General features: G+C 38.7%; 45 protein-coding genes, 1 other RNA gene and 1 pseudogene (2 of these 47 cut by a window edge). 22 read left to right on the forward strand and 25 right to left on the reverse strand.

All coding sequences use genetic code 11. From position 1 onward, the window contains the following. Positions 1-134: the beginning of a type II toxin-antitoxin system RatA family toxin gene (locus PR709_RS02895; RefSeq protein WP_014656346.1), read on the reverse strand. 301 nt of this gene lie to the left of the window's left edge; the window shows 134 of its 435 coding nt (coding positions 1-134); its start codon is at positions 132-134; the stop codon falls past the left edge of the window. A 154-nt stretch (positions 135-288) separates the two neighbouring features. On the opposite strand from PR709_RS02895, the gene smpB reads away from it, so the two are divergent. From smpB to PR709_RS02930, 7 genes and pseudogenes are all read left to right on the forward strand, one after another. Further along, positions 289-771 (forward strand): SsrA-binding protein SmpB, encoded by a 483-nt coding sequence (smpB, locus tag PR709_RS02900; protein ID WP_272570705.1) that lies wholly within the window; start codon positions 289-291, stop codon positions 769-771. Positions 772-819: 48 nt separating this feature from the next. Then, positions 820-1183, forward strand: a transfer-messenger RNA (tmRNA) gene (gene ssrA / locus PR709_RS02905). A 122-nt stretch (positions 1184-1305) separates the two neighbouring features. After that, positions 1306-2340 (forward strand): hypothetical protein, encoded by a 1035-nt coding sequence (locus PR709_RS02910; protein WP_272570706.1) that lies wholly within the window; start codon positions 1306-1308, stop codon positions 2338-2340. A gap of 334 nt (positions 2341-2674) precedes the next feature. Then, positions 2675-3777: pseudogene (locus tag PR709_RS02915) on the forward strand (IS3 family transposase). Between the two features lie 330 nt (positions 3778-4107). Continuing rightward, entirely contained in the window at positions 4108-5304 is a 1197-nt protein-coding gene (locus PR709_RS02920; protein ID WP_004921574.1) for an ABC-three component system protein, read from the forward strand. A 2-nt stretch (positions 5305-5306) separates the two neighbouring features. Further along, positions 5307-5789: a three component ABC system middle component gene (locus PR709_RS02925; protein ID WP_004921577.1), complete on the forward strand. Its 483-nt coding sequence runs from the start codon at positions 5307-5309 to the stop codon at positions 5787-5789. Positions 5790-5800: 11 nt separating this feature from the next. Then, positions 5801-7777 (forward strand): DUF3732 domain-containing protein, encoded by a 1977-nt coding sequence (locus PR709_RS02930; RefSeq protein ID WP_272570707.1) that lies wholly within the window; start codon positions 5801-5803, stop codon positions 7775-7777. 80 nt (positions 7778-7857) lie between these two features. Here the strand turns inward: PR709_RS02930 and PR709_RS02935 are convergent, their stop codons facing one another. Further along, a complete protein-coding gene (locus tag PR709_RS02935; protein ID WP_004921583.1) occupies positions 7858-8223 on the reverse strand; it encodes a hypothetical protein in 366 nt (121 codons plus the stop codon). A gap of 1701 nt (positions 8224-9924) precedes the next feature. Here PR709_RS02935 and PR709_RS02940 point away from each other — a divergent pair. Next, the gene (locus PR709_RS02940; protein WP_004921590.1) at positions 9925-10554 is read left to right on the forward strand and encodes a LysE family translocator; all 630 of its coding nucleotides are present in this window, start codon (positions 9925-9927) and stop codon (positions 10552-10554) included. Positions 10555-10896: 342 nt separating this feature from the next. Here PR709_RS02940 and PR709_RS02945 read toward each other — a convergent pair whose 3' ends face one another. Next, on the reverse strand, positions 10897-11169 hold the full coding sequence (locus PR709_RS02945; RefSeq protein ID WP_230084782.1) for a hypothetical protein: 273 nt from the start codon (positions 11167-11169) through the stop codon (positions 10897-10899). 428 nt (positions 11170-11597) lie between these two features. Here PR709_RS02945 and PR709_RS02950 point away from each other — a divergent pair, with 428 nt between their 5' ends. After that, positions 11598-12074, forward strand: a complete 477-nt coding sequence (locus tag PR709_RS02950) for a GNAT family N-acetyltransferase (protein ID WP_004921602.1) — start codon at positions 11598-11600, stop codon at positions 12072-12074. 145 nt (positions 12075-12219) lie between these two features. Here the strand turns inward: PR709_RS02950 and PR709_RS02955 are convergent, their stop codons facing one another. After that, on the reverse strand, positions 12220-13113 hold the full coding sequence (locus PR709_RS02955) for a hypothetical protein (RefSeq protein WP_014656367.1): 894 nt from the start codon (positions 13111-13113) through the stop codon (positions 12220-12222). A 409-nt stretch (positions 13114-13522) separates the two neighbouring features. Between PR709_RS02955 and PR709_RS02960 the strand changes: the two genes are divergently transcribed. After that, positions 13523-14464, forward strand: a complete 942-nt coding sequence (locus PR709_RS02960) for an ATP-grasp fold amidoligase family protein (RefSeq protein ID WP_004921606.1) — start codon at positions 13523-13525, stop codon at positions 14462-14464. A gap of 67 nt (positions 14465-14531) precedes the next feature. Here the strand turns inward: PR709_RS02960 and PR709_RS02965 are convergent, their stop codons facing one another. Both PR709_RS02965 and prpR read right to left on the reverse strand, forming a co-directional pair. After that, on the reverse strand, positions 14532-15674 hold the full coding sequence (locus tag PR709_RS02965) for an MFS transporter (RefSeq protein ID WP_004921609.1): 1143 nt from the start codon (positions 15672-15674) through the stop codon (positions 14532-14534). Positions 15675-16327: 653 nt separating this feature from the next. After that, the gene (gene prpR / locus PR709_RS02970) at positions 16328-17917 is read right to left on the reverse strand and encodes a propionate catabolism operon regulatory protein PrpR (RefSeq protein WP_004921616.1); all 1590 of its coding nucleotides are present in this window, start codon (positions 17915-17917) and stop codon (positions 16328-16330) included. Between the two features lie 255 nt (positions 17918-18172). Between prpR and prpB the strand changes: the two genes are divergently transcribed. The 5 genes from prpB to PR709_RS02995 all read left to right on the forward strand — a co-directional run bounded on the left by prpB (position 18173) and on the right by PR709_RS02995 (position 25372). Then, on the forward strand, positions 18173-19057 hold the full coding sequence (gene prpB / locus PR709_RS02975; protein WP_004921620.1) for a methylisocitrate lyase: 885 nt from the start codon (positions 18173-18175) through the stop codon (positions 19055-19057). Between the two features lie 46 nt (positions 19058-19103). After that, on the forward strand, positions 19104-20267 hold the full coding sequence (gene prpC, locus PR709_RS02980; RefSeq protein ID WP_004921623.1) for a bifunctional 2-methylcitrate synthase/citrate synthase: 1164 nt from the start codon (positions 19104-19106) through the stop codon (positions 20265-20267). 14 nt (positions 20268-20281) lie between these two features. Continuing rightward, on the forward strand, positions 20282-21730 hold the full coding sequence (locus tag PR709_RS02985) for a bifunctional 2-methylcitrate dehydratase/aconitate hydratase (RefSeq protein WP_004921626.1): 1449 nt from the start codon (positions 20282-20284) through the stop codon (positions 21728-21730). A 995-nt stretch (positions 21731-22725) separates the two neighbouring features. After that, positions 22726-24357, forward strand: coding sequence for a benzoylformate decarboxylase (gene mdlC / locus PR709_RS02990; RefSeq protein WP_272570709.1), 1632 nt, complete (start codon positions 22726-22728; stop codon positions 24355-24357). Positions 24358-24421: 64 nt separating this feature from the next. Continuing rightward, entirely contained in the window at positions 24422-25372 is a 951-nt protein-coding gene (locus PR709_RS02995) for an AEC family transporter (RefSeq protein ID WP_004921631.1), read from the forward strand. Positions 25373-25877: 505 nt separating this feature from the next. On the opposite strand, the gene PR709_RS03000 is transcribed toward PR709_RS02995, so the two are convergent. From PR709_RS03000 to PR709_RS03035, 8 genes are all read right to left on the reverse strand, one after another. Then, entirely contained in the window at positions 25878-26837 is a 960-nt protein-coding gene (locus PR709_RS03000; RefSeq protein ID WP_104872858.1) for a hypothetical protein, read from the reverse strand. 230 nt (positions 26838-27067) lie between these two features. After that, positions 27068-28699: a sodium/sugar symporter gene (locus tag PR709_RS03005; protein WP_154611346.1), complete on the reverse strand. Its 1632-nt coding sequence runs from the start codon at positions 28697-28699 to the stop codon at positions 27068-27070. 253 nt (positions 28700-28952) lie between these two features. Further along, complete coding sequence (locus PR709_RS03010; protein WP_004921645.1) at positions 28953-29960, reverse strand: substrate-binding domain-containing protein; 1008 nt, start codon at positions 29958-29960, stop codon at positions 28953-28955. A 132-nt stretch (positions 29961-30092) separates the two neighbouring features. Continuing rightward, the gene (gene galM, locus PR709_RS03015; RefSeq protein WP_014656377.1) at positions 30093-31133 is read right to left on the reverse strand and encodes a galactose-1-epimerase; all 1041 of its coding nucleotides are present in this window, start codon (positions 31131-31133) and stop codon (positions 30093-30095) included. Positions 31134-31152: 19 nt separating this feature from the next. Further along, positions 31153-32313 (reverse strand): galactokinase, encoded by a 1161-nt coding sequence (galK, locus tag PR709_RS03020; RefSeq protein ID WP_392504923.1) that lies wholly within the window; start codon positions 32311-32313, stop codon positions 31153-31155. A 78-nt stretch (positions 32314-32391) separates the two neighbouring features. Continuing rightward, entirely contained in the window at positions 32392-33444 is a 1053-nt protein-coding gene (locus PR709_RS03025; protein ID WP_004921656.1) for a UDP-glucose--hexose-1-phosphate uridylyltransferase, read from the reverse strand. Between the two features lie 24 nt (positions 33445-33468). Further along, on the reverse strand, positions 33469-34494 hold the full coding sequence (gene galE / locus PR709_RS03030; protein WP_272570711.1) for a UDP-glucose 4-epimerase GalE: 1026 nt from the start codon (positions 34492-34494) through the stop codon (positions 33469-33471). Between the two features lie 302 nt (positions 34495-34796). Further along, entirely contained in the window at positions 34797-35726 is a 930-nt protein-coding gene (locus PR709_RS03035) for a cation diffusion facilitator family transporter (RefSeq protein ID WP_004921660.1), read from the reverse strand. A gap of 295 nt (positions 35727-36021) precedes the next feature. Between PR709_RS03035 and PR709_RS03040 the strand changes: the two genes are divergently transcribed. Then, positions 36022-36459, forward strand: a complete 438-nt coding sequence (locus PR709_RS03040) for a universal stress protein (RefSeq protein ID WP_014656379.1) — start codon at positions 36022-36024, stop codon at positions 36457-36459. Between the two features lie 48 nt (positions 36460-36507). Here the strand turns inward: PR709_RS03040 and eco are convergent, their stop codons facing one another. Continuing rightward, positions 36508-36984: a serine protease inhibitor ecotin gene (eco, locus tag PR709_RS03045; RefSeq protein ID WP_004921671.1), complete on the reverse strand. Its 477-nt coding sequence runs from the start codon at positions 36982-36984 to the stop codon at positions 36508-36510. Between the two features lie 271 nt (positions 36985-37255). Here eco and PR709_RS03050 point away from each other — a divergent pair, with 271 nt between their 5' ends. The 3 genes from PR709_RS03050 (at position 37256) to PR709_RS03060 (ending at position 39823) form a co-directional block, all read left to right on the forward strand. After that, positions 37256-37474, forward strand: coding sequence for a DUF465 domain-containing protein (locus tag PR709_RS03050; protein ID WP_004921673.1), 219 nt, complete (start codon positions 37256-37258; stop codon positions 37472-37474). A gap of 233 nt (positions 37475-37707) precedes the next feature. After that, complete coding sequence (locus PR709_RS03055) at positions 37708-38067, forward strand: nitrous oxide-stimulated promoter family protein (protein WP_004921676.1); 360 nt, start codon at positions 37708-37710, stop codon at positions 38065-38067. Between the two features lie 931 nt (positions 38068-38998). Continuing rightward, a complete protein-coding gene (locus tag PR709_RS03060; RefSeq protein ID WP_004921678.1) occupies positions 38999-39823 on the forward strand; it encodes a helix-turn-helix transcriptional regulator in 825 nt (274 codons plus the stop codon). A gap of 276 nt (positions 39824-40099) precedes the next feature. Here PR709_RS03060 and PR709_RS03065 read toward each other — a convergent pair whose 3' ends face one another. The 7 genes from PR709_RS03065 to xerD all read right to left on the reverse strand — a co-directional run bounded on the left by PR709_RS03065 (position 40100) and on the right by xerD (position 51540). Continuing rightward, positions 40100-44203 carry a hypothetical protein gene (locus tag PR709_RS03065; protein ID WP_147441371.1) on the reverse strand — a complete coding sequence of 1368 codons (4104 nt, stop codon included), beginning with the start codon at positions 44201-44203 and terminating at the stop codon, positions 40100-40102. Between the two features lie 26 nt (positions 44204-44229). Then, entirely contained in the window at positions 44230-44757 is a 528-nt protein-coding gene (locus PR709_RS03070) for a hypothetical protein (RefSeq protein WP_004921685.1), read from the reverse strand. 628 nt (positions 44758-45385) lie between these two features. Then, positions 45386-46906 (reverse strand): lysine--tRNA ligase, encoded by a 1521-nt coding sequence (lysS, locus tag PR709_RS03075; protein WP_004921686.1) that lies wholly within the window; start codon positions 46904-46906, stop codon positions 45386-45388. 7 nt (positions 46907-46913) lie between these two features. After that, a protein-coding gene (gene prfB / locus PR709_RS03080; protein WP_101495230.1) for a peptide chain release factor 2 occupies positions 46914-48015 on the reverse strand; the annotation gives its coding sequence in 2 pieces (ribosomal slippage) (positions 46914-47936 and positions 47938-48015; 1101 coding nt in all). Between the two features lie 138 nt (positions 48016-48153). After that, complete coding sequence (gene recJ / locus PR709_RS03085; RefSeq protein ID WP_004921693.1) at positions 48154-49887, reverse strand: single-stranded-DNA-specific exonuclease RecJ; 1734 nt, start codon at positions 49885-49887, stop codon at positions 48154-48156. Between the two features lie 5 nt (positions 49888-49892). Beyond that, the gene (dsbC, locus tag PR709_RS03090; RefSeq protein WP_004921696.1) at positions 49893-50597 is read right to left on the reverse strand and encodes a bifunctional protein-disulfide isomerase/oxidoreductase DsbC; all 705 of its coding nucleotides are present in this window, start codon (positions 50595-50597) and stop codon (positions 49893-49895) included. 19 nt (positions 50598-50616) lie between these two features. Further along, positions 50617-51540 carry a site-specific tyrosine recombinase XerD gene (gene xerD, locus PR709_RS03095; protein ID WP_004921697.1) on the reverse strand — a complete coding sequence of 308 codons (924 nt, stop codon included), beginning with the start codon at positions 51538-51540 and terminating at the stop codon, positions 50617-50619. A gap of 162 nt (positions 51541-51702) precedes the next feature. Here xerD and fldB point away from each other — a divergent pair, with 162 nt between their 5' ends. Continuing rightward, complete coding sequence (gene fldB, locus PR709_RS03100; protein ID WP_014656387.1) at positions 51703-52221, forward strand: flavodoxin FldB; 519 nt, start codon at positions 51703-51705, stop codon at positions 52219-52221. Positions 52222-52266: 45 nt separating this feature from the next. Here the strand turns inward: fldB and PR709_RS03105 are convergent, their stop codons facing one another. Further along, the gene (locus tag PR709_RS03105; protein ID WP_036941148.1) at positions 52267-52677 is read right to left on the reverse strand and encodes a protein YgfX; all 411 of its coding nucleotides are present in this window, start codon (positions 52675-52677) and stop codon (positions 52267-52269) included. Then, entirely contained in the window at positions 52658-52924 is a 267-nt protein-coding gene (sdhE, locus tag PR709_RS03110) for an FAD assembly factor SdhE (RefSeq protein ID WP_004921708.1), read from the reverse strand. Before sdhE ends, PR709_RS03105 begins: the two co-directional genes overlap by 20 nt. A 252-nt stretch (positions 52925-53176) precedes the next feature. Here sdhE and ygfZ point away from each other — a divergent pair, with 252 nt between their 5' ends. Continuing rightward, complete coding sequence (ygfZ, locus tag PR709_RS03115) at positions 53177-54166, forward strand: tRNA-modifying protein YgfZ (RefSeq protein ID WP_004921711.1); 990 nt, start codon at positions 53177-53179, stop codon at positions 54164-54166. A gap of 11 nt (positions 54167-54177) precedes the next feature. Beyond that, entirely contained in the window at positions 54178-54798 is a 621-nt protein-coding gene (locus PR709_RS03120) for an HD domain-containing protein (RefSeq protein ID WP_004921714.1), read from the forward strand. Between the two features lie 218 nt (positions 54799-55016). Here PR709_RS03120 and gcvP read toward each other — a convergent pair whose 3' ends face one another. After that, positions 55017-57671, reverse strand: the 3' portion of a protein-coding gene (gene gcvP, locus PR709_RS03125; protein ID WP_004921716.1) for an aminomethyl-transferring glycine dehydrogenase. Its footprint extends 222 nt past the window's final position; only the last 2655 of its 2877 coding nucleotides appear in the window; the start codon falls outside the window, past its right edge; its stop codon occupies positions 55017-55019.

Below are 57671 nucleotides of genomic sequence, written 5' to 3' on the forward strand. Positions count from 1 at the left end.
TCATCACTATGACTAATCACCCGACTACCTACACATCCAGGCAAGAAGCTTGGATATGCAATGACATCATTAACAAGTTTATACATTTGTTCCGCGCTAAATGGGACTAACGCAGAGCGACTAATCTGTGGCATATCAATTCCTATCCCCAAAAACTGCCCATATAATACCACTATTGATTGGTTAAACAAAAAACAAAACGGATTAAGCACAATAATTGCACAATCGGCACATTTTTAAACACGGAAAGATTTATTTCACTTCAGCTTACAGTATAATGAACAAACTATGACAAAGAAAAAAGCTTATAAACCTGGTTCGGCAACTATTGCCCTAAACAAACGTGCTCGCCACGAGTATTCTATCGAAGATGAATTCGAGGCTGGCTTGTCCCTACAAGGTTGGGAAGTAAAATCGCTCCGTGCTGGTAAAGCGAACATTGGTGATAGCTATGTCCTGCTTAGGGATGGTGAAGCCTATTTATTTGGTGCGAATATCACACCTTTAAATGTTGCATCCTCTCACGTAGTTTGTGACCCAACACGCAGCAGAAAGTTGTTACTGAACCAACGAGAATTAGACACCCTTTATGGTCGCGTAAACCGTGAAGGTTATACTGTCGTTGCTCTTTCTTTATATTGGAAAAATGCTTGGTGCAAAGTCAAAATTGGCGTTTCAAAAGGTAAAAAAGCACACGACAAACGTTCTGATATTAAAGAACGCGAATGGAAACTAGATAAAGCACGTATAATGAAACATTCTAATCGCTAAGTTCTAGCTTTTTAGAGTATTTTTCTGTTATACTGCACTTAACAACTTGGGGCTGATTCTGGATTCGACGGGATTTGCGAAACCCAAGGTGCATGCCGAGGGGCGGTTGGCCTCGATAAAAGCCGCAAAAAAATAGTCGCAAACGACGAAAACTACGCACTAGCAGCTTAATAACCTGCATAGAGCCCTCTCTCCCTAGCCTCCGCTCTTAGGACGGGGATCAAGAGAGGTCAAACCCAAAAGAGATCGCGTGGGTGCCTTGCCTGGGGTTGAAGCGTTAAATTTAATCAGGATAGTTTGTTGGTGGCGTGTCTGTCCGCAGCTGGCAAATGAATTTAAAGACTAGACTAAGCATGTAGTACCGAGGATGTAGAAATTTCGGACGCGGGTTCAACTCCCGCCAGCTCCACCAAATAAATCAAGGGGTTGCGTGAAAACGCAGCCCCTTTGTTTTATCTAATGTCCACTTTGCGTCCACCACTCCATAAAAAACATATTGTAGAATATTAATTTATTGATGAAGGTTGAGTTCTCATGAATGAAAAGCAATCTCAGACATTAAGTGCTGAAAAGCTTTATGAAAATGCCTTAATCTCTATACAGCTAGGCATAGAAGATTTCAAAAATTCCCAATTACCTCTTGATGATGGCGGAAATCCATTTCGCACGCTATCAGCGATACGGAATCTTTATGCAGGAATGCTTCTACTATTTAAATACCGAATCATCATATCTGTAAATTCAGAAGAAGAAGCTTATCAATTAATATTCTCACCTCCACATAAAATATTACCTCATCCTGATGGGAAAGGTGGGGTAATTTGGAAACCCGACGGAAAATTCAAACAAACAACAATTGACGTAGAAGGTATCAAACAACGATTTGAAAAGTTTGAAATTGTTGTTAATTGGGATGCGATTTTAAAATTACAAAAAAGTCGTAATGATTTAGAGCACCTACATCCTAGAAACTCACATGGCGAGCTTGCTAACTTTGTAGCAGATTTATTCCCTATCCTAAACGATTTTATCACTAATGAATTAAGCGAAAACCCTACAGAATTATTAGGCTCATCTTGGTTAATAATGCTTGAGCATCAAGATTTTTACCAAAAGAAACTCACTGAATGCAAAGAATCTTGGCAGAATGCGAACATCCCTTTAGGAATGCTTGAATTTTTAAATGAATGCAAATGTCAAGAGTGTGGTTCCAGTCTTTTAATGGCAAACAGTGAAGATATTAAGAATGGTTATGCCGTTGATTCAGATGAAGATAAATTTAAATATAACTGTGTTTCCTGTAACTACTCCGACCTTATTGCACCTTTACTAATAAACGAATTTGACCACAATTTTTTCTATTGGCCCCCTAATGGAGATGAACCAACCTACGAGGGGTGTGTAGAATGCATGCATGATACATTTGTTATCCAAGAACAAGAGTGTCGTTGGTGTGGTTACGAACTAGGTTACACTCGCTGCAATGCATGTGATGTCATCCTTACACAGGATGACCAAGATTGCTCTGGTCTGTGTGGAGATTGTAATTATAGAATGAATTATCATTAATCAAATATCTAATTGGCTTCTTAGATAATTATCTAAGGTTATACCTCTTATATTCGAATCTTTAATTATACCAGTCATAATTTTTGTTCTCCATTTTCTCTAAGCCGCATAATTACTGACTTTTTGAAATTATGCGGCTAATTCCGTGATCCAGTCAACTCCACGTAAAATGTAAAATTTCTATATTTTTTCATTGCGTTGTGTTTTTAAGGCGATCCAATAGGCGATCTAGAAACTGTAATCCTCTGAAATTCTTTTCACTCATTTTGTCCACTTCCCCTAAAATGAGACAGCGATAATTAGATTTTCTGCCTTAAAAATTGCAGAGGTCATGATGAAAAAAGCTCGTTTTACTGAAACTCAAATCGTTAATATCTTAAAACTCGCTGATTCAGGGATGAAAGTGGAAGACATTTGTCGTCTAAATGGGATCAGTAATGCGACTTATTATATCTATGGACTACCATTGGAAATCAAAATACGGTGGTATGGAGGCTGCTGATATTAAAAGGCTTAAAGAGCTTGAAGATGAGAATACCAGACTTAAAAAGCTCTTTGCGGAAGTTAGCCTTGAAAACCATGCGATGAAGGCGCTTTTCGCAAAAAAGGGTTGGTGATGGCTGAGCAATCATTAAAGGCAGCTGGTTTATCAGTCATTAAAGTGTGCAAACTGACATCATTGTCATGAGCCACTTTTTATCGTCAGTTGTTAGATTGGCGTAAAAAACAGTGTGATGATTGATGCTATACAAGCGATTTTAACGAAATCACCTCAGTCGGGTTTCTGGAAATGCTATTATCGGCTACGATTTGAAGGTTATCCGTTTAATCATAAACGAGTTTATCGCGTTTATTGCCGTTTGGGGTTAAACCTGAAACGGCGAGTTAAAAAATACTGCCGAAACGAGAAAAAGCCCCTTAGTGATTGAAAAAATCCCGAATGTTCAATGGGCATTGGATTTTGTACATGACAGTTTATATTGTGGTAAGCGTTTCAGAACATTGAATATTATTGATGAAGGAACACGTGAATGTTTGGCGATTGAAGTGGATACATCGTTGCCAGCTGAACGGGTTATTAAAGTGCTTGAACGCTTAAAAGTCGACAGAGGAGTGCCGAAACAAATACGCGTGGATAATGGACCTGAGCTTATTTCAACCAACCTATTGAATTATTGTACAAATAATCAGATTGAACTATGTCATACTCAACCCGGTAAGCCACAATAAAATGGCTTTATCGAACGTTTTAATGGCTCATTCCGCCGTGAATTTTTAAATGCGTATTTATTTGAGTCATTATACCAAGTACGTGAAATGGTGTGGTTTTGGCAACAAGATTATAACCAAAATCGAACGCACGAAAGCTTAAATCACCTCCCACCAGAGGTATATCGTAAACAGTTAGAAAACTCTAAGTTGAAGTGTCTCAATTAATGGGGAGTGGACATACCCCAAAATATTAGATCCTAATATATCTAGCCTTGACCTCTAGCTCTTATAGGAATAAAAATAACTTAATGTAACCACATGATATTACGTCAGAAAAAATAGCAATCACATCAGATGATGACTCTCTTAAACCGAGAAAAATATAATACACCTACTATCTATTAAATAACTAGTTGTAACATTTATCACCTACTAAATATGTGATTGCATAAAGATTAAAATTACGCTTAAATGTAAAGAACATACTAAAAATTGAGATGTTAATTTATTTAAATAAATTTAACCATGTGATTTTATACAGGTAATAATCAAAGGATGATAACTCAAGAAGCAAGTTCTAAATTTTTAGGTTTTCTTTATCAGATAGAACGAGTTCTCTATCGAATATTTTCAAGCGAACATAGTTCAGCCGTATTTAGCGTTGAAACTGCTGATGATGTTGTAGAAGAGATCACATATAGCAATGGTGAACTGCATGTCATTTTTGAGCAAGATAAACACTCAATCGCTTTAAATAGTCAACCCTATCAAGATAGCAATAAAAATTTTTGGCACACTCTACATATATGGCTATCGACAATAAATGATTATAAAAATAAGTATGAAAAAATAACTTATTGTTTGGTCACAAATAAATCTGTCGGAAAAAAAACACTAGCCAAAAAAATTTCAATTGCTGAAAATGATGAAGATATAATTAAAGCAATTAAAGAATTAAAAAATCAAGCAGAGACGATTTCAGGAAAAACAAAAGAAATCGCAGAAAAAGTAATTAATTATCCTGAAGATGATTTAAAATATCTAATTAAATGCATTGTCCTACTTGATAATGATGGAACTACATCAGGCGAATCACTAAAACAAGCAACAATTAATTTATTTCATTTAACATCAGAATGTAATGAACATGCTAACTATCTCTATCAAACCCTGATCGGTTTTATCGTAGATAAATGCCAAACATCTTGGAGAAAAAAAGAGCCAGTTCTACTAACAAAAGATCCTATTTTTAAATTATTAGAGAATGAAATATATAAAATAAAAAGGAGAAAATTTACTGAGCAACCATTCTTTAAAACTTCATTTCAAGAATATTTAAACAATGATAACAATTCAAAAAATCATATCTTTATAGAACAATTACAAAGTATTGGCCATAATACTGATGCATGCAATTTAGCGTTAAAATACTACTGGGCCTTTTATTCGGAAAAGATAAGATTACAAGAAGCAGGTGAAACACCTATTTCAGCATGGGAAGATCGTGATGACCAGCTATATAATCGATGGATTAATATAAATTTAAACACAATAGTTAATAGTAATGGAAAAGATTTACCTCACTATCAAAATATATATTCTAAAACAGTAAACCCTGATTATAACGCTCCCATAAATGGGCATGAAACAACTAATTCTTATTTTACGATTGGAAATTATCATGCGTTAGCAAATGATTATGAAAGTAATTATTTTATCTATTGGCATGATAATTATAAGAAGGATAAGTAGCTATGTTTTATACAGATAAAAATATAATTAACAATAGTTCTTTTGCTTGTTTTCTATTTGTGCTATTTACTGAGGAATATGAAAAAATATCCATTGCTAATCGCCGACCTGATTTAATGCAATGTTTACTTATTCTTCCATTTATTTGGCACAAACTTAGTTGTGATACCATAAAATCAAAAAAAAGAACAACTCCCTTAAATACTGTAATTCAAGACAATCCTCTTATTAAATTCAATTTTAAAAATCGCGTAAATAACTACTCAGGAATAACACTTCAAGGATTAAATTTAGCCGTTTCATCTGGATTACTAATACGAGAAAGTAACAATAACAAAATATTGTTTCAACGAAGCAAGAAAAAATGGCCTGCTAATATAAAGACACAATTACCTTCAGATATGATTCGTGCGATCACGCGATTAGCTTACTGGTTTTATCATATGGATACACCAACAGTTTATAATTTAATTTTAGAGAAATAACTATGAAATTCATGATAGACTCACTTATTCTTTGGCCATCTGACTCTGAGAATAACATTCAAGAAATTTTCTTTGAAAAGAATAAAGTAAATATCATACATGGAATTAGCGGAACTGGAAAATCATCTATTATATCAATAATTGATTATTGTTTAGGTTCAAGTAAATGTGCAATACCTGTTGGTATAATCAGAGAGTCAGTAGCATGGTTTGGTATAAAAGTTAATATAAAAGGGCATGAACGACTTATAGCACGTAGAACTCCTGACAATAAGTCAGTTAGTAAAGAGTTTTATCTTTCAACATATTCTGATGAAATACCATCAGAATTAACTGCTACTGATAATTTGGTTACATTCAAAAAAAAATTTAATCAACTAGTTCAATTAAGCGATTTACATCAATCTGATGATGATAAAAATCCCGGTTTTGATTCCCGAGCCTCTTACAGAGATATGGCTGCATTTAATTTTTTGCCGCAACATATCGTAGCTAATCCTTATACTTTGTTCTTTAAAGCTGATTCTTACCAAAATAAAGAAAAATTACAGAGAGTGATGCCCTTTGCATTAGGTATTATAGACCGTGAGTACATGGTAAAAGAAAAGGAACGCAGTGACCTAGAAAAGAGACTAAATATACTGAATAAGCAGTTAGAAATTCATAGAAATGCTCTATCTAATTGGGAATTAGAAATTGAAATATTATGGCAAGAATGCATTGAATTAGGCTTAATTTCAAATTTAGAAAATATAGATACGCAAGAAAAAATCAACAATTTAAAATTCATAAATAAAAAATACTTAGACGGAAAAATTCTAGATGTATTAAAAAAACCAAATTATGAGCATCATAACAGCTTAATAAATGACTTGATCCTCCAAGGAGAAGAGAAAAAAAGAAGTATTGATGACTTAAAAACGCAAATAATAAATTATGAACAATTATTATCTAAAGGAAAAGAGTTTACTAATGCTATTAAGAGAGAACAAAAACGCACCGTTGGTTTTGAGTGGCTTAAAGAAACATTAGCTCCAAATCATGAATGTATTGCATGTGGTTCAAAAACTGAATCACTGCATGTAGTAATTGATAATTTGGAGAAAAAAGTTAATTCAATCAACTCATTATCAGATGCTTTATTTGATAACCCGATTGAAGACAGAGAGTTAAACAATTTTAAAATACAATTAAGAAATTTACAAAGTGATTTACATTCAATAAGAATAAAAAAAATATCTTTGGAAAATATGGATAAAGAAAATACGGACTCACTAAATAATATTTATATTGTTATTGGGAAAATACAAGAGAAACTACAATCTATTGAAAAAATAAGTAATAACAACCATATAAGCGAGCAAATGAAAAAAATAAACAAAGAATTGACGCCCCTAAAAAAATATTTTGAAAATAAAAATTTTGATAATGATGAATATACTACCTATTTAACAATCAATAATTTGATAGAGAAATATGCAGATAAATTTAACCTTAAACGTAGTGGGGAAATTAAGTTTGATAAAAAAGAATTAACACTGAGTTTCTTCCACCCTACTTTAAAAAAATATGAATATCTCTGGGAAATAGGTAGTGGCGCTAATTGGATGGGGTATCATATATCTACATTTTTAGCATTCCATGAATATTTTTCTAAAGAAGAAAATCAAAAATTGCCACCATTCAGTTTTTTAGTCATAGATCAACCTAGTCAAGTATATTTTCCAAGTGCTGAATCTGGAGACAATATTCTAGATGATGCTAATAAAATGAAAATCATACAGAATACTAGAGAAAATGATATTAGTGCTACAAAAAAAATATTTGAAGTACTAGCTCATGCTATTCAGGAAAATAACTATAATTTTCAAATTATCGTTCTGGAGCATGCTGATCGAACCATATGGGGAGACGTGAAAAACATTCATGAATCAGCGCGTTGGAAATATGAGAATGATGGATTAATTCCATTAGAATGGATTAAATAAAGAAATCAAACCTCATAGTTAAATTATATGTGGGGTTTGATTTTACTTTTCCCTAGATAATGACTCGATTATTCTATTTTCTATTTTTTGTTTTTGGTTTGAAGATAAAGAGTTCTTTTTTCTTGAAAAAAAACCATAGAATTATTAATTTTATCTTGGATATAATTAGGTAGTTCCTGATCTTTTACTGAGAGCGCACCAGAACTATTATTAATTCTAGCACTTTTCCATCCTCTATTAGAATTTATTTTAACAGGGCATAAATGTAGAAATCTAAGATATTTAATATAAATAAATAACTCACTACCCACTTTAACAAAGTCAAACTCAATAGCCTTATTTAAATATATATTTAAGTCATCATTATCATCAGTCTTATCTAAAAGAATCAATAACTGTCGCTGTTCCTTAGGATGAGGATTATAACCTAATAAATAACCTCTCAAATTTTTAATGGCTTTAATTATTTCTTTACTTTCCTCATAAGAAAAATAATTTAAATTAACTTCATATACATATGATAAAACTCTAAAGCTAACTGATGCTAAATATTTATTTAACCTATAATCATATTCAAACTCTTTTTTCTCATTATATTCTAAAGGATAAAAGATTTATTTAGAAAAATAACTCTCCCAGCTACTAAAAATAGATTCACATTTCTTACAAAGAAAATAAACTTTCTTTCCATCTTGAGATATCTTATTTGGATTTTCAGTTTTTCTAAGATGCCCTGTTAGTGCTGATAACTTTGCATATTTAAATATAAACCTAGGGAGTATGTGGCTTAACTCTAATTGATCACTATCCCTACATATACTCATATTCCACGCCATTTGATCTATAACCTATTCCTGAATTAAAAACATCCAAAAGCGTATTGAGCTTAGTTTATCAGGTTAACTACCATTAATAGACTATCATATTCCGTCAACTCTCTGATAGCAACTAACTTGATAATTATCTAATATCTAGAAAACCAAGCAAAAAGCATTTATTGACGTACATAAAATTAATTATTAAGTGTCATGTATTATAATATAAAGAAATAAATTAATACAGAATGAATATAATTTTCATTTAGTATAAATAAATTCGTATTAACGAATTTATGATTATAACAGCAAGACTAATAACGCTATTGTGTGCTACTAGCCAAAGGGATACAATATACAAATATCAACTTTAAGCAATAAGCAACCTAAAAATCAATCAAAATATTTTTAGGCACTTTTGAAAAGTTGAATTGAACATTAGCACTATAAAATCATTTAGTTACGCGACGAATTCAGACTCCGCCAGCAATAATAACTTAAAAAAAACAGTAAGTTAGAGAAGCTGAGCAAACAGTAATATTACCTAGAATGCATACTAAATATACGTGCACTATAAGAAACAAGCCACTAATAACTTATAGTGGCTAATAGGACATGATGATTACCGTTTACTACGGAAAGACTCTAGCTTCCATATCATTTTTAAATAGCATAACAAAATAATGACTGAATAACCAAACATCATCCAATTAACAATCGTCTCTTCACTCTGTTTTGTTGTTAGATAAATACCATATGCGCCAACAATATAACAATAAACGATTAAAAATCGTCGTACATATATTAACGTGCTAGTTGGCCTGAACTTTGAGGAATACTGTTTTTTAATCTTAAAATAAAAAACAATTCCCAATATGGTTAAGATAAAATAAATCGTATATGGAATCACTGAATAGGCTCTCCACTTGTACTGTACTTTTGTTCATTACTTTTGTTCATTACTTTTGTTCATTACCTTTATCATCCGTACATTTATATTATACTGAATTTTCATTGTCATCTGTAACAACAATATAAAGCTCACAGTCTTCAACAATATCTTTAATGTTAGATATTTTTTCTGATTCAGTAACAACCATAATGACATCATTTGACTTTTTATCTAGAAAAAATGCTTTATCGATATCATCTTTTATGATTAAAGTTAATAAAAATCCGACTTAAGGCTCTTATATGAACGTGAAGTGTTGTGTGTCATTCTGGGTCGACAGATACAAAAAAGCCGCACTGGGCGACTTTCAAGATGATTGTTATTCTGCTTATATGTATGATTGGTTTGCAAACATACATTAAAAACACTATTGGACAGATATGGAACTTTCAACTTTACTTCTTTTTATTCCTGCTTGTTTTGCTTTGAACCTAGCACCTGGGCCTAATAACCTGCTTTCTGTTAACAATGCAGTATACTATGGCTTTGCATACTCCTGCGCGGGGGGAATTGGTAGGTTGTTCGCATTTGTGATTATGCTTATTTTAGCTTCATTTGGTTTAGCTGTTGTCTTGCAGACATCAGAAGTCATTTTCAGCATAATCAAATTTGCTGGCGTTGCTTATCTTCTATGGCTTGCATACCAATTATGGAACTCTCCAACTGATGAGTTCAAATTTGAAGAAACCAAGAAAAATAGTTCGATAATAAAATTAGCAAGGCAAGAATTTTTGGTCGCAGCGGGAAATCCAAAGGCGATACTCATATTCACAGCCTTTCTTCCTCAATTCGTTAATCCACAACTACCAACTGAATCCCAATTTCTAGCACTTGGCTCTTTATTTTTGTTACTTGAATTCATTGCAATCATGCTCTATGCCTGGTTAGGTTTACATATGAAGAAGTTACTAAGAAAACCAAATGCTAAAAAGGTTTTTAATCGCACCTGTTCTGGTCTATTAGCTAGTGCAGGCGTTGGGCTTCTAATTTCTCAAAAAGTGGCTAAATAATACAACATTTTAAAATTCATTAAATAAAAAGTCATCAATTAATTAAAGATGACTTTTTATCTTAATACCATTCAAGCAACAAGTTACTGCATCGGATTATTTCCAGAAATTAACCTTCAGCAGATAGTTTTAAAAATAACGTTTATCAGACCGCATTATAATTTTAATTAATACCCAGAACCTTAATTCATAATCAAGCCACAATATTTATCTACTGTATAGTAAAATTATCAGGTTTGTATTGATGTTCTAAATATTTTCCAGAATATGTTATCCCTCTCAGGCTTAAGACTACGAAAAATGTAATGTATGCTAAAGCCTTTTCCTCATTAAAAAACATCATTACTTGGTCAAATACATCCAAAAGTCAGCGAAATTTTTACATTCTGTAGACATTGTTCCCGTTTCTTCCTCTTTTTCACACCGTGAGAGTATGTCACCATTCATAAGCACATTTTGTAAAAGAATATTGACCTCATCTTCACAATTTGCTGGCTCAGGATGTTTTTTACAAATACTATTTATTCTAGATAGATAATCATCATATCTATCTGTAGCGCCTAATACAGTACTACCCAATGATAATAGCATTGATATCACTAACCATCTTTTCATATCCATCCCCTTTGGTTTAATTCAAACTCTAATTCAATCATAACTATAAGGCTATAAAAACCTATTTAAAAGAAATTATTATAACTCACATATAACAAATAGACCTTCAACAACTTCACTGATTATCTTTATCTTCGAAACGTGTTTGTAGACTCACTTTAAAAATAATGAATACTCATTTTCAATAGGCTATGATGAGAAAAAGTAATAATTATTTTTTAGCTATATATCCATACACATATTAAAATTAATTTCATGTAACGACTCGAATACACCCGCATTCAGCCATTATTACTAACATAGCCAGATCTATTAATCAGTATAAAATACACCATTCTTATTATCACTCACAGAGCATTTAAAACGTATTAATAGTGCGACTCTGTTGATAAACTATTACAATAAAAAATAATACGGTGATGATATACATGCTCCCTCCTGCTAATTTTATTACTTTAACCAGCGAAATGGTTGAAGAGTGCGCAAAACTTTACTGTGAAACCTACAGCTCTGCTCCTTGGTTTGAACAATGGCCATCACATCACCCCATAATTGAGTTTATTACCCATCATTTAGGTAATAATTATTTTATGGGTTATGTTATACAGGTAGAAAAGCGCATTGTTGGTGCTTGCCTTGGTTTTAAAAAACCATGGAATCAAGGGGTTGAATACTATATTGATGAGCTATTTATTCATCCTGATTTTCAGGGTAAAGGGCTAGGCAGTGCATTTATGCAATATATCGAACAGCAATGCGTTACATGCAACCTTAACGCTATTATTCTAAATACTGAGAAAGGTTTTCCATCGGAAAGTTATTATCGCCGTAATGGTTTTACAGTGCATGAAGGCTTAATTATTCTATCCAAATGGGTGACGACTGATAACCATAAAACAAAATAGTCGCTCGACAGGCCTTATCTCTCTTTCCGCCCACCATTAAAAATAAACTTGATTGTGAATAATGGTGGACAAGAGGATCAGTCAATATAGAAATACTTTAATTTATTTTTATATACCATATAAAAACGCATAAAAGTGGTCATACCTAACCCGCATACTGTGCTATACCTGTATAACCTTTACCTTGATGTAGTTTATCGACTTTGCCAGTTGCTAAAGTGACCTGATAAACCCCGCCAAGTAAATCGGCAATATACATCAATTGAGCACTTTTATCGTACGTTAAGCCGATAGTTTCGTTAAAACCTCGGCAAATCACTCGATAATTAGCCAACCCATGCTCCGTCATTTCCGCACAATTTAGGCTATTACCATTTGGCTCCCCGCCCCTATCTGTCCAATACAGAATTTGCTTTTCTTCATCAATTAATAGGTCAATAGGCTCGGGAAGCTTGTCGAGTAATAATTCAATATCTTTCCTATCGGATGGATGATAATTGGCTTTTGGCTGTAATGGCACTCGAAATAAACGACCTAGCCCACCTTTTGCAGTACCTTTTTGTGTCCAATAGAGCCAATTATTTGCAACATCGAGGGCAATTCCCACACATTGGTCTAATATATCGACTTTACCTTGATTATTGCGTGGTCGTTCAACGTGAGTTTGTAAATCGGATCCATCGGTTTTGCATGAACTAATTTTCCCTCCTTCTCGGTCGCACCAATATAATCGTTGTGATTGTTGCTCAAGTTGAAGCTGTTTTGGCGTTCTGATTTGACCATTGCCTATCAGCATCTTTCTGGCTGTTCCATCAAAATTCATCACATTGATAGAGCCGTCATCAGCATCAAAGTCATCTCCCATATTACTCCAGTAAATCAAACGTCTTACAGGATCAACATCTATACCATCAGGCGTACCACCCAACCCTTCAACGAGGTTGTGAGTCTCCCTCGTTGTTTTATTAAACTGTGTTATTGCAGGGTTGATTATATCGAGTAGCAATAAATAAGGCTGAGAAAATTCGTTAGTTTTCATCACTGTTACCTCATCATACATTTGATTAATTTTACGTTTTAAATATAGATGGTTAATCATTGATTAGCTAACTAATAGTTTCGAATTAAATTATTTCTTAAGGTTTAGCGGGGTTACGGGTGATACGATAACTTATCTCTAGGCTCAATTTATTGAGTATAAAAATAAAACGATGAATTTTGATATAAAAAAGGATAAATCTTAGGTGTAATACCTTAGACGAGTTAAGGTTATTGATTTTTTGTTTATATTAAAAGCAACCTTAAGAAAAAATTAATTATAAAAGCAGATTTATTAACAATAGCCCTCATATTTAATATCTATTTATGTTTAAAGAAATATAATCTTCAAACAATTTCAAATTGTAAAAAAATATTAAAAATAACATAAAGAATGGTTGGCGACTCATATGAAAAAAGTCGAATATTTACTCAAAAAACTACGTTCGGTAGTTATCAGTGATAAGCTCTATCTTACTAATAAATTTAGGAAAAAAATCGGTTATATCCCTAATTTTGATACTCCCAAAAGCTTTAATGAGAAAGTCAATTATCGGATGATATATGACCGAAATCCGTTATATACACAATTAGCCGATAAACTGGCAGTCAGGGAATATGTTTCTCGAAAAATTGGGGACCAATATTTAGTACCAATTTTAGCCACCTATAATGACGTTAATGAAATCAATATTGATAAATTACCAGAACGTTTCGTATTGAAATGTAATCATGATAGTGGTAGTAGTGTTATTTGTGTCAATAAAGCACAATTTAATCTACAAAAAGCGAAAGACAAGCTTTCATTTCACTTAATGAAAAATTTGTATTACATCACGCGTGAACGGCATTATAAAAATATTAAAGCCAAAATAATTTGTGAATCATATATTGATCTGTTTGCAAACAAAAATAGAAAGCTCATTCCCGAGACCTGTCGTATCCACTGTTTTGCGGGTAAACCAATGTACGCAGAGATCGACTATAGCGATGAGTTGGGTAATGAGTTTATTAATATCTATGATACGCAATGGCAGCTGCAACCTGTGACATTTGGCTATCCGAATATGTTAGAGCCCGTTGCAGAGCCTCCGTTATTCCAAGAGATGCTAAGGTTGGCTCAGCGGCTTGTCAGCCCTTTTGACTATTGCCGTGCTGATTTTTTGATGTCAGAAGACACATTATATTTTAGCGAATTGACATTTGCACCAAATGCGGGCCGCACAGTCATTCAACCTTTATCATGGGATTTTCGACTAGGGGAAATGTGGCAACAACGCATTGTTGGGACGACAGGTAATATTGAGGTTGGTGAAACATTAGCGGCTATCTCTTTTAATAAGAAAAAATAGCTCTATTTAATCGATAAAAGCCGTGTTAACTCAATGAACAACACGGCTTTTGGCTTAAACTTTATAGTTAATTTGCCAATACACCCGCTTTGCGACGCACACTGGCAATAAGCATATAAATTGTTGTAACCGTTAATACAATAAAGAAGAAGTTAACCAAACCATTGTGTTGCTCTAAGAAGGTTCCAGCGACTAATGGACCCACAGCAGATCCCACGCTATAGCTAAACAACATAACTTGAGTTGCCGCAACAATATAAGAAGAATCTAAATTGTCACAGGCCAACGTAATCGCAATTGGGTATAGTGCAAACGAAGACATCCCCAGCAGCGCCAATGCGACTATCATCACAAGGTAATCGTTAGAGATATAAATAATCCCCATTGCAAATACCCCCAGTAATGACACCATCGCTAACAGCAACGTTTTACTCATCATAATTGACAGTTTACTGACGACTGGCTGGATCAGCATACCGCCTAGAATAATTGATGCCATCAACACACCCACTTGTTGAGTATTAAATGGGCCATTTTTTAATGATAAAGGCATTAACCCATAAATTGTTCCCATCAAAATTCCGGATGTCATACAACCAATCATTGCAGGCTTACTGAGACGAGCAATTTTTTTCAATGATAGTTTTTGATGCGAATCACATGCCGGTTGCCCCTGACGAAATAACAGTGGTGGTAAAACGGCAAGCAGTAATAGCCCAAGCACAACCATAAATGGATAAGCGCCTTGAGTGCCAATAACACCAATAGCCAACTGCCCCAATGTGGTTCCACCATAAAGAGATGTCATATAAAAACTGAGGCGTTTCGCTCGCTCTTTAGGGCTGTCACCAATCAGGAGCCACGATTCAACAACCACGAAAATCCCAGCGACGGCAATCCCCGCAATCAAACGGTTTGGTAACCAAGCAGAAATGTTCGGTGTCCACGGCAAAATAACCACGGTTGCCGCCAACATTAATAAAAAAGCAATAAATGAGAGACGATGACCTATTTTAGCAATAATAGGTTCGATCATCATTGACCCAATTAATAAACCAATATAGTAGGCACTAGCTAACCAGCCCGCATAACTTGTATCGATATTAAAGCCACCCATTGATAATGGGATAAGGCTCATTAGATACCCCGAAGCAATTGCAAAAATGGTCAAGCCCGCGACAGGTACAAATGTACTGTCTTGTTTGCGCATTAATGTAGAGGCCTGTTTCACGACCTACTCTCCCACTGACAAAATAAATAATGACTCGCCATCATTCAAATAACAGCATTGTTGACTGGGTTTATTCGCACTAGTCACATTGTTACTTAATGCACTTAACCATTCAGACTTGGCCAACTAACTACAGATTGAATTATTTTGAGTCTCTGCGCTGCATTCATCGGGGGGCCACGCGGCAATATTGAGTACCCAAAAGATACCCAGTCCGGCGACTAGTGCAGGTGTTTAAATAAAAATGGTAAGACTAATTTGGCGGCAATATAGAACTTTAATGGGGTAAATTAAAATGAGAAAAACTAATGCTCACTAGTAAAAATATTTATGTGAGAAAAATCACAAATTTTCTTGGGAAAGTGTTGTTGGCCGCAAAGGCAATAAAAATAAAAATGCCTTTTAAAACAACGAATTAAAAGTAATCCCTTCAATAAAAGCAATAGCACTGATTGATTGAATTTTAACCACAATCGTATTGATAAATTTTATTGGTTATCTATTAAAAAATATTTTATTACAATATTGTGCTGCGCCATTTGATCATTAAAGATACTTACTAGGATTAATTATCTTTTTTATTCATTTTTATAATTGAAAATCGTATTTATCGGCAATTAACGTCGTTTGAATTAATTTTGTTCGTTTTCCTGTTTTAATCTCCGCCATAATGTTGTGCGGCTTATTCCTAAATAACGTGCAACGGCTTGTCTATCCCCTTTAAAATAATCCATCACCTCAGAAAGTGAGGCACCGACTTGCTTAGCTTGTGTAAAATCCGCCGTCACCGTTTCACGTTCAGGCGATAAACTTACCAACATCGTTTGCGTAATCGCTTTATCTGGATATGCGCTGCAATATAACGCCACTCGTTCCATTAAGTTGCGTAATTCACGCACGTTACCCGGCCATAAATAGTGCTTAAAAAAATCACGGCAACTAAATAGTTGCTGAACTCTAAATGCGGGCAGTGATTGTTGTAAGCCAGCAAATGCCAGTTTTAGTAGCCGCTCTGCTAGCATATAGATATCCTCTCCGCGTTCATGTAATGAAGGTACTTTCATGCGCAAAACACCCAGTCGATAAAATAAATCGGCTCTAAAACGCCCTTCTTTTACCCAATTATCAAGGTCACAGTGGGTCGCACAAATGACACGGACGTTCACCTGTAATGGGCGATATCCGCCAATACGTACCACCGTCATTTCTTCCAATACCCTTAACAACCGAGTTTGCAACGCTAATGGCATTTCCCCTATTTCATCTAAAAATAAGGTGCCGCCATTTGCCATTTCAAATAAACCTGCTCGCCCTCCGCGCCGAGAGCCAGTAAATGCTCCTTCTTCATAGCCAAATAGCTCTGCTTCTAATAAATTTTCAGGGATAGCACCACAGTTGACAGCAACAAATGGCATAGGTGCCTTTCTTTTATGCTGATTAAATAATCGATATTCATGATGGATAGCTTGCGCCACCATTTCCTTCCCTGTGCCACTTTCCCCTTGAATTAACACTGTTGCCTCAGAGCGCGCGTAAAGCATAATCTCTTGGCGTACTCGTTCCATTAAAGGGGAAGCACCAATTAAGTCATTGATTGTATGTCGTACTTTGGTTGTGTTTTCTGGCTGATAACCGATTGGTGTGGTTTTTTGATCGTAAGAAATGCGACTTAATTCAATAGCATCGTAAAAAGCTTGGCGTATTGTTTCGGTTGAATAAATAAAGATCCCCGTCATTCCCAACTCTTGGGCAAGATCCATAATCAGCCCTGCACCAACAACCACATTGATCCCCATGGCTTTTAATGACTTTAATTGCGCCCTCGCATCCTCTGCGGTGATATAGCTACGTTGTTCAATGCGCAAACCAAAGTTTCTTTGAAACTCATCTAATGAAGGGATAATTTTTTGATAATTAATAATGCCAACTTTATGACTGATCTCACGTGCTTTCGCGAGCGCTTGCATCACATCGAATCCACTGACTTTAACGATGATCACCGGAACCGATACGTGACTTTTTAAGTAAGCGCCATTTGAACCAGCACTAATTATTGCATCACAATGCCCGGTTTTGAGCCGTTCACGCACCTCTTCTGCCGCCTGCTCAAACCCCATATTGAGTGGTGTTATCTCCGCTTGAGCGCTAAATTCTGGGCTGATATCACGAAATAGTGTAAATAATCGAGAGACAGAAACTGTCCAAATAATTGGTTTTTGCATAAGTTTGATCCTGAAACCCAATTACGTTTCATATAATGTTTCAATAGACATTAGCACTGTTTCATTGAAACAACACAATGGCTTTATACAAAACTCCAAGTTAGCTCACAAAAACAACACTATTCACATCTAATTGATTTTAAATAAATAAAATAATTATCCCATTATTCGGCGATTATGGCACGGCACTTGCTACGCATAATTAAAACAAACTCAGCTACACTTTATTAGCACTTTGATAACATGAGGCTTTCTATGTCATCTATTTCAGCCGGACAAGCGTTTCGTAATGCATTGGATAGTGAAACACCTCTACAGCTAGTTGGCACGATCAATGCCAATCATGCCTTACTTGCCCAGCGTGCAGGTTACAAAGCCATTTATCTTTCTGGTGGTGGCGTAGCGGCTGGCTCTTTAGGCTTACCCGATTTAGGAATTTCCACTTTAGACGATGTTTTAATTGATATTCGGCGCATCACCGATGTGTGTGATCTCCCTTTAATGGTAGATGCCGATATTGGTTTTGGCCCCTCCGCATTTAATGTCGCTAGGACAGTGAAATCTATCTATAAAGCAGGTGCAGCCGGCCTACATTTAGAAGATCAGGTCGGAGCAAAGCGTTGTGGTCACCGACCAAACAAAGAAATAGTCTCTACACAAGAGATGGTTGACCGCATTAAAGCTGCGGTCGATGCACGTGTTGATGATAATTTTGTGATCATGGCTCGGACTGATGCTCTCGCCGTTGAAGGGTTAGAGGCCGCTCTAGAAAGAGCGCATGCCTATATCGAAGCGGGGGCTGATATGCTCTTCCCTGAGGCAATAACCGAATTAATCATGTATCAACAATTCGTCAATCATACTCAAGTACCTGTCCTTGCCAATCTGACTGAGTTTGGGAAAACCCCACTCTTTACCCTTGATGAGTTACGCAGTGTTGGCATTGCGATTGCGCTGTATCCCCTTTCTGCTTTCCGTGCGATGAATAAAGCCGCAGAGCAGGTTTATACCACTTTACGTCAAGAGGGTACGCAAAAAAGTGTTGTGCCAATCATGCAGACCCGTGACGAGTTGTACCAAAGTATTAACTATTACGATTATGAACAAAAATTAGATGCCTTATTTTCACAACAGAAATAATTAATTCAATAAAACACGTTGTGTAAACCCTACAAAGGATGATCCGATGACTGAACAACTGAACACTTCTAACACATCGCAATTTAAACCCAAAAAATCCGTTGCACTTTCAGGTATCGCGGCGGGGAATACCGCACTTTGTACTGTCGGTAAAAATGGCAATGATTTGCACTACCGAGGCTATGATATACACGATCTCGCTACTCAGTGTGAATTTGAAGAGGTTGCTTACCTCCTCATTCATGAAAAGCTCCCCACAAGCTCTGAATTAACGGCTTATAAAGAAAAATTAAAGGCATTAAGGGGCTTACCCGCCAGTGTAAAACAAACCTTAGAATCAATCCCTGCAAATGCCCATCCCATGGATGTGATGCGTACAGGCGTTTCTGTCATGGGTTGTGTTTTACCTGAAAAAGAGGCGCACACATTAGCCGGAGCCAAAGAGATTGCTGACAGGTTACTTGCCTCTCTCGGCTCCATGCTGCTGTATTGGTATCACTTTAGCCATCATGGACGCCGAATTGAAACAGAAACCGATGATGAGTCGATTGGCGCACATTTTCTGCATCTTTTACACGGTAAGAAGCCACCAGCGCAGTGGGAACGTTTCATGCACATAGCCTCTATTCTCTACGCTGAACATGAATTTAATGCCTCCACTTTTGCTGCTCGCGTCATTGCCGGAACAGGCACCGATTTTTACTCTGCAATAACAGGAGCAATCGCAGCATTACGTGGGCCTAAGCATGGTGGAGCAAATGAGGTTTCTTTAGAGATACAACAACGCTATGCCTCTATTGAGGAAGCGGAACGCGATATTATGGCGCGTCTCGCTAAATCAGAGGTGATCATCGGCTTCGGTCATCCCGTTTATACCCTTGCAGATCCCCGTCACCCCATTATTAAATCGGTAGCACTGCAACTGTCTGAGCAAAGTTTAAACCGTCAACTTTATGATATCGCGCACCATTTAGAGTCGGTGATGAAGCGTGAAAAAAATATGTTCCCGAATTTAGATTGGTTCTCCGCAGTCACTTATCATTTGATGGGAATTCCGACCGCCATGTTTACCCCACTGTTTGTTATGGCACGAACCGCAGGTTGGTCTGCACACATCATCGAGCAGCGCCAAGATAATAAAATTATTCGCCCTTCTGCTAACTATATTGGCCCAGAAAACAAACTATTTACTCGCATGGAACAGCGTTAATAAGGATCATATCAATGACAACAGCTACCTTAAATCAGCAAGAGTTCGATAAAGTGATCAGTGATATCGTCGATTATGTCACCGAATATCCCATCGTCTCTGACTTAGCTTATGACACCGCCTATTATTGCTTTCTAGACACGCTTGGTTGCGGTATGGAGTCGCTCGAGTATCCTGCATGTAAAAAATTGCTCGGTCCTATCGTTCCAGGTACGGTCGTGCCTAATGGCGCAAAAGTACCTGGCACGCAATTTCAACTCGACCCTGTACAGGCCGCTTTCAATATTGGCACCATGATCCGCTGGTTAGATTTTAATGATACTTGGCTTGCCGCTGAGTGGGGCCATCCCTCTGATAACTTAGGCGGTATTCTCGCGGTCGCGGATTGGTTATCGCGAGAAGCGCTCGCAAAAGGTAAACCACCTTTAACAATTCGGCATGTGCTCACCGCTATGATCAAAGCACATGAAATTCAAGGATGTATCGCCTTAGAAAATGCCTTTAATAAGGTAGGGCTTGACCATGTTATTTTAGTCAAAGTAGCCTCTACCGCCGTCGTAGCACAGATGTTAGGACTCAATCGCGAAGAGATATTAAATGCGGTATCCCTCGCTTGGATTGACGGCCACAGTTTACGTACTTATCGACATGCACCAAATACAGGTTCGCGTAAATCATGGGCTGCGGGGGATGCAACCTCTCGAGCAGTTCGGCTAGCTCTTATGGCACAAAAAGGTGAAATGGGCTATCCTAGCGCACTAACCGCAAAAACATGGGGCTTCTATGATGCGCTGTTTAATGGGCAAGCTTTCCGTTTCCAACGCCCCTATGGCTCTTATGTTATGGAGAATGTGCTGTTTAAAATTTCATTCCCTGCTGAATTCCATGCACAAACTGCGGTGGAAGCTGCATTACAACTGCATGAGCAATTAAAATCACTTGGTAAAAGTGCTGATGATATTGAGAGCGTATCGATACGCACCCATGAAGCTTGTGTACGGATTATTGATAAACAAGGGCCACTTAATAACCCAGCTGACCGAGACCACTGTATTCAATATATGGTTGCGATCCCATTGATTTTTGGGCGTTTAACCGCTGCTGACTATGAAGATAATATTGCTAATGACCCACGTATTGATAACTTACGTAGCAAAATAGTTTGCCGTGAAGAGCCTAGCTTCACACAGGATTACCATGATCCAGAGAAGCGCTCTATCGCCAATGGGTTAACGATTAAGCTTAAAGATGGTCAATGCCTTGATGAAGTATTAATCGAATACCCAGTTGGCCACAAACGTCGCCGTAAAGAAGGGATCCCTCTACTATTAAAGAAATACAGGACCAATCTAGCGCGTCAGTTCCCTGAAACGCAACAAAGACGAATTCTTGCTGCATCACTTGATAAGCCATTGCTTGAAGCGATGCCGGTCAATGCGTTTATGGACTTGTTTGTTATTTAATCATTATGATCAAATATGGGGACCCCTGTCCCCATAATCGACTCATCCCCAATTTTCTTAAATGAAATATCCCTTTAATAGCGATAGATTTTAGTTTTAATTCTATTGAATAAACCTAAAAGGATATTATGCACCGATTTCCTATGGTTACTTTAATACTCGTAGCTTCTGCAACTGCCTATGCAGATACTTGTGATAATTTTGTGGTTGATACTGGTTTTATCATATGAATTACCTTTGATTCAATATGTACACATTTAACAGTGAGTCCAATATTACTTTTCAAAATCAGCGAAGCCGACCTCCATTTTTATTTTAATCCATCAAAAGCAATTATCGGTTCATCTGTTAAAAGTTAATGTTAATTTACGTTATCTTAATGCGTTAGATGGAAAAAGAATTAATTATTCCCAATATACAGCAATCAGTGATGCAGCACCGATAAAAACAGTTAAAATTCATAAATAGCACAGTTAAACGAATGTGATTGATTTTATTAACAAACTCATCTAAATAAAAATTAGAACAGACAATGGAAATAAACCTTAAAATTCAATTGATTGATTTTATGGACAATGTTTACTTAAATAAAAAACCAACTGATAAAATACCTTATAAGATATAAAAAAAATAAACTTAGCCTATAAGAAAAGCAATCATAAATAGACAAAATAAACGCAACATTATGTTTATTTGAATTAATCTTTACACCATATCAAACAAAACCACTCAATAAATAATAATCAAAAGTAAATAGTTATTAAATCTAAAACAAATCTATTAATGATTGCGTTAATGTTTATAAATATCAATAGAGTTAATATTAAAATATTATAACTTCATTACATCTTAAATAACTGGTGTTATGATAAATAATCAAGCAACTAAACGAAATTAGATAGTTAACACTCTTCAAAATGCCATTGTTGTTTTTCATTTAGCTAGAACCTGCATGACCAATATTAACTTTTATTGATTTAAGGAATTAGTACGATATGAAGACAAAAACTATCCGTGACGTCACCTTTGATTTATTACGTCAGCTTGAACTAACGACTTTATTTGGTAACCCAGGCTCAACAGAGGAGACTTTTTTAAAAAATTTCCCTAAAGATTTTCGTTACATTCAAACATTACACGAATCATCAGCGGTTGGTGCTGCCGACGGCTATGCTCAGGCGACTCGAAAACCAGCTATCGTCAACGTCCATACCTCCGCAGGCCTAAGTAACTCAATGAGTAATATTATGACTGCGGCACAGAATAAAACACCATTAATTATTACTGCGGGTAATCAAACTCGTGAAATGTTGTTAATGGAACCTTGGTTAACCAACGTTTCACCAACAGAACTGCCTAAACCTTGGATAAAATGGAGCTATGAACCTGTCAGAGCAGAAGATGTACCCGCTGCATTTATGCGCGCTTATGCAATGGCATTACAACCACCTGCTGGTCCTGTTTTTTTATCCATTCCGCTAGATGATTGGGATAAACCTGCATTAGGTGATGCTGTAGTACGCACTGTTGCATCACAATTTGCGCCAGACCCTATCCGGATTTCTCAATTTGCCGATAAGCTATCAACGGCTAAAAATTCAGCACTTATATATGGTTCTGGTATTGCTCGAGGGAAAGGCTGGGATATTGGGATTCAATTAGCAGAAAAATTGAATTGCCATGTATTCAGTGCCCCCGCGTCAGAGGTGCCCTCATTCCCTGAAAACCATCCTCTTTATGCTGGCGGATTGCCTTTTGCTATTCAACCGTTATCAGAAAAATTGAAAGGCTATGATGTCGCTATTGTTATTGGCGCACCGATATTTCGCTATTATCCTTATGTGGAAGGCGAATATATTCCCGAGGGGTTAAAATTACTGCATATTACTGATGACCCTAATGAATCTGGAAGAGCTCCTGTTGGTGATAGTTTGTTATCTAGCCCGGTGTTAGCATTAGAAGCATTACTCAATCTAGTGCCAAAACGCTCAATAACACCACCTAAAGTTCCGCAACAACATCACAGAATGTCACCTCACCCAGCAGCACCGCCATTACCACATAAAGGTCAACAGCTTTCTGCATTAGAATTATTTCAAGGGTTACGTGAGTTTACTCCCGAAAATACTGTGTTAATCGAAGAATCACCCTCTAATCTTGGTGAATTGCATACCGCATGGCCTATTGATAAGCCAGACTCTTTCTACACTTTTGCAAGCGGAAGCCTTGGCTGGAATTTACCCGCAAGTATTGGTATCGCATTAGCAGAAAGAGATAGCGGTAGAAATCGTCCTGTTCTAGCCATTATCGGTGATGGTTCTTTGCAATATTCAATTCAAGGCCTATGGACAGCTGCTCAACTTAGGCTACCTATATTGTTTGTTGTACCACGAAACTATGAATATGCGATCTTGAAATCCTTTGCTGAATTAGAAGATTCCCCAGGCGTTCCGGGCCTTGACTTGCCTGATATAGATATCACTTCTTTAGCTAAAGGTTATGGTTGTGTTGGCGTACGTGCTGAAACAATAGATGAGATAAGCCAAATATGTAAGGTGGCATTTTCACGTTCAGTTCCTACCGTGATTGAAGTTCCTATTATTCCTACGACACCTCCTTTGTTGTAATTAAATAAACTTGAGGCGCAATGCGTGTTATTGCGCCTTTTTTGCGTATAAAAGAGGTTATCTAATGTTAGATACTATTATTACAGCGTTACTGCCTATTGTGGTTACTCTTTTACTCGGATATTTTGCAGGGTATCGACATGACTTCAATAAGGATCAAGCCACTATATTAAATAAAATGGTTATGTTGTATGCCTTACCATTATTGCTATTTGCAGGAATATTAAGTACTCCATTAACAGAAGTAATCAATAACGTTGATGTTTTCTTGTGGATATTCGTGGGCATGGTGGTGGGGTTTCTTGCTGTTTTCCTTATTTCCCGCTTCATCTTCAAATCTAGCGCTCGTTTAGCCGCATTACGTTCCATTGCTATTGCCGGTCCTGCTGTACCTTTTGTTGGAACCCCTGTATTAGGCGTTCTGTTTACTACAGATGCTGATATTGCAATTGCCGTCGGTAGCTTATTAATGAATTTAATTCAGGTTCCATTAGCATTAGTCTTTTTAGTTGGTGGCGATTCTGACAACACATCAACAAATAAGAAAAGTGTATTTTCAATTGTTGCTAACAGTATAAAAAATGCATTAATGCAACCTGTCGTATGGGCACCTATCCTAGCTTTTATTTTATTACTGATTGGATTGGATATGCCTAAGTTTTTAAAAGGTTCATTTATTTTATTAGGTCAAGCAACTGGTGGAGTGGCATTATTTGCTGTAGGCGCTGTTCTCTATGCACAAAAAGTGAGTTTTTCTCTATCTGTTATCATAAATGTTCTGAGTAAAAATATTCTATTACCTTTAATTATACTGGTAATTATGATTGCGTTACATATACCTCATGTCGAGCGAGGCTTAGTGTCTGTAACACTGGCTATCCCTACAGCATCAATAGCGGTTATTTTTGCGGTGGAATATAAAACAGGGGAACAAGAAATGGCATCAACACTATTTTGGAGTACCATTTTATCAGTTATAACAATGGGTGGCTTTATTTGGTTTACAGGAAGTTAAGTTAATTCAACGCTAAACCGATTGAAATTAAACGACCATGGTAGAATGTCAATTTTTCCTCTTACAGACAATACTCTTAAAAGTCTTTCCATGGTCGTTATTTGCATCTGCTTTGCGGTTTCTACTCGTCATCTCTGGCACTGCAAATTTTCGAATACCGTTTTCAAGTGACTCACTACATCGGCATAAAGCTCATCCAACAGTCAAAGAGGAGCCATACGTTATTTCACCGGTAAAATACTCTCGAAAACACCGCCTTTAAAAATATAGCCTATATGTATGATCACGGATATGACGTTGTTATGGATAAAGAAAAAGCGAATTATTATTTAGCACAAGTCAAACTCACAAAAGTTGTGAATACTCTTTCTAGCAATACTATCCCTGCCAGATTTATACTGATAAAAAGTAAATGCCCATTAAGATATTAACCCGTGGCTAAATAGATATAACGCTATTTACCACGGCTCTATTCATTTATTATTTCAATTTCTATAGGCTGACTCTATTCTTTCTCTAGCCCATTAATCCGTAGCCACCCTGTTGTGAACGTTCCAGTATTAGGGTTAGTGTAACTTGCGTAAGCAAAACCGGGAAACTCTTGCGCACTAAATAGCCATACTGAATCCCCTTCAATGACATAAGGCTGTCCAGGTTTTTCGCAAGCTAAGGCTGGGTCTTCATAAAAGTAGAGGCGTTTTTCTTTAACTCTATAATTCCCTTTTGATGGCTCCTCAAGCTTATAATAGATATCCTCAGGCTTGGATACGGATTCCACATTTAACCAACCTCTCGCTCTACCATAACTTACAAAGACATATTCATTTTCCTCATCATCAATCATAGAGTTAGCTAGTTGATTAAAAACCTTCACCTTATCATTAGGTATTACAAAATTAATATTACTCTTGCATTCTGGTGTTGGAGCGGAGTGGAAATATGCTTTTTTTTCGCCAACGACCACCCATGTATCTGATTTAGGTGAAAAAAATTCAGAGCCGATCTGCTCGCGCCGTTGAGAGCAAAACTGTTCTCTTTTAATGCAGTTTTGATATTGCTCCCCTAACTTTTTATCAAACGCCAATTGCTTTAATTTCCGACCATCGCTATCTGTCGTCCATAACGTATTTGATCTCAGTAAATAACTTAAAGTACCTATTGGCCTTTGTAATTGCTCTCCCGGAAGATAATCGCTACAACTATCGATTATGCCTATTTCTAATATATTTTCGTCTTGATAACTGGCATCCATAGAGACTCTATCGGAAGACTTTTTATATTTTACGGCGGGTGGATAATTTGAACTAAGAATAAGATTTTCTAGCTCGGAATAACAATAATATGACACCTCTTCATTCAGAAATTGAAGGTAACTTTCATCATCTTGGGCATATTCATTTGCACTGACTGATATCGAATGTAGAGTTGTAGTCAGCAAAACTGCAATTTTTAATAAATGGCGCATATACATTCCTTGTTACCCTGAGTAATAACATGTTCATTAAACTGGCCAATATAACGCGTTTACTCATGACATCTTAAAACAAAATATTCAGAAATACCCTCCAATGATTGACAAATTATTAGTGTATTATTCTTTTGCTTTCCCAATAAAATAATAAATCAACACCTAAAACTTTATTTATTCGATCTAAAACGGGGACATCTGTCCCCGTTATTGATCAAGCCCATGTCTTACCAAAACAGTGCATACAGTACACACAAGATAATCATGATTGCATAAGAAGCAACGTTGAAGCCTGTTGATGTTTTAAAAGTTTCTGATGTCAGGATAATTGCACCTTGGTTATCATCTTCTTTTGATGTTGTTAAGCTGATCAGCCCAATCACTACCGCAGTAAAGAAGAAGGTATACATCATCTGGTCAAGGAATGGCATACCTAAAGGCATTAACTTCAAGAATAATGCAAACGGAATAGAAAGAAGCACACCAATAATTGCCCCTTTTGCATTCGTTTTTTTCCAGAACAACCCTAACAAGAAGACGGCTAAAATACCTGGGCTAACTAAACCTGTATATTCCTGAATATATTGGAAAGCTTGGCCAATATTCCCCAGTAATGGAGCAATAAAGCAGGCAATAATTAATGCCACGACCGCACTGACTCGACCTACATTAACTAATTTATGATCGCTGGTCGAAGGCGCAATATACTCTTTATAGATATCCATCGTGAAAATGGTTGCGACCGAGTTCAACATTGACGCTAATGATGAAACAATTGCAGCAGCCAATGCCGCAAATACAACCCCTTTCGCTCCGACAGGTAAGAATTGCGTTAACCATGGATAGGCTTTATCGGCCTGTGCGAGCGTTGGAATATGCTCTTGGGCCATTGTACCAAGTCCCGCAAGTAATTGTGGATCAGTGACAATCACATACGCTGCAATCCCTGGAACAACAACAAGGATAGGAACAATTAATTTCAAGAAGGCAGCAAAAACCAGTCCTTTTTGTGCTTCATTGATAGATTTAGCCGCTAAAGCGCGTTGGATAATATATTGGTTAAAACCCCAATAATACAAGTTAGCGATCCACAAACCACCAATCAACACCGCAATACCCGGTAAATTGCTAAACTGAGGGTTATCTTGGCTTAAAATCATTTCAAAATGCTGGGGAGCTTCACTAACCATACGGCTCATACCTGCCATGATCCCTGCATCACCACCGATGTAACTCACCGCCATGATAGCCGTCAGTAAGCCACCCAAAATAAGGAAGAAGACTTGAACAACATCGGTCCACGCCACTGCCGATAGACCACCATAAAGAGAGTAGGCAATAGCAAACAGCGCCAAACCCAATATTGCATAAGACATTGGAATGCCAAGGATAGTCTGTAGAGCCAACGCACCTAAATAAAGAACAGATGTTAAGTTAACAAAGACAAATAAAGCTAGCCAAAATACTGCTAAAATCGTTTTTAACGTACGATTAAACCGTTTTTCAACGAATTCAGGGATAGTAAAAATACCCTTATCGATAAAAATAGGCATGAAATATTTAGCAACGATAATTAGTGTTAACGCAGCCATCCACTCATAAGAGGCAATCGCTAATCCGATAGAAAACCCTGAACCTGACATACCGATAAACTGCTCGGCAGAGATGTTTGCAGCTATTAATGAAGAGCCAATTGCCCACCACGGTAATGTTTTTCCTGCTAAGAAATAGTCTTTCGTGCCTTTTTTCTCGCCTTTTTTATTACGAGAAACCCATAAACCGACTGATATGATAATAAGCACATACAGGATAAATATCCCGTAGTCTAATGTGCTCAATCCAACGCCTTCTGTATGCATGATCAAGTTCCTTCACCTTCACCAAATGATTCAGCATTAGTGTAAACGTTACCATTGCATATCACTGTTAGATTAATCACAGATTTTTATAATAGATTAATTTTATCAACGAAATGTCAAATAATTGTATGTTATTTAACACATTAAAGGCGATTTCACGTACATAAAATGTCCGATTTTGGATTTTTTGAGAAAAAATGTCTCTGGTGGGTCAACGTCATCAAAAGATATGATAACGTTTACATTATTGAAGTCATGAGGTTTTCAATGGACGTACAGAGTTACGCTGTACCAGTGTAGGGGAATAGATTAAACCACCAGCCTCTATATTTTCATTACGTGCTAAAGCAAGCGCTAATTCAGTGGCACGTTCAGCCATCATTTGGATGGGATAACGAATGGTTGTTAAACGAGGGTGAATATAACGGGCAATCAGTACATCATCAAAACCAATCACGGATACCTGCTCTGGGGAATGAATGTCATTTTCATCAAGTACTGCAATTGCCCCCGCGGCCATAAAATCGTTATACCCGACAACCGCGGTGATCTCTAAGGACTTAGTCAATAGATTAGTCATCGCCTGCTCACCACCCTCACCATAAGGCTTGCCATATTCGATATAGCTTTCAGGTAATGAAATTGCATGTTTTTTCAATGCATCACGATAGCCAAGTAACCGCTGTTCAGCGTCTTCTATTTTATGATCCGATGAAATATAAGCAATTTTAGTATGGCCTTGGCGGATCAAGTGCTCAGTGGCAAGATAAGCCCCCTTGTAGTTATTCAACGAAATACAGCGATCAGCAATCGCCTCAATACGTCGATTAATCAATACCATGCTAGGAACTTCTTCGGCAAATTCTATCAGCTCTTCGTCTGACAACGCTTTAGAGTGAATAACGAGGGCATCACAGCGATTATTGATCAGCAATTCGATAGATTGGCGCTCTTCCTGCGCCGTGTGATAACCATTACAAATTAAAATGTGTTTACCATTTTTGTGGGCAACCGCATCAACCGCTTTGACCATCGTACCAAAAAAAGGGTCTGAGACATCATTCACCAATACCCCAATGGTGTTAGAACTTTGATTTACCAATGCGCGAGCGGCTGCATTTGGACGATAACCGAGTTTATTCATGGCACTTTTAACCGCAGCAATCGACATTTTGCTTGCCTTCGGTGATTGATTAATCACTCGAGAAACTGTCGCCACCGACACTCCCGCTTCTCTCGCTACATCTTTGATCGTTGCCATTTTTTACCTCTAAGTTCAGTCGATGCCATTAAACAATGCATTAGTATAAAAAACAATGGGGTATATTATAGATACGATGACCCTACTTTTAATATAGTAATATGAAAAACGCCGCATGAGGCGGCGTTACTCTCAGAAAATAAAGTGATAGCTCGTTTTCTGGTGATATATTTGATTTGGCTGTGAAATACCGCTGTATTGCTCCCCCCATTCAGGGTGGTTAACGGCATCCGGTGGAAACTGAGTTTCAAAGGCCACACCTGAAAACGGGGTATAATGACGTGATTTTCCCGGAACCGAAATCAAATAATTCCCTGTATAAACTTGCATTGCAGGCAAAGTTGTTGCGATATCCATTCGAACATCACCTTCTGGTGAAAAGAGTGAAGCGACCGTTTGCTCACCATCCGTAAGCTCTGGAGCCAAGATCATCGCATGATCATAACCACCAACTGCTTTTTGATCATCGTCTTGCAAAAAATCATAGCCTATACGCTTTTTACGACGAAAATCGAAAAACGTCTCAGAAACATCACGCCATTCGCCTGTTGGGATCCCCCCCTTATCGGTAGGCAGATAATGGGTGGCCGCTAGTTGTAAATCGTGCTCTAAGGCCGTTCTCGCCGAATCTTCCCCAGCTAAATTAAAATAAGCATGATTGGTTAAATTTACAGGGCACAACTCACTCACTTGTGTACGATAGTCGATAATGACTTTATTTTCATCCGTTAATATATAGCGGACTTCAGCTTGTAATTCCCCAGGAAATCCCTGATCGCCATCTTCTGAAACCAACGAAAAAATTGCCTCATATGGGTTAATTTGAGTCACCTTCCAAACACGATAACTAAAATTATCCCGACCGCCATGTAAACAGTGTTCACCTTGATTACTTGTCACCTGATACTCACGACCCGCTAAATTAAAACGGCCATGTGCAATCCGGTTCGCAACTCGCCCAATGGTTGCACCTAGATAAACGCCTTGATCCATTTGGGCCGCCATATTCGGTGAACCGAGTAAAACATCACGTTTACCTGCCGACATGGGTAATATGCAGCTTATCCAACTTGCTCCCAAGGTTGACAATAAAATTTTCATGCCATGTCTGTTGGTCAATGCAATCACTTTAGATGCACGTGCCACATACCCTTGGTCTTTCGATAACTGCATTCTTTTCTCCCTACAATTTTCATGCATTCGCCATGATCCCAGCACCATCACTAGGCTGGCAAACATAAATATCGGCCTTCAGCCCTGTCAACGCTTGATACTTTTGCTCAACCGCATCAATGACAGGAGTAACGAGTTGCTGTTTCATCAATGCCACCACGCAGCCACCAAAACCGCCGCCTGTCATTCTCACGCCGCCTTGATCCCCTAGAACCGCTTTCACAATCTCTACTAAGGTATCAATCTCTTTTACGGTAATTTCAAAATCATCCCGCATAGAAATATGTGACTGCTCCATCAGCATACTCAATAGGGGAAGATTATTTTCAGTTAAGGCTTTTGCGGCGGCAAGTGTTCTGTCGTTTTCGCTAATAACATGCTTAGCGCGTTTAGCCACTAGAGGTGTCAATTCCCCCTGCTTTTGGGCGAATTGTGCCAATGTAACATCCCGCAAAGCTTTCACGCCGAATTGTTTCGCCGCAGTTTCACATTGCTGACGCCGAATATTATACTCGCTATCCACTAATCCGCGTTTTTTATTTGAATTGATGATCATGACGACAAGATCATCAGGAATTGGAATTGGTGCTAACTCTAGGCTACGGCAATCGATTAATAGTGCATGCCCCTCATCACCGCAAGCAGAAATTAACTGATCCATAATGCCACAATTACAACCGACAAATTGGTTTTCAGCTTGCTGACCATTCAAAGCGATGTCTTGTTGGCTAATCTCCAATTGATACAATATCTTTAATGTCTGTCCAATCACCACTTCCAGTGAAGCCGACGAGCTAAGTCCTGCCCCTTGAGGTACATTGCCACTTACCGCAATTTCACATCCGCCAAATTGATACCCTCTGGCTAATAGATATTTAACGACGCCTCGAATATAGTTTGCCCACATTTTTTCAGGCAAAAATAGGATCTCTTCATCAAGGCTAAACTCATCAATATCATAGCCATAATCGGCTGCAATCACGCGAATTAAACGGTCAGGGCGCTTTCTGGCTGCCGTCATTGTTTGATAATCAATTGCACAAGGTAAAACAAACCCATCATTATAATCAGTGTGTTCACCAATAATATTCACACGTCCTGGCGCTTGCGCATAGACCTCGGGCTGAGCATCAAAGCCCTTAATAAAGGCTTCTGTCACTTTTTGTTGGAGTATTTCGATGCTATTCATAGCAACCTCTCGATAATATCTGGGTAATAATGGAATGGCTCGGCCATGCTGGTTGTATGCTCTAAATATTTACTGCTGCTTGTAGTGAATATCACTGACACCTCGTAACCTTTCCGCTGCTTGTTCAGGGGTTAAATCACGTTGAGTTTCAGCTAACATTTCATAGCCAACCATAAATTTTTTGATTGTCGCTGAGCGCAACAAAGGTGGATAAAAAAGAGCATGAAGCTGCCAGTGTTCAATCTCTCGGTTATCACTAAAAAATGGAGCGAAATGCCATCCCATCGAGTAAGGGAATGCACAATGAAAGAGATTGTCATAACGACAGGTGAGCTTTTTCAGTGCAACACTAAGGTCATCGCGTATCTCTACACTCATTTCATTCATACGCCGAATATGTATTTTAGGCATTAGCATGGTTTCAAACGGCCAAGCCGCCCAATAAGGCACAACAGCAAGCCAATGTGCTGTTTCCACTACCGTTCTAGAGCCATCTTTCAGCTCTGCCTGTGCATAATCCAACAGTAAATTGCTTCCTTGCTGCTGGTAATACTGTTTTAAGTGCTCATCTTTACGAGCAATTTCATTAGGCAAGAAATCACTCGCCCAAATCTGCCCATGAGGGTGTGGCTGAGAGCACCCCATCACCTCACCTTTATTTTCAAAAACTTGTACCCATAAAAACCGTTGGCTGAGTTCATCAATTTGCTGCTGCCAAGTTTCAATTACACGGCCGATTTGAGCTGTCGATAGTTCAGGTAAAGTCTTACTGTGATCAGGTGAAAAGCAGATCACTCGGCTCAAGCCACTGACCGCTTGTGTTTTAAATAAAGGCGATTGTTCTTTTGGCTGCGCACAAGACCTAGGTAATAGTGCAGAATAATCGTTTTGAAACACATATGTATCTTGATAATCAGGATTGATATCACCAGAAACGCGATGGTTGGTTGGGCATAAAAAACAGTTTCCATCGTATTTAGGCAGTTGTTTCACTTCCACCTTCTCATCTTGCCCACTCCAAGGTCGTTTAGCACGATGGGGTGAGACCAAAACCCATTGTCCTGTTAATGGGTTATAACGCCGATGCGGGCAATCTGATGGGTTGAACGCTATTTTATCCATGATGTTCTATTTCTCCTGTATCTATTACGATTCATAGCCATTAGGGTTTTGAGACTGCCAGCGCCATGAATCCATAGCCATGTCATCAATGGTACGAGTTACCTTCCAACCAAGTTCGCGCTGTGCTTTTTCTGATGTCGACCAATACTCGGCGATATCACCGGCCCTTCTTGGCACAACAACGTATGGGATTTCCCTGCCGACAGCTTTTTCAAATGCGTGTAGGACTTCCAATACACTCGTTCCTCTCCCCGTACCGAGGTTGTAAATATGTAATCCTGCCTGCTGACTAACCACTTTCAGTGCAGCCACATGCCCATCCGCTAAATCCATAACATGGATATAATCACGCACACCTGTTCCATCAACAGTAGGGTAATCGTTTCCATAAATAGACAATTTTTCTCGTCTGCCAACGGCGACTTGAGCAATATAAGGCGTTAGATTATTCGGTATACCTTGCGGATCTTCCCCCATCAAACCTGAAGGATGGGCACCAACTGGATTGAAATAGCGTAATAAGGTCACAGACCAATTTGGTTCGGCGATCACCAAATCGGATAAACAGCGTTCAACCATGTATTTACTTGTGCCATACGGGCTTTGTGTATTGCCAGTTGGAAAGTTTTCTGTAATAGGCACCGTATCCGGTTCACCGTAAACAGTCGCGGAGGAGCTAAAGATGATACGATGTACGCCAGCACGCTGCATACATTTGGCTAGCACCAAGGTGCCATTAACATTCACATCATAATATTCGAGTGGTTTTTCTACCGACTCACCAACGGCTTTTAACCCCGCAAAATGGATCACTGCGCTGATTTTATGTTCAGAGAAAAGACGGTTTAACAGAGATTCGTCACGAATATCACCTTGATAAAAAAGCGGGCGCACTGCGGTTAGCTTTTCAATACGATTGAGCACTTCCTCTTTCGCATTGCACAAATTATCAATAATGATTGGAGCAAACCCAGCTTGGATCATCTGCACACACGTATGGCTACCAATATACCCCATCCCCCCTGTGACAAGCACTTTTGTTGGCTGCATCGTTTACCCCTTGATTCTATTAAGGATATGAAAATTCACTTTGCAAAGTATAGCAACGGGCTAATACCTTATTCTGTGATCTATCTCGCGATAGTGTAAACGTTTACACAAATAACCACAATAAGGGGCTTTTCAGAGGCGAAGAGCAATGCATTTTCAATATGTTCAACACCGGTCACATAGTGAAACAGTTTGTGAAATAAAGCACGATTGAGATATAAAGAGGCTTAATCAGGAAGATAGTTTGAAGAAAAAACCGAAAGCGAGGCCCTTTCGGTTATTTTTCTATTGGCGGTTTTCAACTAATGAATACATTCTTTATCGTATGGATCTAAGTGAGTCATGACATTGAGGATTTGCGGGTTTTCCATTAATTTATCACGTACATTTACCGCAATTTCATGGCCTGCCACAATCGACATATTACCATCGACCTCTAAATGAACATCAACTAAATAGAAATCGCCCGATTTACGTGTTTTCAAATCGTGAAACCCTTTGATCCCCTCAATGTTTTCAAGCACAGTACGAATTTCTTGCAATGTTTCTTCATCCGCACCTTTATCCATCAGATCTTGCATTGATTGATAAGTAAATTTATAGCCCATGCGGAAAACAAAAGTACCCACAATTAATGCCGCGATAGGGTCAAAAATTTTCAAACCACATAAGCTACCAATAATCCCAATAGCGACAACCAGTGAAGATGCCGCATCTGAACGAGCGTGCCAAGCATTCGCAACCAACATGCTGGAGTTGACCTGATTGGCAACTTTTAACATATAGCGGAAAAGCCCTTCTTTCGCCACCAACGAGACCAATGCTGCGACGAGAGCAATCGTGTGAACTTCTTGGATTAAATCAGGGTCAAGCATTTTTTGTACTGCCGACCAAATCATGCCAACGCCAACAATCAATAAAATAATCCCTAAGATCAATGAAGCACCATTTTCATATCGAAAATGGCCATAAGGATGGTCTTCATCAGGCTTTTTATGACTCTTTTTATTGGCAATTAATACAACAAAGTCAGCAACGAGATCTGATAATGTATGAATACCGTCGGCAATTAACCCTTGAGAATGAGAAATAAAACCAATGATAATCTGCCATATAGAAAGCATCATATTCACAATGACACTGACTAAGGTGCTTTTTTTAGCTGCATGAAACTTTTTCTGCTGAAGAGTAAGCTCATCACCTGTCGTATTTAATATTTTCTCTTTGTCCATAATATATTCTTAATGAAAAGCAAAATAATTATCATTTAATTAAACTTTTTAAATCAATTAGTTATGAAATCCACTGTAAATACTGACATATAATTAAAGAAAAGTCTTGTTATTTAATTGTAGTCTATCGAATTGAATGATAATCGTTATTTTTATTATTTTTGTATTAAATTGAATAGCAGAAAATGATAGTTTTTTGTTTAAATTACATTGATTTAACAAAAGTTAAATCCTTTATACTATATTAAATCTTAACTGCTATAATGGCTTGAATAAACATATGAATGAGGTGGTTATGTATAATAAAATTTTAGTTCCTATCGACCTATTAGAAGACTCACTTAATCCACAGATCATTAAACATATCGAAGAACTAGCAAAATTAGGCTCACCAGAAATTCATTTTTTATCTGTGATCCCAAGCGCTGAGCTATTTTTTGGTATTGAAGTGACTATCTTACCTGAAAGTCATAAAAACTCGGCAGAACGCTCCGTGCTTGCTCTGAAAGCATTAGAAGACGTGATCAAAGATATTAATATCGCCGGTGAAAGAATTACCTGCAAAATTGGCATTGGCTCCGCCAAAGACGAAATACTCAGTTATGCCGATGATATCGGTGCGAGCTTAATTGTACTCGGCTCTCATCGTCCAAGTGCCTCCACCTATTTATTAGGCTCTACGGCATCAACTATCGTACGCCATGCAAAAACATCTGTCTTAGTTATTAGATAGCCATAAAGGAAAGTGCCACAGCATTAACCGTGGCACTTATAGGATATGTTATTTCTTGACCGAATCGAGCAGTTGATCATCCGTTGACCAAATACGATATTTCACATCCATATCTTTCGGAGCGTAAACTACAATAGGCAATTTGCTGTTATAACGAACAAAAGCATCATCACCAAGTTGCGTAGTCACAAAACGTTCTTTTGCAGGCTCTGAACATGCCATCATCGTTGAAGCGGGCCCTTTAACATCTTCTAACTGATAATAACTATAGCCCCAACCTTCCAGTGTTTTTTCTTCTAGATCGCCCATAAACCATTGACGGTTACAATCTGCTTTAATGGTTTTACCGATCACAAGCTCAACCTGATAATTATCTTCATTCGGTTTTGCTGCCAACTGGATCACATGACGTGTCATGCCATTTTCTGCTTTAGGATAAGGTGCGATCTTTTCTAACTCCCCTGTCGCCATTGCGCAAGACGATACTAAGGCTACTGCCATTACAGATAAAATCGCTTTTTTCATGATAAAATCCTATCAAATGCAATCATATTAATAAAAAATAGAAATCTTTTTACCTAGAGTAAGTGAAAAATACTACAATTTACACTATGGATAATTCTTAATTTCAAAAATAAGAAAATATAACTATCTAATTCAATCCCATCATAGCTAATTTTAGTAGAATGATCATAAATTTGATAAAAACTATGTAAATTCTTCTCTGTTTTAATGCATAAATAATAGACAGTGCTTATACTGGAGATGAGGCTTAAATACATTCTGAGGAGGTACTATGTTATCTACAGAGCAAGATTTAGTTTCAAAGTTAATATCTACTCATCCCCGCTTCCAAAATCTTTATGAAAAACATCATCAGCTCGATAAAGAGATCAGCAAATTAGAAGGCCCTTCCGGTGCTGGTTATAATGAGCATGTTGCTAAGCTTAAAAAAGAAAAATTGCATATAAAAGACGAAATGCAAAAAATAATGCAATCGGCAAATAAAGGTTAATATTCAATTTACTAGGCTAAATAAGTAAGTTTTTATCTTGTTTTTGGTTTAGTTAAACCTTAATTAACAATTTATATTACTCATTTTCTAGTTAATTTTATCTTATTGTTTATTATGGCATAAGTCGTTACTTATGCCATTTTCGGTTTATCTTCTTATCATGCCGACTTTCTATTCCCTTCAATAACATGTATATTAAATACAATTTATTGTAGATAGATTGAGGTGCACAGATGGTTGGGAAACGTATCCAGCGGGAAATAAAAACTATCGAAAAAATGATCCAACTCTACGAAAAGGCACATCCTGCACCGGCTGATTCGCCAGAACAATATAAAAAGCTCTATGCCTATGCAATTAATCGGCTCGAAAAATGCCGTTATGGAGAGCAAAAGCCTGCTTGTAAACAATGCCCAATACATTGTTACCAGCCAAAAATGCGAGAACAAATGAAAATAGTAATGCGCTGGGCTGGGCCAAAAATGTTACTCCATCACCCCATCTTAGCCATCAGACATTTACTTGATGACCGAAAGCCAGTTCCTGAACTCCCTGAAAGAAAACGTAATAGAAATTCATCCACAGATAATTAACCACTAGATAACTTTTTATTTACATTGTGATATTCGCTGGGTTTATTAGTTTGCTAAAATATATTGATAATGAGTGTGATGATAATAAAAGAAACAATCATTAAATAATCTTAAAAGCCCCCTTTCTTAACGCCAACTGTTGCCCTATCAATTTATGGCATGCTAATTGTCATTTATCGCTTAGCCCCCTAAACACTTGTAAATCTTTTTTAACTCGTCAATAGGTTGCTTCCTCGACAGAGCTTATATCCATTTCGTTTGAGTGACGTTTCTCTAAAAATTAGTACCCCATGATAACTAATAATCAAAATCTATGTTTATAGAACTATCAAAAACCATACTTTTAGAAAATATGTTTAATAAATGAGATTTCTATCTCAAATATTGTGTGATTTATGTTATTACGACAAATATTTATTATCGTTACATGTAACAAAATTAATTGATAACATGGCTAACAGATAAAAACATAAAATTTATTTATCAGTACTATATTTTCCGATATTAATAACAATAAAAGCTATCACTATATTTTCCTCCTAATATACAGAAAAAGGTGGCTTACCCCATCTAGATCAAAAAACACCAGAATTGAATAAAACCATTAGATTACTTTTTATGCTACTAAAAACCATTTATCAGTATTAATCACTATACAAAAACAACTAACTAGTTATAAATAACTAAAAAACATCTCTAACAATACTTTTTTCGAGCAAAAAAAGATATTAATTCGGAAAATTAGCATTTGGAAACATTTATTAATATTTAGAATTAATCTGTGACACAAAAAAGGCTGATTTATATAATTTTGATCAATCAGATAAAGATGAATTTATTGTTCATCTAATAAATAGATAAAGGAATTCAACCTTAACTTTACATTAACAAATTCAACATTTAATTAAAAAATTAACACTCAGGATGCGTTATGCAAAATGATAGCAATGTAACTAACCGTCGTATAAAAAGAGTCTTGGTTAATAAAGAGAACCCGTATTCTATTATCGACCAACCTACAAAAGGATTAATTATTATTGAAAAGGGCAGCTTGATATGGGAAAGCCCTACATCAATAGAAACACTACACTGTGGTGATATTCTTTATCACAAACAAGGTTCATATGCTTTAAAAAGCACGGATGATGAGTCAGATTGTGAATTTCTTTGGATATCCTTAGAAGATCAATTTTTACGAGAGTTCATTAATCTTTATGGCAGCCAATTGAGTGAAATTGAACGTACAGAAACCAATAGCTATGATGTGATTAGGTTTACTACATCAACACTCATTGATGAATTAAAAAATAGCTTTAAAGCCATCGTTGACCAACAATACCCTAGATTACTGGTGACATTACGTATATCTGAGTTTCTTTTATTGCTTTCTTATAGTGAACAAGGCTCAAAGCTGCTGGCTAATTTAAGACAACTGAGTAATCGACAAGCAGAACGATTACAGAATTTCATGGAAAATAACTTTTTAAAAGAGTGGAAGCTGGCTGATTTTGCGAAAACATTCGGTATGGGCTTAACAACTTTTAAAGAACTATTTAATGCGGTTTATTCAACTTCACCACGTTCATGGATCAGCGAAAAAAGAATTATGTATGCACATCAATTGCTTGTAAATACTCAAATGAGTATCGTTGAAATATCAATGGAAGCAGGCTTTTCAAGTCAATCTTATTTTACACAAAGCTATCGTAAGCGTTTTGGGTATACGCCAAGTAAATCAAGATCACCGACTCACTGATGTGATGATTTAGATTATTTCTAAAAAATACATTTGCCCTGTCAGTTATAGATATGTGTGCATTGCCCTATATACTGACAGAAAGGCAGATAATAATTAGCTAAACGCCTGCCCTTCCCTAACTGAATTGCTCTCAATTCGATGGTTCTAATCTCTATTTCAGTGGTTTTTCAATAATGGATAACGGAAAAAATTTCAGTACTTATGCAGGGACGATAACAAAAAAGGCCATTTACTAAATTAGTAAAACGGCCTTTTTTAACTTTTTGATTATGGTTATTTAGCGCTGATAATTTTCAAATCAATAATCGACATTGAGTTTGGCGGAATGACCCCAGGTATTCCATCGACGCCATAACCACCTTCTGGCTTAATATAAACCTTAACCATACCCCCTTCACCCGCTTTCTCAACAAAGGAGTTCAACGGTGCGGGTAGTTCACTATAAGGCAATGTGACAGGCTCTTGATCCTTATACAGTACCGTCAGAGTTCCATCAGTAAGCTGTTCTCGCATAATAAATGTGATATTTTTCTTCTGCACATTGGTAATTGGCTTACCTTTTTGCAGGATTTTATAATACGTAAAGCTATCAAGCTTACTGTATTTCTGCTTAGTGATTTCCTCAATTATACGTTGATTACGCTTTGCATTCGCTTGAGCAATTGCCTTTAGCTCTTTTTGAGACAGTTGCTTTTTAGGTGCTCCCATAATCGATGTAGAGCCACTCGGCGCTATTTTCGCTTTTAACTTGTCATTTTCATCTTGAAGCTGCATGACTTTTTTATTTAACTCCATGATCTGGGCTTTAAGCGCTTCATTCGAAGTTAATGACATTTGCTGCTTCAATTCAGCTTCTAGTTTCTTCAATTGATCTTTAGCTGTTGCTAACTCTTTTTGCAAATTAGCACTGTCAGCTAACTGTTTTTTCAGTTTTTCTAACTCAGTATTCTGAGATTGATATTTATTATCAATTCCTTTTAGCTTCTCAGCATCCAGTTTTAATGCACTGATTTGTTTGTTAGCCTCGACTAACTGTTTATCAATTTCAGCCGCTTTTTTCTCTTTAGTCGTAATATCAGTTTCAAGGCGTTTAATTTGTTGCTCACGCTCTTTAGCTTGTTTTTCAACTTCCGCTTTTTGTGCTTGTAACTGTTTTTGAGCAGCTTTCAATTCAGCTTCTAATGCTTTATGTTGCTCCGTCTGCGCGGTTTGTGCCGTCAACACGGTTTGCAGTTTCGCGGCCTGCTGCTCGTTATCTTTTAACTGCGCTTGTAGCTGCTTATTCTGCTCGGCTAACTGTTTCGCTACGGCCTGTTGCTTCGCCAGCGCTTCGCGTGTCGCTCGACTATCTTCTTCCGCTTTCTTCAGTACCGCTTCTTGCAATTTTAATAGCGATACTTGCTGAGTAAGCTCAACCGTTAATGATTTCACTTGCTGATCCGACGCTTGCGTCATTAGCTGCTTCTGCTTCTCAATCTCTTTTTGTAACTGAGCGATATCAGTATTCGCTTTTTTCAGTTGAGCCTGAGCGGTAGTGAAGCCTTCTTCTTGCTGCGTTAATTTCGCTTGTAGCTGCTGCTGGGCTTTCTGACTTGCTTCATATTGCTTCGCTAATGCCGTTTGCTCCGTTTTCTGTGCTTGTAACTGTGCTTGAGCCGCCTTCAATTCAGCTTCTAACGCTTTTTTCTGCTCCGCTTGTGCCGTTTGAGCCGTTAACGAGGCTTGCAGTTTCGCGGCCTGCTGCTCGTTATCTTTTAACTGCGCTTGTAGCTGCTTATTCTGCTCGGCTAACTGTTTCGCTGCGGCCTGTTGCTTCGCCAGCGCTTCGCGTGTCGCTTGGCTATCCGATTCCGCTTTTTGCAACACTGCTTCTTGTTTCTTCAATAACGCGATTTGTTGGTTAAGATCAGCCGTTAATGCTTTTACTTGCTGATCCGACGCTTGCGTCATTAGCTGCTTCTGCTTCTCTATCTCTTTTTGCAGCTCAACAACATCCGTATTGGCTTTTTTCAGCTGAGTTTGCGCTGTTGCAAACTCCTGCTCTTGTTTCGCTAATTTTTCTTGTAGCTGCTGCTGGGCTTTCTGACCTGCTTCATATTGCTGCGCTAATGCCGTTTGCTCCGTTTTCTGTGCTTGTAACTGTGCTTGAGCCGCCTTCAATTCAGCTTCTAACGCTTTTTTCTGCTCCGCTTGTGCCGTTTGAGCCGTTAACGAGGCTTGCAGTTTTGCGGCCTGCTGCTCGTTATCTTTTAACTGCGCTTGTAGCTGCTTATTCTGCTCAGCTAACTGTTTCGCTGCGGCCTGTTGCTTCGCCAGCGCTTCGCGTGTCGCTTGGCTATCCGACTCTGCTTTTTGCAACACTGCTTCTTGTTTCTTCAATAACGCGATTTGTTGGTTAAGATCAGCCGTTAATGCTTTTACTTGCTGATCCGACGCTTGCGTCATTAGCTGCTTCTGCTTCTCAATCTCTTTTTGCAGCTCAACAACATCCGTATTGGCTTTTTTCAGCTGAGTTTGCGCTGTTGCAAACTCTTGCTCTTGTTTCGCTAATTTTTCTTGTAGCTGCTGCTGGGCTTTCTGACCTGCTTCATATTGCTTCGCTAATGTCGCTTGCTCCGTTTTCTGTGCTTGTAACTGTGCTTGAGCTGTCTTCAACTCAGCTTCTAACGCTTTTTTCTGCTCTACTAACTGTTGCGCTGTGGCCTGTTGCTTCGCCAGCGCTTCGCGTGTCGCTTGACTATCTGACTCCGCTTTTTGCAACACCGCTTCTTGTTTCTTCAATAACGCAATTTGTTGGTTAAGATCAGCCGTCAATGCTTTTACTTGCTGATCCGACGCTTGCGTCATTAGCTGCTTCTGCTTCTCTATCTCTTTTTGCAGCTCAACAACATCCGTATTGGCTTTTTTCAGCTGAGTTTGTGCTGTTGCAAACTCTTGCTCTTGTTTCGCTAATTTTTCTTGTAGCTGCTGCTGAATTTTCAGACTTTCTGCATACTGTTTCGCCAGCGAATCTTGCTCTGTTTTATTCGTTTTTAACAGTTGTTGTGCCGCTTTTAGCTCAGCCTCAAAAGCTTTAGAAGCTGCTTGCTGTTTCAACAGTTCAGCTTGAATATCGCTATTTTGTTTTTGAGTTAACTGAAGTTCTGACTCTTTTTGCTTCAGTAATTCCTTCTGTTTTTCAAGTGAAGCAGTCACGAGCTTAACTTGCTCGTCACTATTTTTATTTAATCGTTCCGCCTGCTCTTTTGCATCCGTTTCTAATTGAGTTAGCTGGGCGGTTAATTGTTCAACTTGCTTCTGAGCATTTTCAAATTGTAATTTTGCTTGCTCTATTTGTTTATCTTTCTCAGCAAGTTGTTTTTCTGCTAATGCTTGAGCTTGAATACTTTCGCTAAGTTTTTTCTCAAGTGCCGCAATTGATTTCTGCGCTTGTTGATTCTGTGCAGTGAGTTGTTCTAAATTATTTTCTTTATCTGCCAGTATATTTTTAACGGAGTTCAATTCATCCGTCAGTAATACAATGGTTTCTTTATCATCTGTTGCACTTAGTTTTTCACGTAACAAAGCAACTTGATTTTTATTTTCGGCAAGTTCGTTATTGATACGCTCTATTTCAAATTGTTTCTCGGCGATATCATGACTGAGTTCCGCTACACTTTTATTATGTGCAATTAATTTTTCGACTAATTGCCTATCGGTTAAAAGTTGATGATAAGCAATTAACTGACCAGCGCCTTGAGCAGCACCAAATCTAAATAGGTGAGTCGATTGTTGTTGCGCGAGCAGATCGGCAAGCTGTTCTAGGTAAGCCGTATTATCACGCAATACCCCCATTGAGTACTTAGCAGAGTAAAGTCCTAATGGATCTAGAACAATTTGGTATTTAGCAAAATCTTTCGATAAATACTGTGGATGCCATTGGTTTGAATTAAAGAAATAAGGGTAGGATGACAATAACAAAGACTGGTGTGCTGAACCAGTTTGTTGATCCACAATGCTTTCTTCTGGTAATGGGCATTCAGACAAAGCAACTTTAGGTTGTTCTGTCATCTGACCTTTAGCTTGTGTAGCTACTTTTGTCGTCGTAACTTTAGTCTGGGTCTGCTGAGTGACCGCCCCTTTAGCTTTAGGTTGGGTACGTGCAGGCGTTTTACTTTGGCCTGCATTTTTACCCGCAGCAGATTTAGATTTTTCTTTTGGCTCAGGAGCGAGCGGTAAAGATGAAAATGAGTCATATCCCTGACCTTGAATATTCAATGGCTTTTCCGGCACTTTACCTTCCTGCTCTAATTGCAGGTAAGTGTCAAAGTCATCAATGACATTATTGAAGCTATCCGATTTTGCAAATTGACTAAAAGCAGCCGAAAAAATGGCCAAAGATATACAAAGTCTTAGGTTAATTCTCATAATCCACTAATTTTTTCCAATGTTGATTCGGTAGACAGGACTGAGTTATAACGAACTTTCGCGCAAAGAACTTTTGTTTTAGCTTCTATTGCCATTTGTAACAGTTCAATCGTGTCTGGACTTGCTGTCGATGCGACTTGTTTATAAAGCTGATTAATTTCGCTCACTTCTTTAAAGGAACCGACTAAGCGATTGTAATCTGCTGGTGACAGTGTTTTCAGTGCATTAAGTTCTTTAATACAGGTGCTTAAACTCTGGAATGACTCACCTTCGCTTCCAGATTGATTTAGCATCGTAGGATTTTGCCCAGCGGGCTTATGATTAATTGCCGTGTTTAAAACAGTCTGAGAATCAGCATGGGAATAATCCATGTACTGCTGCCCCGTCGCTGAATTAGCCGTTGATGAAGCTGTGGCATCAGTTTTTTCTGAATAATTCGTGTTAGAGCCCCAAGAACAGCCAGAGAGAATTGCTGTCCCAGCCAAAAGCAAAGACGCAACAAAAATTTTATTGTTTGAAAACATATAGTTACCTTACCAGCACTTTTCTTCGCTATTATAATGACATTCAAGAAACCTAGTGTAAGCTAAAATTTATCTATTTTCTATAAGCCCTAATCTAGAAATAGAGTCATCTCATAAATTTTGGTTAATTATTTTAATCTTAGCACTAAATCGGTATCGACCCCATCATTTTTAATGCAATAAAATTACTAAGAACACTTATTTTGAGTTTTATAAATAATAACTGTAAAAAATTATCATCTAACGATCTCAAGCGAAACCTTTATCCGGTTAATAAACAATTCCACTGCAGGACGGCGGTGACTATTTGATTTTTCTGAAACGTACAATATTTCAATATATGAAATATTTTCTAACAAAAAAACAAATTCGAATCTTTTATCTATTAACATTTTGTTAAGTACATTACACTTATTATGTTATAAACATAAAAATGATGTCTGAGTATTTCCACTTAAGCGCAACAATAAAAAATAATTAAGCCCTATTGATAAAGGAAATACATTAACAAAAATAATTTAACTTAAGTAATAATTTAATAATCGCTAACTGTACTAACGTATTATTTAACGATTTAGGATTGGATAAAACAATGCCCAGACTCAGCTGGGCATTGTTATTGATAGCACTAAGCTTTAGATGGGCGTAATGCAGGGAATAAGATCACGTCACGGATCGTATGACTGTCAGTAAATAGCATGACCATACGGTCAATACCAATCCCGAGGCCAGCCGTTGGTGGTAAACCATGCTCTAATGCGGTGACATAGTCTTCGTCATAGAACATCGCTTCGTCATCACCTTCATCTTTCTGACGAACTTGCTCAGCGAAACGCTCTGCTTGGTCTTCAGCGTCATTTAACTCAGAGAAACCGTTACCGATTTCACGTCCGCCGATGAAAAACTCAAAACGGTCGGTGATAAATGGATTTTCATCATTGCGACGAGCTAATGGTGAAACTTCCGCTGGATATTCAATAATGAAAGTTGGTTGGATCAGGTGGCTTTCTGCAACCTCTTCAAAAATTTCACATTGAACACGACCTAAGCCCCAGCTATTTTCTACCTTGATGCCGATAGACTGGGCAATTGCAACCGCTTTATCCATATCATCCAAATCAGCAACGTTAGTTTCAGGACGATATTTACAAATGGCTTCCTTCATGGTCAATTTGGCAAATGGTTTACCAAAATCAAACTCTTGCTCACCGTATTTAACGACAGTGTTTCCTAAAACATTCTGCGCTAACGTGCGGAATAACTCTTCAGTCAGATCGATTAGGTCACGGTAATCAGCATACGCCATATAGAGTTCCATCATAGTGAACTCAGGGTTATGACGTGGAGACAGGCCTTCGTTACGGAAGTTGCGGTTAATTTCAAACACACGTTCGAAACCACCAACCACTAAACGTTTTAGGTACAGTTCAGGAGCGATACGCAGATACATATCGATATCCAGCGCATTGTGGTGAGTCACAAATGGACGAGCAGAAGCACCACCAGGGATAACTTGCATCATTGGTGTTTCCACTTCCATAAAGCCTTTGCCGACCATAAAGTTACGTAGCTCAGCTAAGATCTTCGAACGAACCATAAAGGTGTGGCGAGATTCATCGTTGGCAATCAGATCAAGGTAACGTTGACGATAACGTGTTTCTTGGTCTGCTAAACCGTGGAATTTGTCCGGTAATGGGCGCAGTGCTTTCGTCAGTAGACGCACTTCGTGACAATGGACAGTCAATTCACCTGTTTTGGTTTTAAATAAGCGGCCTTTAGCGCCTAAAATATCGCCTAAATCCCACTTTTTAAATTGCTCGTTATAAACGCCTTCCGCTAAGTCATCGCGAGAAACATAGATTTGAATACGACCACCCACATCTTGCAGGGTTGCAAATGATGCTTTACCCATAATACGACGAGTCATCATACGGCCAGCAATGGCGACTTCAATATTTAAGTCTTCTAGCTCTTCCGCTGATTTTTCATCATATTGTGCGTGGATCTTTTCCGATGTGATATCACGACGGAAATCATTCGGGAATGGGATCCCTTTTTCACGTAAAGCAACGAGTTTTTCTTTACGTGCTTTCAATTCGTTATTCAAATCGGGTGCTTGTTCTGCACCCTGTTGTTGCTGCTGAGACATTTTTTCCTCACAGGCCAGCTTTCAAGCTAGCTTCAATGAATTTATCCAAATCACCATCCAGTACGGCTTGCGTATTACGCGTTTCCACACCAGTACGTAAATCTTTAATACGTGCATCATCAAGGACATAAGAACGAATTTGGCTACCCCAGCCAATATCCGATTTATTCTCTTCCATCGCTTGCTTATCAGCATTCTTTTTCTGCATCTCCAGTTCATAAAGCTTCGCTTTTAACTGGCGCATGGCTTGATCTTTGTTTTTATGTTGCGAACGGTCATTCTGACATTGAGTCACAATATTTGTAGGTATGTGCGTAATACGTACTGCTGACTCAGTTTTGTTTACGTGCTGCCCACCCGCACCAGAAGCGCGGTAAACATCAATGCGTAAATCTGCTGGGTTAATTTCGATATCAATATCGTCATCAACTTCAGGGTAAATAAAGGCGGAGCTAAACGACGTATGGCGGCGGCCCCCTGAATCAAATGGGCTTTTACGCACGAGACGGTGTACGCCGGATTCTGTTCTTAGCCAACCGTAAGCATAATCACCAATAACTTTAATGGTTGCCGATTTTAAACCCGCCACATCGCCATCTGATTCTTCAATAATTTCTGTTTTGAAGCCTTTCGATTCTGCCCAACGTAAGTACATACGCATTAACATACTGGCCCAATCTTGGGCTTCAGTACCACCAGAACCGGCTTGTAAATCAATGTAGCAATCAGCGCTATCATATTCACCAGAAAACATCCGGCGAAACTCAAGCTGCTCTAGTTTTGCTTGGAGCTGAGTTAACTCTTCACCTGCTTCATTAAAGGTGTCTTCATCATCAGCTTCAATAGCAAGTTCGAGTAAGCCTTCAACGTCTTCAAGGCCTTGGGTCATTTGATCTATGGTGTCAACAATCGCCTCAAGAGAAGATCGCTCTTTACCTAACGCCTGTGCTCTTTCAGGTTCGTTCCAGACATCTGGTTGCTCAAGTTCCGCATTAACTTCTTCTAAGCGTTCTTTCTTGGCATCATAGTCAAAGATACCCCCTAAGGACCGCTGTTCGCTCAGATAGGTCCTGAATCTTACTTTTTACTGGGTTAATTTCAAACGTCATTTTTCAATGTCTTATGTTTGGTCGTTATAAATAGAATAAATTCTTCACAAACCGTCAATGATAACGGAATTTCACTAAAATTTATAGCACTGCAAAAGCGAATCTTACCTCTCATCGACGTAAACTGAGAAAGTTCCCTTATTCAGGCCAAATGTGCTCAACCATCAGTTGAACACTCTTTTGACCTCGAAACTCGTTAACATCTAGTTTAAACGCAATTTTTGCGCGTTTCACACTATTATCAGGCCACCGCCGCACATCGATATTAAACATAATCGCATCCAGCATTGGCCCTCCCTTCACTGGCTCTAACATCATTTTAAGATGGCGTTCACCCACTAAGCGCTGTTGCAGCAACCGAAAATAGCCGTCAAAAACAGGCTCAGGGAATGATTGCCCCCAAGGGCCGCTTTCACGTAGTAACTCAGCAATTTCTAATGTGAACTCATCCTGTTTGAGTTCACCATCACTCCAAACAACACCTGATAGCTGATCGGGTTGAATAAGTTCCCCCATCAATGATTCAAAATGCTGCTTAAATAAGCCAAATTTACTCTCTTCTAGGCTCAAGCCAGCCGCCATGGCATGACCACCAAATTTTTGCATTAGCCCCGGTTGTAGGGTATTTAGGCGCTCTAATGCATCGCGCATATGTACCCCTGGTACTGAGCGCCCTGAGCCTTTTAATGTGCCGTCACCCGCGGGTGCAAAAGCAATCACAGGGCGGTGATATTGTTCTTTAATCCTTGACGCCAATATTCCCACAACCCCTTGGTGCCACTCAGGATGATAGATAGCTAGCCCATTGGGTAATTGGCTATCACTATACTCAATTTTATTAAATAACACGGAAGCTTCTTGTTGCATCCCCGCTTCAATTTCCCGCCGTGCTTGGTTTAATCCATCCAGCTCGTTAGCCAGTTCCCGCGCATAGGCCATATCATCGGTCAGGAGTAATTCAATACTCACAGACATATCATCTAAACGCCCTGCGGCATTCAAACGAGGACCTAAAGCAAAACCAAAGTCGTTGGCGACCAAACGAGAGCATTCCCGCTTTGAGACCTCGATTAATGCTTTGATCCCCGCACAACAACGCCCCGCCCTAACACGATGCAGACCTTGATGCACTAAAATACGATTATTAGTATCAAGTGGAACAACATCTGCCACTGTTCCGAGCGCAACTAAATCTAAGAATTCGGCTAAATTAGGTTCGCTCATTCCCTGCTTAACAAACCAGCCTTCTTGGCGCAATTTGGCGCGTAACGCGGACATTAAGTAGAAAGTCACGCCAACGCCTGCTAATGATTTAGAAGCAAATTGGCACCCTTCTAGATTAGGGTTAATAATGGCATCGGCCTTCGGTAATACATCTCCCGGAAGATGGTGATCCGTCACAATGACCTTAATATCATGCTGCCTAGCCGCTTCGACACCTTCGTGTGACGAAATACCATTATCAACGGTGATGATAAGATCCGCGCCGCGTTTGTAGGCTTCCTCAACGACAAGAGGCGTCAGCCCATAACCATTTTCAAACCGATTTGGAACAATGTAATTTAAGTTCACATATCCCATTGATTTTAATGCGCGAATAGCTAAAGCCGTACTCGTAGCGCCATCAGCATCGAAATCCCCTACGATGGTAATTACGCTATGGTTCTCCAATGCACTATAAAGTAGCGTTAATGCGTTATCTATCCCTGATAACGTGCGGTAATCTAATAAGTTAGCGGCTTTACGCTCTAGCTGTGAAATATCCGTCACGCCTCGATGGGCATAAACTCGCTGAAGGATTTCAGGAAAACCATCCAGTGTTTTAATATCCTCAGCGAGTGTACGCTGGCGTAAAAAAGTTTCTACATTCACAATGGTTAACTATTTTGTTCGAGTATCTTTAACAGTTTATCGGGGGATAAATAACCCGACAATAATTGCCCATCAGGTAACACGATCGCTGGCGTTCCTGTCATTTTAAATTGGCTACCTAACTTAACGTGTTTACTGAGATCAATTTTACATTCATCAATCATGGCAACTTCGTCACCTTTAAACGCTTTAGTTAATGCACTTTGAGGGAGCGCATTACACCATATAGATGCCATTTGTTTTGCAGACTCATGCTCCAAACCTTGGCGTGGGTAAGCGAGGTAACGGACTGTGATACCTTTGCTATTTAATTCACCAACCGATTCATGGAATTTTTTGCAGTAGCTACAGGTAATATCGGTAAATACTGTAACCACATACTTCTCTTTCGGCGCTTTAAAGACGATCATTTCATCTTTTAGCGCTTCAACCTTTTTCATGAGTGGTTGATTAGAAATGTTGACTGGCATTTTGCCGCTTAAATCATAAATAGGGCCTTGTAATAAATATTTCCCATCATCAGTTACATAAATAATACCATCTGAAGTATCAATAGTATTAAGCCCTACAATAGGCGATGGTTTGATTGATTCTACAGAGATATTATATCTGGCAAGCTTCTCTTCAATCACTTTATCATCTGTTGCCGCAGACACTGAGGCGGAAAATGTTGCAATGCAAGCCGCCCATAAGAGTAGTTTATGTTTCATAATTATCCTTTAACGCACATCACCCCCTTGGATGATGCTGCTCATGTAACATGCGCAAACGCTCGGTTGCGACATGTGTATAAATCTGTGTCGTAGAGAGATCACTATGCCCTAATAGCATTTGCACAACTCGTAAGTCGGCGCCGTGATTCAGTAAATGTGTCGCAAATGCATGGCGTAGAACGTGTGGTGATAACGCTTCAGAATCGATATTCGCAATCACCGCATAATGTTTAATACGATGCCAAAATGTTTGGCGCGTCATTTTTGTGCCACGTTTGCTAGGAAATAAAACATCACTGGCTTTACCATTGAGTAAGTCAGGCCTACCTTCTTCAAGGTATTTTTCTACCCAATAAATAGCCTCTTCTCCCAGAGGAATCAATCTTTCTTTATTCCCTTTCCCCACAACACGTATGACACCTTGCCGTAGGCTAATATCGGAGAAAGTTAACCCCACCAGCTCTGAGACTCGTAACCCACAAGCATACAGGACTTCCAACATCGCTTTATCGCGAAGCTCAAGAGGATCCTCGGTTGCAGGGGCATTCAGTAGGTCTTCAACCTGCTGTTCACTCAAATCTTTTGGTAGCCGTTGTGGTATTTTAGGTGCGGCAATCACCGCTGAAGGATCATCAAGCCGTATTTTTTCACGATAAAAATATTGGAATAAACGCCGCATAGCGCTTAATAGACGCGCAGAGCTAGCCGCTTTGTATCCCCCTTCAATCCGTTCTGCCAAAAACGATTGTAAATCGATTGATTGAACACTTTCCAAATCCAATTGATTCGCTTCCAGCCACTTATCTAATAATTGCAAATCTAAACGATAAGATGCCAATGTATTTTCAGCGAGATCTTGCTCTAACCAAATGGTATCAAGAAATTGCTCAATTAATGGATTAAGCTGTTTGGTTTCCACGCTGCTTATATTCCTCTTCATAACCGCCACGTAAGCTATTATACCTATCCTATCTCAAGTTACAGCGCTATTGGTGATGTTCGGTTCGTCTTCTCATCCCCCTAAAATATTGAGAGTGTGTGCCCGATACCGTTCATTCTGTTACAATACCTCTCTACTGCAATGAAAACTAGTTACATTAACATGAAAATAGGTCTCTTTTACGGTTCTAGTACTTGTTATACCGAAATTGTCGCGGAAAAAATACGCGATATCCTCGGTGAAGATTTGGTTACATTACATAATGTCAACGATACACCGCCTGAACTGATGGAGCAGTATGACGTTCTCATTTTGGGTATCCCTACGTGGGATTTTGGTGAAATACAAGAAGACTGGCTGGCAATTTGGGATGCGCTTCCCAATCTTAAGCTTAACAACAAAATTGTTGCTATGTATGGGATGGGCGATCAGATTGATTATAGTGAATGGTTTCTTGATGCACTAGGCATGCTATATCATCAACTAAAGCCAACAGGGGTGCAATTTGTAGGCTTTTGGCCACTCGATGGTTACCAATTCGAAAGCCCGAAAGCACTGACAGAAGATGGTACACAGTTCGTTGGTTTGGCTTTAGATGATGTGAATCAATTTGAAGAGACCGATGAGCGTATCGCACAGTGGTGTATGCAAATCTTAACCGAGATTGAAGAATTACTGTAAGTTGACTATGCTGACTTTCCCCATTACTGCAATAACCCCTAATGATTAAATATCAGGATATTGCAGTAATAGTTGGTTTAAATTACGCCAGCTCTCTTCTGATAAGGCATCTTTTGCAACCCATAAACGGATCTTCTGTGGCTTACCTTGTAAGGCACTGAGTGTCAATAATACCCCCACACGGCTACACCAAGGTTGCTTAACGATACTCCACTCATTCTTTTTCCATTGGACTTTATTGCCATTAACCAGTACCGCAGTCCCTTTGATTTTGCTGATGCTTTTTTGGCTTTTTGCCCAGCTAGCAATCACAATCACTAACAGCGGCAACCACACCATTGAATTCCCTGGCGCCCATGGTGCGACCAATAGAATAAAGCCGACTACCCCATGAGCACAGGTTGAAAAAAGCTGAGTTTTCCATGAAATGGAGAGATTAGATTTCCACAGGACCACGATTTTTATTTCTTTCCTGAATCAATTTAACCATACCAAACAACTCATCGTCGTCTGGGCGCCCATGATTCATTAACCAGTTAAACAGATCAGGGTCTGCACACTCAAGTAAACGAACAAAAGTACGTTTGTCCTTGTCAGAGAGTCCTTCATATTCATATTCAAAGAATGGCATGATGGAAATATCCAACTCACGCATACCACGACGGCAAGCCCAATGAATTCTTGCTTTATTCTCTATATCCATTCCACTACGACCTTATTTGTTGCAGTTAACTGATAAGATTAATTATTTTCAATACTCTAACAGATAATTGATTGGGAAAACATGACCTATCGTACAATGTCGATAATTTTCATCACTCTATCGCGCTTTTATCCAAGAATGCCGATTAAAAATATTGAATAATTGATAGCGCATCATAATAACTACTTGCAATGTAATCCAGCTCTTTTACCATTAACCCCCTTCTGATACGAAAGAAAAACAGGTGAAATCATGACTACTGAAGTTGCTCACTCAAAACAATTCCCTCTCGATTCTCAGTCTTTACCACTTATATTGATTTCACTGGAAAACTGGGGATTAATTCATTTGCATGGCCTTGATGCTGAAAAGTACCTTCAAGGGCAAGTTACGGCTGATGTTAGCGCAATGACACCAGCACAACACACCTTAACCGCTCACTGTGATCCTAAAGGGAAAATGTGGAGTGACTTGCGTCTATTCCACCACCTTGATGGTTTCTCTTATATTGAAAGAGCCAGCGTACTTGATAGCCAATTAGCCGAGCTAAAAAAATACGCGGTGTTCTCGAAAGTCACCTTTGAACATAAGCAAGAGCTAAAATTACTCGGTGTCGCGGGGAAAGGCGCTCGCGAAGCATTAGCCACTATATTCACTACGCTACCTGATGCAGAAAACCAAGTCACCGTTGATGGCGTCTCAACAATTTTACATTACGCATTGCCTAACGAACGTTTTCTTATCGTCACAGATCAAGCTACCGCACAAAAAATTACCGACTCGCTTAATGCGGAAGTGGTTAATGATGAGCAATGGTTATCACTAGAAATAGAAGCGGGATACGCCGTCATCGAACAAGCCAGCAGCGCGCAACATTTGCCTCAAGCCACCAACCTGCAAGCCTTACCTTATGGTATTAGCTTTAAAAAAGGTTGCTATACCGGACAAGAAATGGTCGCACGGGCAAAATTCCGTGGCGCCAATAAGCGGGCGATGTATTGGCTGAAAGGCACAGCAACATCCGTTCCGGCAGTCGGTGAAGGTGTAGAATGGCAATTAGGTGATAAATGGCGCCGTACCGGTACTGTTCTTGCTGCGGTGAAATTAGCAAATGGTGAAGTGAATATTCAAATCATTATGAATAATGATATGGAAGCGGATAGTGTATTTCGTGTTACAGGGGATGAGCAAAGCCACCTAACTATTCAGCCACTCCCTTACTCGTTGGAAGAAGAAAAATAATTGAGGTTTTTATGTCATCTGCAAAAGGTAATAAGTCCGTTGACGTTTTAGATTTTGGCGGCTTTACCGAAGTTATCCAATTTTTAATGGAGTTGGATAAACTAAAAAGTGTTTATCGCAAAAATAAATTACTCAACAATGAGAGGCAGGAAAATACAGCGGAGCATAGTTGGCAATTTGCTATGGCTGCAATGAGTTTCGCGCCTTATGTCAAAGGAGTGAATGTTGATCACGCCATTAAGTTGGCCTTAGTACATGATATCGTCGAAATCGATGCAGGTGATGTTTTGGTTTACGATGTTGCGGCACGTGATGCTATTCGCGAAGAAGAGGTCAAAGCTGCTGTTCGTATTTTTGGCTTACTCCCTTCCCCACAAAATGAGCAATTTTTGGCTTTATGGAAAGAGTATGATGCGGCAGAAACATTGGATGCGAAATTTGCCAATGTTATCGATAGAACCATTCCTATGCTCTTAAATTTACATAATCAAGGGCAAAGTTGGGTCGAGAATAATATTCGCCTAGAGCAAGTGATCGCTCGAAATGAGTTTATAGAAGAAGTGTTTCCTGAATTTTGGGAGCAACTCTTACCACAATTGAAACTCGCCCAGCAAAAAGGTTGGTTGTTGTAATTTATTCACCAATAGAGTTTGCTCTTGGTGTGAATCAGTGAATCAAATACCCGGTAATAATATCGGGTATTTAACTCAATCGTGTTATCACGCGGAAAATACCAACGGCTATCGATTGATGAAAAAGATGCGTTTTATCCTTTCCCCACTATAACTAAAAACCCCCAATAATTGATAATACAACTATTGAGGGCTACCTATTATTTACAACACGCTAATCACATATACTCTTCAATCGGCACACAGGAACAATGTAAATGGCGATCACCATAAACATCATCCAAGCGCTTCACGGCAGGCCAATATTTGTTTGCTTTTGTGGCCGCTGTTGGGAATACAGCTAACTCGCGGCTATAGGCATGCTCCCACTGCGCCACTAGCTCTGTTTGAACATGTGGAGCATTAACCAGTGGGTTATCTTCCAGTGTCCATTCCCCATTAGCCACTTTGTCAATTTCATTGCGGATGGCTAACATCGCATCAACAAACCGATCAATTTCCACCAGACTTTCTGATTCTGTTGGTTCAATCATCAATGTACCCGCAACAGGGAATGACATGGTTGGTGCATGGAAACCATAATCGATGAGGCGTTTTGCGATATCTAATTCGCTGATCCCTGTATCTTTCTTAATTGGGCGCAAGTCAACAATACATTCGTGAGCAACGTAGCCATCACGACCTGTATACAGAATGTCATAGCGGCCTTGTAGACGTTTAGCAATGTAGTTCGCGTTTAAAATCGCTACCTGACTTGCTTTTCTCAGACCATAAGATCCCATCATACGAATGTACATCCAACTGATTGGCAGAATGGACGCACTACCAAAAGGTGCTGCCGAAACTGCGCCTTGCTCAGTGATCATCTCTTGTTCAACAACTGAATGCCCCGGAACAAATGGCGCTAAATGTTTTTTCACGCCAATTGGCCCCATACCTGGACCGCCACCACCGTGTGGGATACAGAAGGTTTTGTGTAAATTGAGGTGAGAAACATCGGCACCAATATAACCTGGCGTTGTTAGGCCTACTTGTGCGTTCATATTGGCACCATCGAGGTACACTTGCCCACCAAACTGATGAATGATCTCACAAACCTCTTTGATGCTCTCTTCATACACGCCATGAGTTGACGGGTAAGTCACCATCACACACGAAAGATTATCGCTATGTTTTTCTGCCTGCTGACGTAAATCCACCAGATCGATATTCCCTTCATCATCACAGCGTACCACCACCACTTCCATACCAGCCATATGTGCTGATGCAGGGTTGGTGCCGTGTGCCGATGCAGGGATAAGGCAAATATTACGGTGTCCTTCATGGCGGCTTTCATGGTAGCGGCGAATTGCCAATAACCCTGCATATTCACCTTGGGCACCTGAGTTAGGCTGCATACAGACTGCATCATACCCTGTTAACTGAACTAACCAATGTGATAGCTGCTCAATCATTTGATGATAGCCCTGAGCTTGCTCCGGTGGGCAGAATGGATGCATTTCGCCAAATTCAGGCCATGTGATCGGCAACATTTCAGCCGCAGCATTTAGTTTCATCGTACAAGAGCCAAGCGGGATCATCGCTTGGTTCAATGCGAGATCTTTACGCTCTAGGCTGTGCATATAGCGCATCATTTCCGTTTCACTATGATAACGGTTGAAATTCGGATGCGACAAAATGGCATCATCACGTTGCATTGAAGGGCAAATAGCACTCTCTTGGGCCGAAACTTGTTTATCAAGTTGTTCGAAATCCAATTTTTGCTCATTTCCTGTGATGATAGTGAATAGCTCATTCAAGTCTTGGCGTGTTGTTGTTTCACTGAATGTGATACCAACTGCACCATGAATATCAGTACGTAAGTTGACCTTCGCACTTTCCGCCCGCGCCAGAACGGCAGCTTTATCTGCTACCTCAATTGAGAGTGTGTCAAACCAGCTCTTATGACGTAGTGTGATACCCGCATCTTGTAGCGCCTTAGCGAAAATAGATGTCAAGCGATGAATACGCTCAGCAATCAATTTTAACCCTTTTGGGCCATGGTAAACGGCATACATTGCGGCAATATTTGCTAGCAACACCTGTGACGTACAGATATTTGAGTTTGCTTTTTCGCGGCGAATATGTTGTTCTCGGGTTTGCATCGCCATACGCAGTGCAGTATGACCGGACGCATCGCGAGATACACCAATAATACGGCCAGGCATTGCGCGCTTGTATTCATCTCGGCAAGCAAAAAATGCGGCATGTGGACCACCATACCCCATAGGCACACCAAAGCGCTGTGCTGAGCCAAAGACAATATCAGCGCCTTGTTTACCCGGTGCGGTTAACATCACCAGAGCCATCATTTCAGCGGCCACACAACTTATAATTTTACGCTCTTTGAGTTGCGCATACAGTTCACTGTAGTCATGGACTTCACCAGTCGAGCCTACTTGCTGCAATAACGCCCCAAACACACCTTCGTGTTCAAGGACTTTCTCAGCTTTATCGACTATCACTTCAAAGCCAAATGTGCCTGCACGGGTGCGAACAACATCTAATGTTTGTGGATGAATATCGTCAGCAACAAAAAAACGTTCAGCATTTTTTAATTTACTAATACGTTTCGCCATCGCCATGGCTTCCGCCGCTGCTGTCGCTTCATCTAAAAGGGAAGCGGAAGCTAATTCAAGCCCTGTTAAATCAATCGTTAATTGCTGAAAGTTTAATAACGATTCCAAGCGTCCTTGAGACACTTCTGGCTGATAAGGCGTATAAGCCGTATACCAACCTGGGTTTTCGAGTAAGTTACGTAAAATAACGGGCGGTAAAATAGCCGGGGCGTACCCCATCCCAATATAACTCTTGTAGCGCTTATTTAAACTCGC

It is taken from the genome of Providencia sp. PROV267, assembly GCF_028477825.1.
Lineage (GTDB): Bacteria > Pseudomonadota > Gammaproteobacteria > Enterobacterales > Enterobacteriaceae > Providencia > Providencia stuartii.

What these genes read in the sequence shown, in the direction of transcription:
- PR709_RS02995 (WP_004921631.1), top strand. Translation starts at nt 24,422, where the DNA reads ATGTTAGATACTATTATTACAGCGTTACTGCCTATTGTGGTTACTCTT.
- PR709_RS03035 (WP_004921660.1), bottom strand. Translation starts at nt 35,726, where the DNA reads ATGGACAAAGAGAAAATATTAAATACGACAGGTGATGAGCTTACTCTT.
- PR709_RS02955 (WP_014656367.1), bottom strand. Translation starts at nt 13,113, where the DNA reads ATGAAAACTAACGAATTTTCTCAGCCTTATTTATTGCTACTCGATATA.
- PR709_RS03040 (WP_014656379.1), top strand. Translation starts at nt 36,022, where the DNA reads ATGTATAATAAAATTTTAGTTCCTATCGACCTATTAGAAGACTCACTT.
- ygfZ (WP_004921711.1), top strand. Translation starts at nt 53,177, where the DNA reads ATGACTACTGAAGTTGCTCACTCAAAACAATTCCCTCTCGATTCTCAG.
- PR709_RS02965 (WP_004921609.1), bottom strand. Translation starts at nt 15,674, where the DNA reads ATGCGCAAACAAGACAGTACATTTGTACCTGTCGCGGGCTTGACCATT.
- PR709_RS03025 (WP_004921656.1), bottom strand. Translation starts at nt 33,444, where the DNA reads ATGGATAAAATAGCGTTCAACCCATCAGATTGCCCGCATCGGCGTTAT.
- fldB (WP_014656387.1), top strand. Translation starts at nt 51,703, where the DNA reads ATGAAAATAGGTCTCTTTTACGGTTCTAGTACTTGTTATACCGAAATT.
- smpB (WP_272570705.1), top strand. Translation starts at nt 289, where the DNA reads ATGACAAAGAAAAAAGCTTATAAACCTGGTTCGGCAACTATTGCCCTA.
- PR709_RS03010 (WP_004921645.1), bottom strand. Translation starts at nt 29,960, where the DNA reads ATGGCAACGATCAAAGATGTAGCGAGAGAAGCGGGAGTGTCGGTGGCG.
- mdlC (WP_272570709.1), top strand. Translation starts at nt 22,726, where the DNA reads ATGAAGACAAAAACTATCCGTGACGTCACCTTTGATTTATTACGTCAG.
- PR709_RS02920 (WP_004921574.1), top strand. Translation starts at nt 4,108, where the DNA reads ATGATAACTCAAGAAGCAAGTTCTAAATTTTTAGGTTTTCTTTATCAG.
- PR709_RS03070 (WP_004921685.1), bottom strand. Translation starts at nt 44,757, where the DNA reads ATGTTTTCAAACAATAAAATTTTTGTTGCGTCTTTGCTTTTGGCTGGG.
- dsbC (WP_004921696.1), bottom strand. Translation starts at nt 50,597, where the DNA reads ATGAAACATAAACTACTCTTATGGGCGGCTTGCATTGCAACATTTTCC.
- PR709_RS02910 (WP_272570706.1), top strand. Translation starts at nt 1,306, where the DNA reads ATGAATGAAAAGCAATCTCAGACATTAAGTGCTGAAAAGCTTTATGAA.
- PR709_RS02950 (WP_004921602.1), top strand. Translation starts at nt 11,598, where the DNA reads ATGCTCCCTCCTGCTAATTTTATTACTTTAACCAGCGAAATGGTTGAA.
- prpC (WP_004921623.1), top strand. Translation starts at nt 19,104, where the DNA reads ATGACTGAACAACTGAACACTTCTAACACATCGCAATTTAAACCCAAA.
- galE (WP_272570711.1), bottom strand. Translation starts at nt 34,494, where the DNA reads ATGCAGCCAACAAAAGTGCTTGTCACAGGGGGGATGGGGTATATTGGT.
- sdhE (WP_004921708.1), bottom strand. Translation starts at nt 52,924, where the DNA reads ATGGATATAGAGAATAAAGCAAGAATTCATTGGGCTTGCCGTCGTGGT.
- lysS (WP_004921686.1), bottom strand. Translation starts at nt 46,906, where the DNA reads ATGTCTCAGCAGCAACAACAGGGTGCAGAACAAGCACCCGATTTGAAT.
- PR709_RS02930 (WP_272570707.1), top strand. Translation starts at nt 5,801, where the DNA reads ATGATAGACTCACTTATTCTTTGGCCATCTGACTCTGAGAATAACATT.
- PR709_RS02985 (WP_004921626.1), top strand. Translation starts at nt 20,282, where the DNA reads ATGACAACAGCTACCTTAAATCAGCAAGAGTTCGATAAAGTGATCAGT.
- xerD (WP_004921697.1), bottom strand. Translation starts at nt 51,540, where the DNA reads ATGAAGAGGAATATAAGCAGCGTGGAAACCAAACAGCTTAATCCATTA.
- PR709_RS03120 (WP_004921714.1), top strand. Translation starts at nt 54,178, where the DNA reads ATGTCATCTGCAAAAGGTAATAAGTCCGTTGACGTTTTAGATTTTGGC.
- PR709_RS02940 (WP_004921590.1), top strand. Translation starts at nt 9,925, where the DNA reads ATGGAACTTTCAACTTTACTTCTTTTTATTCCTGCTTGTTTTGCTTTG.
- prpR (WP_004921616.1), bottom strand. Translation starts at nt 17,917, where the DNA reads ATGCAAAAACCAATTATTTGGACAGTTTCTGTCTCTCGATTATTTACA.
- eco (WP_004921671.1), bottom strand. Translation starts at nt 36,984, where the DNA reads ATGAAAAAAGCGATTTTATCTGTAATGGCAGTAGCCTTAGTATCGTCT.
- galM (WP_014656377.1), bottom strand. Translation starts at nt 31,133, where the DNA reads ATGCAGTTATCGAAAGACCAAGGGTATGTGGCACGTGCATCTAAAGTG.
- PR709_RS03060 (WP_004921678.1), top strand. Translation starts at nt 38,999, where the DNA reads ATGCAAAATGATAGCAATGTAACTAACCGTCGTATAAAAAGAGTCTTG.
- PR709_RS02925 (WP_004921577.1), top strand. Translation starts at nt 5,307, where the DNA reads ATGTTTTATACAGATAAAAATATAATTAACAATAGTTCTTTTGCTTGT.
- PR709_RS02945 (WP_230084782.1), bottom strand. Translation starts at nt 11,169, where the DNA reads ATGAAAAGATGGTTAGTGATATCAATGCTATTATCATTGGGTAGTACT.
- PR709_RS03005 (WP_154611346.1), bottom strand. Translation starts at nt 28,699, where the DNA reads ATGCATACAGAAGGCGTTGGATTGAGCACATTAGACTACGGGATATTT.
- PR709_RS03000 (WP_104872858.1), bottom strand. Translation starts at nt 26,837, where the DNA reads ATGCGCCATTTATTAAAAATTGCAGTTTTGCTGACTACAACTCTACAT.
- prpB (WP_004921620.1), top strand. Translation starts at nt 18,173, where the DNA reads ATGTCATCTATTTCAGCCGGACAAGCGTTTCGTAATGCATTGGATAGT.
- PR709_RS03050 (WP_004921673.1), top strand. Translation starts at nt 37,256, where the DNA reads ATGTTATCTACAGAGCAAGATTTAGTTTCAAAGTTAATATCTACTCAT.
- PR709_RS02960 (WP_004921606.1), top strand. Translation starts at nt 13,523, where the DNA reads ATGAAAAAAGTCGAATATTTACTCAAAAAACTACGTTCGGTAGTTATC.
- PR709_RS03055 (WP_004921676.1), top strand. Translation starts at nt 37,708, where the DNA reads ATGGTTGGGAAACGTATCCAGCGGGAAATAAAAACTATCGAAAAAATG.